The sequence below is a fragment of the Xanthomonas cucurbitae genome, assembly GCF_002939885.1.
Lineage (GTDB): Bacteria > Pseudomonadota > Gammaproteobacteria > Xanthomonadales > Xanthomonadaceae > Xanthomonas > Xanthomonas cucurbitae.
This window is the reverse complement of the sequence record NZ_MDED01000013.1, coordinates 1-56621: the sequence shown is the minus strand read 5'-3', so window position 1 is coordinate 56621 and position 56621 is coordinate 1. Positions and strand designations below refer to the sequence as shown.

The window sequence follows — 56621 nt, the reverse complement described above, 5'->3', positions numbered from 1 at the left end:
GATCTTACTTGACGCGCGCGGAGTATTCGCCCGAGCGGGTGTCCACCTTGATGACTTCTTCCTGGTTGACGAACAGCGGCACGCGCACCACCGCGCCGGTTTCCAATGTGGCCGGCTTGCCGCCACCGCCGGAGGTATCGCCGCGCACGCCCGGGTCGGTCTCGGTGATCTTCAGCTCGACGAAGTTCGGCGGCTGCACCCAGATCGGCGCGCCGTTCCACAGCGTCACGATGCAGTCTTCCTCGCCCTTGAGCCACTTTTCGGCGCCGCCCATGCCGGCCTTGTCGGCCTGCACCTGCTCGAAGGATTCCGGGTCCATGAAGTGCCAGTACTCGCCATCGCTGTACAGGTAGCGCATGTCGGTGTCGACCACGTCGGCCACTTCCACGTCGTCGGTCGCCTTCATGGTCATTTCCACCACGCGGCCGGACTTGATGAAGCGGTACTTCATGCGGGTGAAGGCCTGGCCCTTGCCCGGCTTGACGTATTCGGTCTCGGTGATGACCGCCGGCTCGTTGTTGACCAGGATCTTCATGCCGTTCTTGACGTCGTTCATGCCAACAGTGGCCATGGGTGCAGCTCCTCGATAGACCACGACCCGCCACGGGATGGCGGGTCGGATTAGAATGGGGCGCCCGCCGCAACCGGCGGGCATTGGTTTTGTGACCGCATATGATAACCGCAGCCCCCCTCGCCTTACAGCCATCTCCCGCCACCGCACTGCCGCCAACGCGGTGGCAGCAGCAATGGCGCGATGCCGTGCGCGACCCGCGCGCGCTGCTGGCGCTGCTGGGGCTGGATGTGCAGGCGGCCGGCATCAGCGACGCGGCCGCCGCGCAGTTCCCCCTGCGGGTGCCGCACGCCTTCGTGGCACGGATGCGGCATGGCGAGCTCGACGATCCCCTGCTGCGCCAGGTGCTGCCGCTGGATGCGGAAATGCAGCCGGTACCCGGCTTCGGCCTGGACGCGGTGGGCGATGCTGCGGCCAGGACCGCATCCGGGGTGATCCAGAAATACCGCGGCCGTGCCCTGCTGATCGCCACCGGCAGTTGCGCGGTGCACTGCCGTTACTGCTTCCGCCGTCACTTTCCCTACGCCGAAGAAACCGCCGCGCGCGACGGCTGGCGCGAGGCCGTGGCCGCGATCGCAGCCGACCCCGGCATCGACGAAGTGCTGCTCTCCGGCGGTGACCCGCTGTCGCTGGCCACGCCCAAGCTGGTCGAGCTCACCGACGCGCTGGCCGCCATCCCGCATCTCAAGCGGCTGCGTATCCACAGCCGCCTGCCGGTGGTGGTGCCGGCGCGCGTGGATGCACCGCTGCTGGCCTGGCTGCGCGGCCTGCCATGGCCGGTGGCGTTCGTGATCCATGCCAACCATGCCAATGAATTCGATGCCGAGGTGGACACGGCGATGCAGGCGCTGCGTGGCGCTGGCGCGCAGCTGCTCAACCAGGCCGTGCTGCTGCGCGGCGTCAACGACAGCGTGGCAGCGCTGGCCGCGCTGAGCGAACGCAGCTTCGCCGCCGGCGTGCTGCCGTATTACCTGCACCAGCTCGATCGCGTGGCCGGCGTGGCGCATTTCGAAGTGGACGATGCCCGCGCCCGCGCCCTGCATGCGGAACTGGCCACACGCCTGTCCGGCTACCTAGTGCCCCGGCTGGTGCGCGAGATTCCCGGCGACACCGGCAAACGACCGTTGTAACGACCCAATTCCAACGCATTCCACCGTAGGAGCGCACCCGGGCGCGATGGAGCATTACCGGGAAAGCCTCATCGCGCCCTGCGGCGCTCCTACAAGGCACTGCCTGCTGTTGGACTTCCTGGCGATATAGCAAACAGCGGTTATAACGACCCAATTCCATCGCATTCCACCGTAGGAGCGCACCCGGGCGCGATGGAGCATTACCGGGAAAGCCTCATCGCGCCCTGCGGCGCTCCTACAAGGCACTGCCTGCTGTTGGACTTCCTGGCGATATAGCAAACAGCGGTTATAACGACCCAATTCCATCGCATTCCACCGTAGGAGCGCACCTGGGCGCGAAGGAGCCTTACCGGGAAAGCCCCATCGCGCCCGGGGGCGCTCCTACGTGTAGCGCTGCAGCAGCCTAAGCCGCTGCTCAGCCGGCCGCGATCAGCTTGACCAGGTCGGCCGGCGTCATTGGCCGGCTGAACCAATAGCCCTGCCCCAGGTCGCAGCCGCGCTCGCGCAGCAGGTTGAACTGCGCCTCCTGCTCGATGCCCTCGGCCACCACCGTGATGCCCAGCGAATGGGCCATGTTGATGATGGCGGTGGTCAGCGCCAGGTCGTCGGGGTCGCGCTGCAGATCGGCAATGAAGCTCTTGTCGATCTTGACGCCGTCCACCGGCACCTGACGCAGATGGCTCAGGCCCGAGAAGCCGGTGCCGAAGTCGTCCAGCCATACCTTCACGCCGGTGCGGTGCAGTTGGTCGAGCAGGCTGGCGGCCATCATTTCATCGCCAATCACCGCCGTCTCGGTCAGCTCCAGATGCAGGCGCGCCGCCGGCAACCCGGATTCGGCCAGACATTCGGCCACGGTGTCGATCAAGGCGCCGCTGCGTAACTGGCGCGGCGACACGTTGACCGAAATGAACAGCTCCTCGCCCACCACCGGCCACTGCGCCGCTTCCAGACAGGCCGCCCGCAGCACCTTGGGGCCAATCACCTCGATCAGCCCGCTCTGCTCGGCGATGTCGATGAAGGTGGATGGCGCAATCGTACCCAGCGCCGGATGCTGCCAGCGCAACAGCACCTCCACCCCCACCAGCAAGCGGTCGCAGGTGCGGTAGATCGGCTGGTATACCAGCCGCAGCTCGTCGCGCTCCCAGGCGCCGCGCAGCTCGTGTTCCATGTGCACGCGACGCTCCACCGCATGGTCGGCAGCGCGGCTGTAGACACGATGGCAGTTCTTGCCGGCCACCTTGGCCTGGTACATCGCGATGTCGCCGTTCTTCAGCAACGCAGTGGCGTCGTTGGCGTCGTCGGGGAACAGGGTGATGCCGATCGAGGTGCCCAGAAACACTTCGCGCCCCTGCACGTTCAACGGCCGGCTCAGTTCGTGCACCAGGCGATCGGCCAATTGCGCGGCCAGAAAGCCGACATCGCCGCTCTGCAACAGAATCACGAACTCGTCGCCGCCAAAACGCGCCAGGATCGCATCGTCGCCCCCGAACGCAGACACCGCGCGGCCGATGCGGCTGGCAAATTGCAGCAAGGCCTCGTCGCCGGCCTCGTGGCCGAGGGTGTCGTTGACGCGCTTGAAATCATCGATATCGGCGAACAGCAGCGCCAACTTGTTGCCGGTAGTGCGCGCGGTGTCGAGCAGATGATCCAGGCCCTCGCGGAATCCCAGCCGGTTGGTCAGCCCGGTCAACGCGTCGGTGTAGGCCATGTGGCGCACCTCGCGGTCGTGGCGGGCAATACTCTCGCTCATGCGTCCGAACGCGGAGATCAGTTCGCCGATCTCGTCATTGCGCGGGTGCGGCGGCAACTGCACGGCATAGTCGCCACGCTCGATCTGCCGCGCGGCCGCGGCCAGCAGGCGCACTGGCGCCACCAGCGTACGCTGCACGTAGATGACCAGCAGCACGCCTAGCCCGACCAGCGCGGCCAGCAATACCAGCAGCCAGCCCAGATCACGCTTGCCGATCGCATTGAGGTTCTCGACCAGGGTCAGGTTGGCGTTGGACTCCATCTTGCGCACGCGCTCGCGCGACAAGCCCACGCGCACGCCACCAATGCGCTGGTCGCCAATCATGATCGGCACCGTCACATCCAGCACCTCCGGCGAAGACTGCAGCAGCAGCGCCTGCGCCGCCACCGCCCTGGCCGCCAGCGGGTCGTCCATGCGTTGGCCATAGCGGTGCAGGTTGGGCATGCCGTCATGCACCAGGCGACCACGCGTGTCGAACACCAGCACGTAGCTCACCACCTGCTGCCGCGAGACATTGCGCACCAGCGCTCCCACGGCGGGCAGGTCGGCGTAATACAGCGGATTGGCCAGGCCCGATGCCAGTTCGGTGGCCAGGCTTTCGCCACGGGTACGCAGGCTGCGGTCGAACAGCTCATGCAGGATCTGCGCGCTCAAGCCACGCACTTCGCGCTGCATGGCACTCTGCCGCTGCAATAGCGAGGCCAGGATCGCACCGACCAACAGCAGGGTCAGCGCCATCACCAACAGGAAGCGAGCCTGCAGCCCGAAGCGCACCCGCGTCATTCCACTCGATCCCGCACGCGCCGCAGCCCGGCACTCAGCTCGTCCAGGCGTCTGCGGCTGGACTCATCCAATGGATGGAAGGCGGTGGTGTCGAAGAACCGCTTCAATGCCGGGCCGGCCTTCGGATCGGAGGCCGCCTGCAGCAACACCGCACGCAAGCGGCGCTCCACCGCCGGATCCAGCCCGGTACGCACCATTTCCACCGCGCGCGGCACCGGCGCAGTGCGGTGAACGATGCGGAAATCCCGCTTGAAGACCGGCGGCAGATGACGCTCGTCGTTCCAATCCAGGTCACTGAGTGCGCCCACGTCGATCAGCCGCCGGTGCACCAACGCGGCGACGTTCAGTTTCGAGCCGACCAGCAGGTACCCCACCGAACCCGGGGCCTGGACGTCATACGGCGACAGCAGCACGTCGCAGGCCATGTGATTGCGGACCAACTCCAGCATCGGCAGCAGGTAGCCGCTGGTGGAACTGGCGGTCTGCAGCGCCAGGCTGTGCCCGCGCAACTGCGCCAGCGAACGGATCGGACTATCGCGGCGCACGAAGAACACCGAGTGGAACTCGCGCACGCCGTCGCGCTCGGTCATCAGCAGGGGGTGTGCACTGCCGTACTGCTCCAGCAGCATCGCCGCACCAGCGGTCTCGCTGGCCCAATCGACCCGGCCGCGACGTAGATAGCTGGCCATCTGCCGCGCATCGGGCGCCATCAGGATCTCGCCACGGCGGATACCCACCTCGCGCATGCGCGGCACCACGTAATCGAGCAGTGGCTTGAGCTGATGGTATTGCGTGGCCGGATCGTCGCTGATCCGCCCCAGCACCAGGACCGATGACGGCGCCGCCGCCGCCGTCATCGCCAAGCCCATCCCGGCAAGCAGCCAGCAGGTAATCAGACAGCATCGTAGACCGCGCAAGACGGACACTCCCCTAGAGCCGCGCACAGCCTAGCCGAATCTCTCCAGCTGTGACAGCCGTCAATTTCCGGCCTGCCTGGCCAGCATGGCCATGCGCTGCGCATCGGACAGGATGCCGCGGATCAGCCGCACCTCCTGCTCGGTCATCTGCGCACGCAGCAGCAGCCGGCGCAGCTTGCGCATCGCCGATTCCGGGGCGCGGCCCTTGTGGAAATCGATCTCGTCCAGCGTTTCGCCCAACTGGCCGAACATGCCCTCCAACTGCGCATGACTGGCCGGCCCTTCGCGCGGCGCGGTGGCAGCCTCCGGCGCCGGCTCGACCGCGCCTGCCGCCAGCTGCGCCCGCCGTACTTCGTAGGCCAGCACCTGCACCGCCGCCGCCAGGTTGAGCGAGCTGAATTGCGGGTCGGAGGGAATGTGTACCGCCGCGTGACAGAGCTGCAGCTCGTCGTTGGTCAGGCCGGTACGCTCGCGACCGAACACGAACGCCACCTCGGCCGGCTCGCTGGCCTTGGCCAGCGCGCGCTGCGCGCCCTGGTCCGGCAGCAGTTCTTCCAGTGCCACCCGGCGCGCCCGCGCCGTGCAGCCGATCACCAGCGTGCAATCGGCCACCGCCTCACCCAGGGTGTCGAACACCGGCGCATCGCCCAGGACGTCTTCGGCGCCGGCCGAGCGCCGGTAGGCGTCCTCGTCGAGCGCACGCTCCGGCGCCACCAGCACCAGCCGCGAGATGCCCATGGTCTTCATCGCCCGTGCGGCGGCGCCGATGTTGCCTGGATGCTGGGTACCGACAAGGACGAAACGGATGCGCTGGGTGACAGACATGAACAGTGATTGGGGAGCGATTCGGCCGTAGATGGTAAACTGCGCGGCCGGCTTTCGCGCCGGAGTGCTCTTTTACCTTCGTCATTGTCCTTTCTGCCTTCACGGGAGCTTTAGCCATGCAGAAACCCGCCGTCACCGTCATGGTCAAAGCCGCCCGCCTCGCCGGCAATGTGCTGTTGCGTGGTATCAACAAGCTCGATGCACTCAACGTGGTGCAGAAGGGCCGCATGGACTACGCCAGCGAAGTCGATGCCGATGCCGAAAAGGTCATCATCAAGGAACTCAAGCGCGGCTATCCCGAATACGCGGTATTCGGCGAAGAAGGCGGCGTGCAGGGCGGCAAGAGTGGCCGCTACACCTGGGTCATCGACCCGCTCGACGGTACCAGCAACTATCTGCGTGGCTTCCCGCACTACTGCGTGTCGATCGCGCTGGTGGAAAACGGCGAACCCACCGATGCGGTGATCTTCGACCCGCTGCGCAACGAGCTGTTCACCGCCAGCCGTGGCGCCGGCGCGGTACTCAACGACCGCCGCATCCGCATTGCCGAGCGCAAGGACCTGGAAGGCGCGATGGTCCATACCGGCTTCCCGCCGCGCGAACGCGCGCGCGCCAGCGCCCAGCTCAAGTGCGTGGACGCGCTGCTGGTGCAGGCCGAAGACGTCCGCCGTACCGGCTCGGCGGCATTGGACCTGGCCTACGTGGCCTGCGGCCGTGCCGATGCCTACTTCGAAGCCGGCGTCAAAGCCTGGGACATCGCGGCCGGTGTGCTGCTGGTGCGCGAGGCCGGCGGCCGCGTCTGCGACTACAAGGGCGCCACCCCGCCGCGCATGGACAACATGGGCCCGGAAACCCAGCAGATCGTGGCCGGCAACATCAAGATCAGCGATGCGCTGCAGAAGGTGATCGTCAATACGGGCTATGCCCGCGAATTCGACGTCAAGTTCTGATCGGCGCCGCAGGAATTGGTAGGAGCGCGCCCGAGCGCGACGANCGCGGCCAGGTCCGCTCCTGCACGATCGCTCGCATCAAACGCGCAAGGCCGGGATCGCTCCCGGCCTTGTGCGTTACCGCATCAGCGTAGACGTCAACCAAGTTCTGATCGGCGCCGCAGGAATCGGTAGAAGCGCGCCCGAGCGCGACGAAGCTCTCCCGGGAAAGCCCTCGCGGCCAGGTCAGCTCCTGCACGATCGCTCCCATCAAACGCACAAGGCCGGGATCGCTCCCGGCCTTGTGCGTTACCGCATCAGCGTAGACGTCAACCAAGTTCTGATCGGCGCCGCAGGTATTGGTAGGAGCGCCCCCGAGCGCGACGGAACTCTCCCGGGAAAGCCCTCGCGGCCAGGTCCGCTCCTGCACGATCGCTCCCATCAAACGCACAAGGCCGAGATCGCTCCCGGCCTTGTGCGTTACCGCATCAGCGTAGACGTCGACCAAGTTCTGATCGGCGCCGCAGGTATTGGTAGGAGCGCGCCCGAGCGCGACGAAGCTCTCCCGGGAAAGCCCTCGCGGCCAGGTCCGCTCCTGCACGATCGCTCGCATCAAACGCGCAAGGCCGGGATCGCTCCCGGCCTTGCGCGTTACCGCATCAGCGTAGACGTCAGCCGATGGCAGCGTGGTAGCGGCGCTCGACTTCGTCCCAGTTGACCGCGTTGTAGAACGCGCCGATGTATTCCGGGCGGCGGTTCTGATACTTCAGGTAGTAAGCGTGTTCCCAGACGTCCAGACCCAGGATCGGGGTATTGCCTTCGAACAAAGGGCTGTCTTGGTTGGCAGTGCTTTCCACCACCAGCTTTTTGTCAGGAGTCACGCTCAGCCACGCCCAGCCGGAGCCGAAGCGGCTGACGGCAGCCTTGGTGAAGGCTTCCTTGAACTTCTCGAAACCGCCCAGGTCCTTGTCGATCGCCTTGGCGACCTCGCCCTTGGGCTCGCCGCCGCCGTTGGGCGCCAGCACGGTCCAGAACAGCGAATGGTTGGCGTGGCCACCACCGTTGTTGCGCACCGGGCCTTGCAGGTTGTCCGGCAGGCTCTTCAGCTTGGACACCAGCTCGTCGATCGGCAGGTCCGCGTACTCGGTCCCTTCCAGCGCCGCGTTGACGTTGTTGATATAGGTCTGGTGATGCTTGCTGTGATGGATTTCCATCGTCTGCGCATCGATGTTCGGTTCCAGCGCGTCGTACGCGTAAGGCAATTGCGGAAGGGTGTAAGCCATGAGGGTCTCCTAGACTTGCCGCCCGGCGAAGACCGGGCGTTGCGGGGTAGATGGTAAGGACGGCAGCGGCGCTTACCAAGGGTACAGGCAAGGAAACTGCATCCCATCGCCTGCCGCGCCGTCTTGGCTGCACACCTTGCACCATGCCCCGGTTACTTGCGCGTGAACCGGACCGGCGCGGTGGTGCATTCAAAGTGGGCACAGTCGCGCGACGTCATACTGAAGGGGTCGCACACACTTCGCCTATGGAGCGTCTTCATGCGCAAGCCCGCTTTACTGATCGTCGCCATTGTGGTGCTCGTGGCCGGCCTGTGGGGCATGCGTGCGCTGCAGGCACCCAAGCCGCAGTTTGCGCCCTCACTCAATGCACCGATCGCCGCGCCAGTGGCCGCACGGCAGGTGCCGCGCCTGCCTGCCTTTCTGCCGATCGAAGCGATGGCCACCATCGTGCTGATCCAGCGCGGCGGGCCGTTCCCGTATCCGCAGGACGGCAGCGTGTTCGGCAATCGCGAACATCGCCTGCCCGAGCGCCCGCGTGGCCACTACCGCGAATACACGGTGGACACGCCGGGCAGCGCAGATCGCGGCGCGCGCCGCATCGTCACCGGCGGCACCCCACCGCAGACCTGGTACTACAGCGACGACCATTACCAAAGCTTCAGGCCGTTCCCCGGGCCAACCCCGGAGCAGGCGCCATGAGCGCGGGCGACTTTGCCCTGGACCTATCCGATCCGCAGCAGTCGGGCGTCTACCAGGCCGACACCGACGACCTGGACACCATGGCAGCGCTGGCCCGCGATGCCGGCCTGCGCATCCTGCGCGTGGACCTGGCCACCTGCAACGACAAACGCATGCTGCTGATGCGGCTGGCCACCCAACTGGATTTTCCGGCCGGATTCGGCCGCAACTGGGACGCCCTCAGCGATGGCCTGCGCGACCTGAGCTGGCTAGCCGCCCCGCGCGGCTATGCGCTGTTGATCGATGGTGCCGATGCACTGGCGAAGGCCGTGCCTGGCGATCGCGATACCTTGCTGGACATCCTCGACGAGGCTGCCACCAGCTGGGCCGCGCGTGGGCGAACATTTGCAGCGTTCGTGGCACCCGCGGGCGCCTGCAGTTGATCGGAACGGATCGAAACCGTCATACCGACGTGCAAGTACGCAATGCGGAGCCGCACCCGCCCGCCGCGCACCGCATGCGCAGCTGCGGCGGCGGGTTGAACAGGGACGGCCAATGCACCGTGGCACGCCGGCCTGCGCATCAACGATCCAGCTCGCTCCAGCGCGCGTAGGCCGCATCCAGCTGCGCCTGCGCATCGCCCAGTGCAGCAGTGTGCGCGGCCATGGCCGCAGTGTCGCGCTGGTAGAAGCCCGGGTCGTTCATCGCCTCGGTCAGTGCAGCCACCTGCTGCTCCAGCGTCTCGATCAGGCCAGGCAACTGCTCCAGCTCGCGCGCATCCTTGTAGCTCAACTTGCGCTTGGGCGCAGCCTCCACTGGCGCCGCAGTGGCCGCCGGCGCAGTCGCCACCGCAGTGGCCGAGGCCTTGGCCACCGCCATCGCGCTGGTCGCCGGGCTGCGCCGCTGGCGCAGCGAATCGCTGTAGCCGCCAACGTAATCGCCGATCAGGCCATCGCCTTCCATCACCAGCGTGGAAGTCACCACGTTGTCGAGGAAGTCGCGGTCATGGCTGACCAGCAGCAGCGTGCCGCTGTATTCCCCCAGCAATTCTTCCAGCAATTCCAGGGTTTCCACGTCCAGATCGTTGGTCGGTTCGTCCATCACCAGGAGATTGGACGGCTGCGCGAACAGCCGTGCCAGCAGCAGCCGGTTGCGTTCGCCGCCGGACAGCCGGGTGATTGGCGCGCGGGCACGCTCGGGGGTGAACAAAAAATCCTGCAGATACGCATGCACATGTTTGCGCTTGCCATTGATCTCCAGGAAATCGCGGCCCTCGGCCACGTTCTCGATCGCGCTCCAGTCTTCACGCAGGGTCGAGCGGTATTGATCGAAGTAGGCAATCTGCAGATTGGTGCCGATGCGGATCTCGCCCTGCTGCGGCTGCAAGTCGCCCAGCAACAGCTTGAGCAAGGTGGTCTTGCCGCTGCCGTTCGGGCCGATCAGGCCGATGCGGTCGCCGCGCTGGATGATGGTGGAAAAATCCTTGACCATCGTGCGCGCACCGAACGCGAAGCCGACCTCCTTGGCCTCGATCACCTTCTTGCCGGACGACTCGCCCTGCGAGACTTCCATGCGCACATTGCCGGTGAGCTCGCGCCGCTGCACGCGCTCGTTGCGCATCGATTCCAGGCGCCGCACGCGGCCTTCGTCGCGGGTGCGCCGCGCCTTGATGCCCTGACGGATCCAGACTTCTTCCTGCGCCAGCAATTTGTCGAAGCGCGCATTCTCCTGCGCCTGCGCATTGAGCCGCTCTTCGCGGCGGCGCTCGTAATTGGCCCAGTCGCCCGGCCAGCTGGTGACCTGGCCACGATCGATCTCGACGATGCGGGTGGCCAGCGCACGCAGGAAGCGGCGGTCATGGGTGACGAACAGCACGCTGCCGTTCCAGCCCTTCAGGAAGGTCTCCAGCCAGTCGATGGCTTCGATGTCCAGGTGGTTGGTCGGCTCGTCCAGCAGCAGCACGTCCGGTGAGGACACCAGCGAGCGCGCCAGCAGCACGCGCCGCTTCATGCCGCCGGACAGCCGCGCGAACTGGGCATCGCCGTCCAGTTCCAGCTTGGTCAGCGTCTCGCTGACGCGCTGGTCCAGCGCCCAGCCTTCGGCCGCGTCGATCTTGGCCTGCACCTTACCGAACGCCTCGGCGTCGAACACCTCGGCATGGCTGAGCTGGTGGAACTCGGCCAACCAGTGGCCCAACTCGCCCAGGCCATCGGCCACCACGTCGAACACGCTGCCGCCGGTGCCCTGCGGCACCTCCTGCTCCAGCCGCGCGATACGCACACCCTGCTGCACGCGCACCTCGCCGTCATCGGGCCTGAGCTCGCCGGCGATCAATTTCATCAAGGTCGATTTGCCGGCACCGTTACGGCCAATCAGGGCGATACGCTCGCCCGGCTCGATCGTGAGGTCGGTTTTTTCCAGCAACAACGGGCCGCCGACGCTGTAGTCGACGCGTTGCAGAGTGATTAAAGGCATGGCGCAATTGTACGGGAATCGGGAATGGTGAATCGGGAATGGAAAACGCCCGCGCCGTTGCGATTCCCGATTCCCGATTCCCTACTCCCGATTCCCGCTAAAATGCGCCATGAACGAATTCTCCGCGCTGCCGCTGTCGCCGGCCCTGGCCCCCGGCATCGACGCCCTTGGCTACACCGTCCTCACTCCCATCCAGGCGCAGAGCCTGCCGCCGATCCTGCAGGGGCTGGATGTCATCGCCCAGGCGCCCACCGGCAGCGGCAAGACCGCCGCCTTCGGACTGGGCCTGCTGCAGAAGCTCGACCCGGCGCTGACCCGCGCGCAGGCGCTGGTGCTGTGCCCTACCCGCGAACTGGCCGACCAGGTCGGCAAGCAGTTGCGCAAGCTGGCCACCGGCATTCCCAACATGAAGCTGGTGGTGCTGACCGGCGGCATGCCGCTCGGTCCACAGCTTGCCTCGCTGGAAGCGCACGACCCGCAGGTAGTGGTAGGCACGCCCGGCCGCATCCAGGAGCTGGCCCGCAAGCGCGCCCTGCACCTGGGCGGCGTGCGCACGCTGGTGCTGGACGAGGCCGACCGCATGCTCGACATGGGCTTTGAAGAACCCATCCGCGAGATCGCCAGCCGCTGCGACAAGCACCGCCAGAGCCTGCTGTTCTCGGCCACGTTCCCCGACAGCATCCGCATGCTGGCGCGCGAGATCCTCAAGGACCCGATCGAGATCACCGTCGAAGGCGCCGACAACGCACCGGAAATCGACCAGCAATTCTTCGAGGTCGATCCCACTTATCGACAGAAAGCCGTGGCCGGCCTGCTGCTGCGCTTCAATCCCGAATCCAGCGTGGTGTTCTGCAATACCCGCAAGGAAGTAGACGAGGTGGCCGGCTCGCTGCAGGAATTCGGCTTCTCCGCGCTGGCCCTGCACGGCGACATGGAACAGCGCGACCGCGACGAGGTGCTGGTGCGTTTCGTCAACCGCAGCTGCAACGTGCTGGTGGCCAGCGACGTGGCCGCGCGCGGGCTGGACGTGGAGGACCTTGCGGCCGTGGTCAATTACGAGCTGCCCACCGACACCGAGACCTATCGCCACCGCATCGGCCGCACCGCGCGCGCCGGCAAGCATGGCCTGGCGCTGAGTCTGGTGGCACCGCGTGAAACCGCGCGTGCGCAGGCATTGGAGGCCGAACAGGGCCAGCCGCTGAAGTGGTCGCGCGCGCCACTGGCCACCGCCCGCCCGGCGCAGTTGCCGCAGGCGGCGATGACCACCTTGCGCATCGACGGCGGCAAGACCGACAAGCTGCGTGCCGGCGACATCCTGGGCGCGCTCACTGGTGAAGCCGGGTTGTCAGGCGCGGCGATCGGCAAGATCGCCATCTACCCCACCCGCTCCTATGTCGCCATCGCACGCGCGCAGGTGAGCAAGGCGCTGGCGCACCTGCATGCAGGCAAGATCAAGGGCCGACGGTTCCGGGTCAGCAAGCTCTGAACGACCACGCGGCCAGCCGGCGCGATGCCGCCTGGCCGTGCACAGCAACGCGGGCCGGGCGCCGGGCCCAGTCCGCAGTCTTCAACGGCTCAATAGCACAAGGTCGCCAGCAGCGGCACGTCGTTGGCCCACTTCGCGCGGCCCTGCAGCGCCTGCAGTTCCACCAGCACCGCCGCACCCACCACCTCCAGCTCCAGCTGTGCGGCCAGGCCCAGCGCAGCGCGCAGGGTGCCGCCGGTGGCCAGCACGTCGTCCACGATCAGCACGCGCGCACCGCGCGGCAACGCGTCTTCGTGCATTTCGATGCGGTCGGTGCCGTATTCCAGTGCGTATTCCTGGATCAGCGTGCGCCCAGGCAACTTGCCCGGCTTGCGCACCGGCACAAAGCCCGTACGCAGTTCACGCGCCAGCGCCGCGCCAAGAATGAAACCGCGCGCTTCGATCCCCAGCACCGCATCCAGCGGCGTGGTGCGCCAGGGTTGCGCCATCTCGTCCAGCGCCGAGGCGAAGTCCGGCCCGTCCGAGAGCAGCGGAGTGATGTCCTTGAAGACGATACCCGGCTTGGGAAAGTCGGCGATATCGCGGATCCGGCCCGCCCAGTGGTTGGGGCCGGAAGGATGAGTGCCGGCGCAGCGGCTGCAATCGGTCATGGTGGTAGTGGCATCGCGGCCGTGTGGGGATGACCTATTCTAGGCTGCGCGCGGCCTTGCCGCCGCCCATGCGGCCTCTGTGAATCTAAGCGCGTCATGAACTGCACGACAGCATCGAACATCCGGCGCGATCGCGTGCCCATTCCGGACGCCGCGCCGCGAATGCCTCGCGGCCTGGCTGATCGTCGTAAGGCCGGCGCATGACCTCCAGCAGCTCCTGAACGCCGGTCGCATCGCCCTGCTCGGCCCGGTCGATGGCCTGCTGCGCCAGGTAATTGCGCAGCACATAGCGCGGGTTGGCCTGGCGCATGCGCGCGCGGCGCTGGTCCGGCGATAGCGCATCCTGCTGCAGGCGCGCGGCATAGCGCTGCAGCCAGTCCTGCAATTGCGCTGCTTCCGCCACACGTTTGTCTTCGTCGTAGAACGCATCGCGCAGCGGCGCAGGGTCCGGCTGTTCGGGCGACAGGTCGATCAGGCCACGGAAAGTCAGCGTCATGTCCATCTCCGATTCGCGCATCAGCGCGCGCAATGCATCGATCAGCTGCAGATCCTCGTCGCGGCATTCGGCCAGCCCCAGCTTGGCGGCCGTATCACGGCGGTCGCAGGCCAGATAGGTGTCGCGGAAGCGGTCCAGCCCCTGCTGCAGCGGCGTTGCATCGGCAAACAGCGGCGCCAGTGCCTGGGCCAGCCGCCCCAGGTTCCAGTACGCCAACTGTGGCTGGGTGCCGAAGCGATAGCGACGCCCCTGCGCGTCGGTGGTGTTGGGTGTCCAGTCCGGGTCGTAATCGTCGACCCAGCCGTAGGGGCCATAATCGATGGTCAGACCCAGGATCGACATGTTGTCGGTGTTCATCACCCCATGTACGAAGCCAACCCGCATCCAGTGCGCCACCATTACCGCGGTGCGCTCGCAGACCTGCGTAAACCAGTCGGCGTACAGCGTCTCGCCGGTTCCGGCCAGGGCCGGGAAATCACGCGCGATGGTGAACTCCACCCATTGCCGCAGCAGTGCCGTGTCGCCGCGCGCGCTCGGCAACTCGAAGTTGCCGAAGCGGATGAACGAGGGCGCCACCCGGCAGACAATCGCACCCGGCTCGCGCTGCGGGCGGCCGTCGTAGAACATGTCGCGCACGACCGCATCGCCGGTGGCGACCAGGCTCAGTGCGCGCGTGGTCGGCACGCCCAGGTGATGCATCGCTTCGCTGCACAGGAATTCCCGGATTGACGAGCGCAACACTGCGCGGCCATCGGCACCGCGCGAATACGGCGTGGGGCCGGCGCCCTTGAGCTGCAGCTCGTAGCGCCCGCCATCGACACCAATCGCCTCGCCCAGCGAAATCGCCCGGCCATCACCCAACTGCCCGGCCCAGTGCCCGAACTGGTGCCCGCCGTAATTGACCGCCCACGGCTGCATGCCCGGATACAGCGCATTGCCTGCAAACACCTCGGCAAACCGGGGGCTGCCGATGTCGGCCGCGTCCAGTCCGAGCGATTGCGCCATCTCCGTCGAATAGGCGATCACGCGCGGTGCGGCGACCGGGGTCGGCTGCACTGACGACCAGGCGGCGTGCACCTCGCGGCGGCGCGCCCCCTGCTCCGGGTCTTCAGGCAGGTCTCGGCGCAGGCGGTTGTCAAAACTCAGCTCAGTCATGCCAACAAGCCTAAACCATCACCGGGAATGGGGAATGGGGAATGGGGAATGGGGAATCGAAACAGCGGGGACTGCAATGCTTTCCCGATTCCCGATTCCCCATTCCCAAGTGGCTGCAAGCAGTCTCGTCCTGCACATGCTGGCGACATCCATTGACCGCTAATACACCGTGCAGGCCAGCGCATCATCGCGGTGGCCTTGCGCATCTTGCCGGCGATGACGCGCACCCAGCGCCGCCGCCATCCATGCCGACCTCCTTTCCATTGCCTTGCCGACCCTGCCCATGCCCTCACGCGCCACCCGCTGGTTCCGCCCCGCCCTCCTGCTGCTCGGCTCGTTGACCTTGACGGCCTGCAGCAGCGTCTTCTTCGGTGGCATCAATGCCGCCTCCAGCCGCGCCGGCATCGTCGAACATCCGGATCAGGTGTTCGACCCGGCCCACGGCCTGGCGCTGGATGTCTACCAGCCGCGCGATGCCGTGGGCGCGCCGGTGGTGGTGTTCTTTTATGGCGGCACCTGGAAACGCGGCACGCGCGCCAACTATCGCTGGGTGGGGCGCGCCCTGGCCCGTCAAGGCGTGGTGGCGATGGTGGCCGACTACCGCAAGTCTCCGCAGGTGGGCCTGGACGGCTTCATGAACGATGCCGCCGGCGCCACCGCCTGGGGCTACCGGCATGCGCACGCCTATGGCGGCGATCCCAAGCGGCTGGCGGTGGCAGGCCACTCGGCCGGCGCGCATATCGCGGCACTGCTAGGCACCGACGCACGCTGGCTGCGCGCGCAAGGCCTCGCGCCACGACAGCTGTGCGGTGTGGTGGGGCTGGCCGGACCCTACGACTTCCTGCCACTGACCGACCCCGAACTGGTGGAGATCTTCGGCGACGCGCCAGCCGCGCAACGGCAGTCGCAACCGGTGCACCACGTCGGCGGCGACGAACCGCCGATGCTGTTGCTGCACGGCGATGCCGACCGCGTGGTCGAACTGGAGAACAGCCGTTCGCTGCAACGGGTGCTGCGCCGCGCAGGCGATACGGCCGAGCTGAAGGTCTATCCGGGCATGGGCCATCTAGGCATCGTGCTGGCGTTGCGCAAACCGCCGCAGCGCTCTCCAGTGCTGCGCGACACGCTGCAGTTTCTGCGCACCTGCCGGGCACCGTAAGCGCGACAACGGCGTCAGTGGGCTAGCTGTGTAAACCCACCACGGCGCGCTGCGGCCGGCCCGCTTGTGCGGGCAGGTACTCCGGCAGCCGATGCACCGCCAGGCGACGCACCGCCCACCGCGATGCAACTCAATCGGCCGACGCGCCCCCCATCAGCGTGTACGACCCGCCCTTCTTCAATGCCGCCTGGTAGGCCGGCCGCGCTTCAATACGTTCCACGAACGCACGCAAGCGCGGATGGCGTTCCAACCCCCCGGCACGCGCCATCGCGGCCTGCACCGGAAAGCTCATCTGGATGTCGGCGGCGGTGAAACGCTCGCCGGCAAACCAGGGATGCTGCTGCAGCGATTGCTCCATCCAGTCCAGGTGCAGACTGACCTGTGGACCGATGAAGGCGGACATCGCCTTGTCCACGATCGCGCGCGCCACCGGCTTGGCGAAGAACGGCATCGGCGCGCTGCGGATACGTCCGAAGATCAAGGTCATCAACAACGGCGGCATGGCCGATCCTTCGGCGTAATGCATCCAGTAGCGGAACTGCTGCCGCTCGGGCGAATCGATCGGCCGAGCGGGTGGCGACAATGCACACTCGGTGTCGTAACGCTCGGTCAGGTAGTCCAGGATCGCACCGGACTCGGCGATGGTCAGCCCGCCGTCGACGATGACGGGCGATTTGCCCAACGGATGGATTGCGCGCAATGCCGCCGGTGCCAGCATGGTCTTGGGATCGCGCTCATGGCGCACGATCTGGTACGGCAACGTCAACTCTTCAAGCAGCCACAGCACGCGCTGCGAGCGGGAGTTGTTGAGATGGTGGACAGTAATCATGGCAACGGGCCGCACACGGAAAGCGCCATGCTACCCAGCCGCGCGTCATGGTTGCGCACACGCCGCATCGGCACGCCCACGCTGGATAGCGTGTTGACCATTCCAGACGAAAATGCCGGCCAATAAAAAAACGCCGATCGCTTGCGCGACCGGCGTTTTTGGCAACCTTACGGTTGCAGGCGGATTAGACCGCCTGCACCTGGTCAGCCTGCATGCCCTTCTGGCCCTGCACGGCGACGAAGGTGACCTTCTGGCCTTCCTGCAGCGACTTGAAGCCGGTGCCCTGGATGGCACGGAAGTGCACGAACAGGTCCGGGCCGCTTTCCGGGGTGATGAAGCCGAAGCCCTTGGCATCGTTGAACCACTTCACGGTACCGCTCTGACGATCTGACATTTACAAACTCCTGAACTATGGATGGATAAATCGCAGCGTCCGAAAAGCCGGAGCTGAGACTGAGTTGCAGGCGTTGGTAAAGCGGAACGATGAAGCGAGATCTGTAACGATCCGGCTGCACCAGGCCACGATTCACGGTGACCCTTGCAAACACAGTGCGTGCACAGTACTCGTGTTTTCGGCAAAAAGCGACACCCCACCTCAAATCTTTTTCTGTCGGGCCACATCCGACGGCTTGTCAGGGCCTTCCTGCCTCCGGGGCATTTGCTGAATACGCTCTGAGTGCCATCGATCCACAGCTCATCGGGCACCTGCACCGGCCAAGCGGAGCAGGCAGCCGGTCTGCGCCAGGCTACCCGACTTCGCCGTGCCGTCACACCGCCTGCCGCCTGCCCCGCTCACCACCCAGACGCCCGCCCGCCGGGACAGCCGCGTATCATGGGTGCCCTTTGCAATCGGCACCCTGATGGCCCTCACCGCCACCGTCCGCAGAGCGGACCTTCAGATCAGCGACATGGACCGCGGGTACTACGCCAACCATTCGCTGACCCTGGCCCAGCACCCTTCTGAGACCGACGAACGGCTGATGGTGCGGTTGCTGGCCTTTGTGCTGTTCGCCGACGAGCGTCTGGAATTCGGCCGCGGCCTCAGCAACGACGACGAGCCCGATCTGTGGCGGCGCGACTACACCGGCGACCCGGAGCTGTGGATCGACCTCGGCCAGCCCGACGAAAGCCGCGTGCGCAAGGCCTGCAATCGCTCGCGCGCAGCGGTGGTGATCGGCTACGGCGGCCAGGCCACCGAAACCTGGTGGAAGAAGCACGCCAACGCCATGGGCCGGCACCGCAACCTGCGCGTGATCGAGCTCGACTCGCAGGCCACCGAGGCGCTGGGTGCGCTGATCCAGCGCGGCATGCGCTTTGACGTGATTATCCAGGACGGCGAAGTGCAGATGCTGGCCGACCATGGCAGCGTCACCCTGACCCCGATGGTGCGGCAAGCCCCGGCCGAATGAGCATGCGGTGCGACGTGCTGGTCATCGGCGCCGGTGCCGCCGGCCTGATGAGCGCCTTCACCGCCGGTCGCCGCGGCCGCCAGGTGCTGGTGATCGACCATGCCAACAAGGTCGGCAAGAAGATCCTGATGTCCGGCGGCGGGCGCTGCAACTTCACCAACACCGGCACCACGCCGGGCAACTTCATCTCCGCCAACCGGCATTTCTGCAAATCCGCCCTGGCGCGCTACAGCCCCGGCGATTTCGTGCAGCTGGTCGAACGCCACGGCATCGCCTACCACGAGAAGGAGCTGGGGCAACTGTTCTGCGACATCTCCTCCAAGCAGATCGTGCGCCTGCTGCTGGACGAGTGCGAGGCGGCCGGGGTGCAACTGCGCACCCAGTGCGCGGTGCAATCGGTGCAGCGCGACAGCGATGGATTCAGCGTGCAGACCAGCGCCGGCCGCGTGCAGGCGCAATCACTGATCGTCGCCACCGGCGGGCTGTCGATTCCCAGCATGGGCGCCAGCGGCTTCGGCTACGCGCTGGCCCAGCAGTTCGGCCACACGGTGCTGCCCACGCGGGCCGGGCTGGTCCCGCTCACCTTGAGCGGCAAGCACCAGGAGCGTTTGCAGGACCTGTCCGGGCTGGCCTTGCCGGTGGAAGCGCACTGCAACGGCGTCAGCTTTCGCAACTTCATGCTGCTGACCCATCGCGGTGTCAGCGGGCCGGCGATCCTGCAGATCTCTTCTTATTGGCAACCGGGCGACGACCTGCGGCTGGACCTGCTGCCCGGCCACGATGCAGCGGCATGGCTGCGCGAGCAAAAGCAGCACCGTGGCGCCACCGAGCTGCGCAACGTCTTGGGCGATGTGCTGCCACGGCGCTTCGCGCAACGGCTGTGCGAGGTGTGGCTGCCGGACAAGCCCGTGCGCCAACTGGACCCGCCGCAGCTGCAAAGCGCGGCCGATCTACTCGGTGCGTTTCCATTGATCGCCAGCGGAACCGAGGGCTACCGCACCGCCGAGGTCACCCTGGGCGGCGTCGACACCCACCAGATCTCCGGTGCCACCATGGAGTCGCGGCTGACCGCTGGCCTGTACTTCGTCGGCGAGGTGCTGGACGTGACCGGCTGGTTAGGCGGCTACAACTTCCAGTGGGCCTGGGCATCCGGCCACGCCGCCGGCTGCGCGGCGTAGAGCCGCTCACAGAAGCAGTGCGCAGCCGCCATGCGAAAGAACCACCGACCGGGGACGCTGCATGCCAGCCATCGCAGTGCCTGCGCGCGGCCACGTGCCTGAACGTCATCACCACTCCACGACGTGCACTGCGTCGCACCCCGCATGTGGAGGGCCCCACACACATGGACGTGTCAACCCCCTTCGTGTCATAAAGCCCGTCCCCAGGGAGCCGCGCATGCAAAAAGGCAAAGACCTCACCCTCCGCCTGATGATCGTTGACGACAGCGTGGAGAATGCCGAGGCGATCGTGACCGCGCTGCGCAACGGCGGCATCGCGGTCCGGCCTTCGCGCCCGCAAACACCGGAAGAGCTTGCCAGCATGCTGTCCGGCCAGATCGACCTGGCTTTGCACGGCCAGGCGCAGCAGGTGCCGATGAGCGCGCTGCATGCGCAGATCGCCGGCAGCGGCAAGGACATTCCGATCATCCTGCTGGCCGAGCGGCTCGAAGAGAACGCGCTGGTAGAAGCCGCTGCACACGGGATTCGCGCCATCGCGCTGCGCCACCGCCCCGAGCATCTGTTGGCACTGGTGCGCTCGGAATGGGCCGATCTGCAGGCACGCCGCGGCTTGCGCCGCATCGAGGCGCAGATGCGCGAGACCGAGCGCCGCTGCGATGCCTTGATCGCTTCCTCGCGCGACCCGATCGCCTACGTCCACGAAGGCATGCACATCCGCGCCAACGAGGCGTACCTGGACATGTTCGGCTTCGCCTCGTTCGACGACGTCGAAGGCGTCTCGCTGCTGGACATGATCGCCGCGCAGTACGTCGACGATTTCAAGCAGCTGCTGAAGGCCATGGCCAAGGGCGAGCCGCCGCCGGCGCAATACAAGGTCGACGCCCGCCGGCTGGAAGGCGACACCTTCCCGGCAACGATGGAATTTGCCACCGCCACCTACGAAGGCGATCCCTGCATCCAGGTGGTGTTCCGCCGCCGCGAGGAGTTCGACCCGGAACTGGCACGCGAAGTGGAAGACCTGCGTCAGCGCGACCAGGTCACCGGGCTGCTCAACCGCCCCACCTTCATGGTGGCGCTGGAACAGGCGGTGGCACAGGCCGGCCGCAGCGAGGGCCAGTCCGGCTTTCTGTTGATCGAGCCGGACAATTACGCGCGCATCCTCCCCGAGATCGGCCTGGACGCGGCCGACACCCTGATCGCGGCCATGGCCGTGCACGTCGCCGGCGTGGTGGACCAGAGCGTGGTCGCCGCGCGTTTCGGCGAGCATAGTTTTGCGCTGTTGATGAGCGGCAACTATGCACGCACGCACGCCCTGGCCGAAACCGTCCGCCAGGCATTCGCGCAACAGGTCTTCAGCATCGGCGCGCGCTCGACCACGGTCACGGTGAGCATCGGGGGCGTGCAGATCGGCGAGAAGATCGCCAGCATCGGCCAGGTGCTCAATCGCGGCACCGAGGCGGTGCGCACCACCGCCGAACTTGGCGGCAATGCGGTCAGCATCTACGACCCGGCCGCCTCGGACCGGGCCGAGGAAGAACGCATCGCACGCTGGGTGGAGCAGTTGCGCGAAGCCCTGGTCGGCGATGGTTTCGTGCTGCATTACCAGCCGGTGCTCAGCCTGCAGGGCGAGCCGCTGGAGCTGTACCAGGCTTTTCTGCGGCTGGAACGCAACGGCGAGATGATGTCGCCCAACGCCTTCATGGCCATCGCCGAAGAGCACGATCTGATTACCGAGATCGACCGCTGGGTCGTGGCGCGGGCGATCCGCCAGCTGGGCGAGCAACAACGCGCCGGCCGCCGGACCCACCTGCTGGTGCGCATCGGCCCGAACTCGTTCGCCGATCCGCAGATGATCGACACCATCCGCGAGCAACTGGCGGTGTACGGCGTGCCCGGCGAACGGCTGTGGCTGCAGACCCCGGAATCGAAGGTCTTCACCCGCCTGCGCGATGCCCAGCAGTTCCTTGCCGCGGTATCGGCGATGGGCTGCAAGGTGGGGCTGGAGCAGTTCGGTTCGGGGCTGGATTCGTTCCAGCTGCTGGCGCACTTCCACCCGGCCTTCCTGAAGCTGGATCGCAGCATCACCGGCGAGATCGCCTCGGCCCGCGAAAGCCAGGAGAAGATCCGCGAGATCACCTCGCGCGCGCAGCCGGCCGGCATTCTTACCATGGCCGAGTTCGTGGCCGATGCGCAGTCGATGAGCAGCTTCTTCAGTGCCGGCGTGGACTACGTGCAGGGCGATTTCGTCGCGTCCACCAGCCCGACGATGCAGTTCGAATTCGGCTGAGGCGTCCGGCCGGGCAAGCCCGCACAGGCGCACAGCCCGTGCGGGTGGCAGCGACGCTAGCGCGGCGGGCGCAGACCGCTCACGCCGCAGTGGCGGTGGCGGAACGCAATGCGGCGATACGCTCGGTCAGCGGTGGATGGCTCAGGAACAGCCGGCGCAGACCGGCACCCACGCCGCCGGAAATGCCGAAGGCCTGTACCTGCGCGGGCAAGCTGCTCTGCCCATGATTCAGCGATAGACGTTCCAGCGCGGCGATCATCTTGCCGCGGCCGGCCAACTGCGCGCCGCCGGCGTCGGCGCGGAATTCGCGGCGACGCGAGAACCACATCGCGATCATGGTGGCGAACATCCCCAGCACCATCTCCAGCGCGAACACGATGATGTAGTAGGCAAACCCCCGGCCACCCTCGCGGTTGCCCGACAGCGTGCTGTCGATGACCCCGCCGACCACGCGCGCCAGCACGATCACGAAGGTATTGAGCACCCCCTGCAACAACGCCATGGTCACCATGTCGCCGTTGGCGACGTGGGCGATCTCGTGGCCGAGCACCGCCTCGGCCTCGTCCTGGCTCATGTGTTGCAACAGGCCGGTGGAGACCGCCACCAGTGCGTTGTTGCGGTTGGCGCCGGTGGCGAAGGCGTTGATCTCCGGGCCTTCGTAGATCGCCACTTCCGGCATGCCGATGCCGGCGGCCCGGGCCTGACGCTGCACCGTCTCGACCAGCCAACGCTCGGTCGGCGTACGCGGTTCGGCGATCACCTGCGCGCCGGTACTGCGCTTGGCCATGAACTTGGACAGCAACAGCGAGATGAAGGACCCACCGAAGCCGAAGATGGCGCCCATCACCAGCAGGCCACTCATCTGCGCGGGATTGACGCCCAACACCGACATGACGACGCTGGCGAGCATCAGCACCGCCAGGTTGGTCAGCAGGAACAGGAAGATGCGGTTGAACATGGCGCGCGGGCTCCACTCGGACGTGATGGACTGCTGTGGATTTGCGGACATGACTGCTTGAAATCAAGCGCGCATCTGACCGACGATTCAGCCGCCCATGCCCTCACTTCCCTATCGCGGCCGCTTTGCGCCCTCCCCGACCGGCCCGCTGCACTTCGGCTCGCTGCTGGCCGCCTTCGGCAGCTGGCTGCTCGCTCGGCATGCCGGCGGGCAATGGTGCGTGCGGCTCGAGGACATCGACCCGCCGCGTGCCGAAGCGGGCGCGTCCGAGCGCCAACTGCGCACCCTGGCTGCTTTTGGCCTGGTCTCAGACCTGCCGATCCTCCGGCAATCCGATCGCGATGCGCACTACACCGCCGCGCTCACCACGCTGCTGGAGACCGGGCAGGCGTTCGAGTGCAGCTGCAGCCGCGCCGACCTGGCGCGCATGGGCGGGATCCACCATGCCTGTGTCGCGCCACTGGGCGCACGCCGCGCGGTCCGCCTGCGGGTACCGCCGCAGCCGCCGGTCGGCTTCGACGACGGGTTGCAGGGGCATGTGCTGCAGGACGTGCATGCCGAGGTGGGCGATGTGGTGCTGCGGCGCGCCGACGGCTACTGGGCCTACCAGCTTGCCGTCGTCGTAGACGATGCGGCGCAGGCGATCACCGATGTGGTGCGCGGTGCCGACCTGCTCGATTCCACCCCGCGCCAGCTGGTGCTGCAGCGCGCCCTTGGCCTGCCGACTCCGCGTTATCTGCACCTGCCGCTGATCCTGGATGCCGAGGGCCGCAAACTGTCCAAATCGCATGCCGCCCCCGCGCTGGACGATGGCGACCCGCTGCCCGCCCTGCGCGCCGCCTGGCAGGCGCTGGGCCAGCCGCCTGCCGTCCTGCCGCCGCATGGGGGCGTGGACACACTGCTGCAGCAGGCGGTGCAGCATTTCTCGCCGGAGTTGCTGCCGGCAACGCCCACGCTTGACCTGTCCATGCGCGCGTCGCCCCCGCTGCGTGACTAGAATTGCGGCCCAGCACCGGCATCCGGCCGCGGCGCCTGCGCCACGGCCCTGATCGCCCCCTGCCTCTACCTGCTTATTGGAGTCGTCATGACATCTCGCGTCGCATTGGTCACCGGCGGCACCGGCGGTATCGGTACCGCCATCTGCAAGCGCCTGGCCGATCAGGGCCATCGGGTCGCCAGCAACTTCCGCAACGAGGAGAAGGCGCGCGATTGGCAACAACGCATGCAGGCGCAGGGCTACGAGGTCGCCTTGTTCGGTGGCGACGTGGCCTCGTCCGAGCATGCGTGCGCCTTGGTGGAAGCGGTCGAAGCGGCGCTGGGGCCGATCGAGGTCCTGGTCAACAACGCCGGCATCACCCGCGACACCACCTTCCACCGCATGACCGCCGAACAGTGGCACGAGGTCATCAACACCAATCTCAATTCGGTGTTCAACGTCACCCGCCCGGTGATCGAGGGCATGCGCAAGCGCGGTTGGGGACGGGTGATCCAGATCAGTTCCATCAACGGGCTCAAGGGCCAGTACGGCCAGGCCAATTACGCTGCGGCCAAGGCCGGCATGCATGGCTTCACCATCTCGCTGGCGCGCGAGAACGCCGCCTTCGGAGTCACCGTCAATACCGTTTCGCCTGGCTACGTGGCCACCGACATGGTCATGGCGGTGCCGGAAGAAGTGCGCGCCAAGATCGTGACCGACATCCCCACGGGCCGGCTTGGCCGACCGGAAGAGATCGCCTATGCGGTGGCGTTCCTGGTGGCGGAAGAGGCTGCTTGGATCACGGGTTCGAACCTGGACATCAACGGCGGCCACCACATGGGCTGGTAGATTTGCTGCAACTTTGCGATGCAGCATGGATTTGGGCCAAAAACCATGCTGCGCAACATTTTTTATGTGTCCGCGTCGACAAATAAGGTCCGTTGGCTGTTGCAACGGCTGCTGCGCTGCGCCATCCTGCGCGCACTATCAGTGTGAGTGAACGCTCCATGGCCGGACTTCGCATCATCAAGAAGTATCCCAATCGCCGTCTCTACGACACCGAGATTTCCAGTTACATCACCATTGAAGATGTGCGCCAGCTCATCATCGACGGCGAAGAGTTCGAGGTTCGCGACGCCAAGAGCGGCGAAGATCTGAGCCGCGCCGTGTTGCTGCAGATCATTGCCGACCAGGAACAGGACGGCGAGCCGATGCTGTCCACCCAGTTACTGAGCCAGATCATCCGCTTCTACGGCGATTCGCTGCAGGGCTTCATGGGCAACTACCTGGAGCGCAGCATGCAGGTCTTCCTGGACCAGCAACAGCAGTTCCGCCAGCAGATGGGCAACCTGCTCGGGCAGACCCCATGGGCGATGATGAACCAGCTGACCGAGCGCAACCTGGAGCTGTGGCAGGAATTCCAGCGCAACTTCGGCGCCGGTTTCGGTCGCCCGGGCGGCCCTGGCACGCCGCCGAGCCCGCCGGGCGCCGGCAGCATGGGCAGTGGCCCGATGGGCACCGGCACGCACGGCACCTCGGGCAACCAAACCGGCACCACCGGCAAGGCCCGCAACCGCGGCTGATCGAACATCGCGCGTGGTGCCGGATGGCGCTACGCGCACACCATCAACGGCCGGCCTGCGCAGCGCAGGCCGAGCAGATCCGCTCGATGTGGTAGCCGCGCGCCCGCAGCCGCTCCACCACGCCATCATTGCCCAGCAGGTGCAAGGCACCGACCACGACCAGCGTGGTTCCGCTGCCCTTGCCCAATTGCTTTTCCAGCCGTGGCACCCAACGCGCATTGCGCTCGACGTTGATGTCCTGATACAGCGCCGGATACTGCCTGCGCATGTCCTCGGCCATCTGCGTGGTCAGCGCGTGCACGTCGCCGTTGCGCCAGGCCGCATGCAACCGACGCAGCTGGTCGGTGGTCTGTGCCTCGTCCAGTGCTTCTTCCAGCAGTTGCTGCTGCTCGGCGGGCGTCATGCCATCGAGCAGGGTGAGCTGTTCCTCGGCGCGTTCCAACCCGTCGGCCGGCTTGCCGCGCGACTGCGCCTGCTGCATCAGGTAATGGTCCAGACCCGCGTTCGGTTCCATGCCCTGGCGCGCCATCTCGGCCAGGCTGATCGACAACGCCACGAACCACGGCTTGAGCGATTGCAGCGCCTCGATCGACATGCCGTGCTTGCGCGCATAGGCACTGAGTGCCTGCCAGGTCCTGGCATCCAGCGTGTCCTGCAGGGTGCGCCCGTCCGTGCGCCGTGCCACCTGCAGCATGCGCCCGGCCAGCTGCGGCGATTGCGCATCGGCCGGCGGCAGCTCGAACAGCAGGCGGTCGGCCTTGGCGAAGGCCTGCATCACGTCCGGCGACAGCGGGTAATCGCTGGGCTTGAGCACATGGAACGAGCCCAGCAAATAGAGCGTGCCGCCCTTGCCGTCGACCTTCCACAGCAATGGCACCGGCGGACCGGCAGGCGCATCGGCCGTACCGCGCGCCCGGCCCGGGGCCACCACCCCGCTCCATAGCGCCAGCACCAGCAGTGCTTGACCACACCAGCCGACGAACCACGCGCGCCCCCGCAGCGTCATCGAAACTCCTGTCACCGCGCCCCCTTCGCCACGTCAGTGCGGCACCTTGTAGGCCTTCTCGCCCGCCGTGACCGCCAGGTCGATGCGGTTTTCCGGCGGCGGCAATGGGCAGGTGGCAAACGGCGTGAACGCGCATGGCGGGTTGTAGGCACGATTGAAATCCACCACCACGTGCCCTGAAGCGTCGGGCACATCCAGGTCCAGGAAGCGCCCGGCCGGATAGCTGCCGTGCCCGCTGGTGCGATCGGCGAACACCACCAGGCCCGGCCGTCCAGGCTCGCCGATGGTCTCCAGACGATAGGTCTTGCCGTCGCGCTCGAACTCGATTGCGCCGGCATTGGCCTGCGCGCTGGTGATACCGACGATGTCCACGATCGGCAGGGTCTTGCCGACAGCATTGGGCACGTAACGCGCGCTGATGCGCCAGGACGGATCCACCGGCCAGTAGTCCAGCCCGGCGAAATGGGTGCGCGATGGCGCATCGGCGTGCTTGACCCGCAGCGCATAGCGGTCGCCGCGATGGATCAGGCTGAGCACCCCCTTGCCGTCGTCGAACCGGATCAAGGTGGGCTGGGGATCGCGATCGGACTGGAAGCGGATCCTGCCGGTCAGCGGCTTGCCATCGATACTGAGCGTGGCGCCACGCTCGGGAACAAACCACACCGTCGTGCCTTCGGTGGACACCATGCCCATCTTCGGCGGCCCGACCGCCAGCTTGATGCCGCTGTCGGCACTGCGGCCGATGTAATGCGCCTTCAGCGTCAGCCAGTGCAGACCGACCAGGCTGGTCCAGCCATCGGGTGCACGCAGCGCTTGCAGACGGCTTTCGCGCCAGGCAGCGCTATCGGCCAGGGAGGCCTTGTCCGGCACGACCGACGCGGCCGCCGGCGGCGCATCGCGCCCACACCCGACCAGCGTTGCCACCGCCAACACCACTGCCAAGCAGCCTGTTCCCCTGTGTCCTGCCATTACCGCCCCCTCAGGAACCAACGATCGATTTCGCCCAGCGTAAACCGCGCCCAGGTCGGACGGCCATGGTTGCACTGGCCCGAGCGTTCGGTGACTTCCATGTCGCGCAGCAAGGCATTCATTTCCGGCACGGTGAGGCGGCGATTGGCGCGCACCGCGCCGTGGCAGGCCATGGTCGAGAGCAGCTCGTCGCGCGCGCTGGCGATGCGGCGGCTCTGGCCATGCTCACGCAGGTCGCCCAGCACATCGCGCAGCAAGGCTTCGGGCTCGGCGTTGGCCAGCAGCGCGGGAATGCTGCGCACATGCAGCGATTGCGGGCCGGCACGGGTGATGTCGAAGCCCAGGCTGGCCAGGGTGTCGGCTTCGCGCTCGGCGGTATCGGCCTCGCGCTCGCCCACGGCCAGCGTCATCGGCACCAGCAGCGGCTGCGCCCGCAGGCCGATGCTGTCGTGGGCGTTCTTCAGGCGTTCGTAGCCGATACGTTCGTGCGCGGCATGCATGTCCACCACGATCAGGCCTTCGGCATTCTCGGCCAGGATGTAGATGCCGTGCAGTTGCGCCACGGCATAGCCGAGCGGCGGCACGCCACTGTCTGCGGCGGTGGGCGGCAGGCCGGTGCCGGAGACCACCGGCACATCGCCCGACGGCTGCGCGGCGCTGCCGGGCGGCGCATACAGCGCGCTGTAGGCCGCGCGGGCCTCGTCCACGCGCAGGCCCAATGGCGCTTGCGATGGCCGCCAGTTGGCATAGCCCGCCGAGCCACCACCACTGCCCGCAGCAGAGCCATAACTGGCGCCACCGCCACCGCCGACGTTGCCCGGCGCAGCCGGCGCAACCAGGGCGTCACCCGCCGCATCGCTGCCGATGCTGCCGGGCGTGGTGCCGGCGCGCGTCTGCGCCAGCGCGTCCTGCAAGGTGCGGTAGACGAAATCGTGGATCAGCCGCGCCTCGCGGAAGCGCACCTCGTGCTTGGCCGGATGCACGTTGACGTCCACCCGCGCCGGGTCCAGTTCCAGGAACAACACGTAGGCCGGCTGGCGCCCATGGAACAGCACATCGCCATAGGCCATCTTGACCGCATGCGCCACGCTGCGGTCGCGCACCGAGCGACCGTTGACGTAGAGATATTGCTGGTCGGTACTGGCACGCGAGTAATGCGGCTGCGCCACCCAGCCGTGCAGGCGCAGCCCGGCGCCGCTGTGATCCACCCGCAGCGCCTGGCGCGCGAAATCCTCGCCCAGCGTTTCGCCCAGCCGCGCATCCGAATACAGATCGCCCGGCTTGTAACGGCGCGAAGGCTTGCCGTTGTGCGAGACGCGCAATTCCACGTCCGGCCGCGCCAGCGCCAGCGAACGCAGCCACTCTTCGATATGCCCAAGCTCGGTGCGTTCGGCACGCAGGAACTTGCGCCGCGCCGGCACGTTGAAGAACAGCTCGCGCACTTCCACCGTGGTGCCTGGCGCGTGCGCCTGCGGCGTCACCTCGCCCAGGCGCCCGCCCTCGATCTGCAGCGCCGAGCCATGTTCGGCATCGTGGCGGCGCGAGACCAGGGTAAAGCGGCTGACCGAGGCGATCGACGGCAACGCTTCGCCGCGGAAACCCAGCGTGGCGACGGTTTCCAGATCGTCCAGCGAGGCGATCTTGCTGGTGGCATGCCGCGACACCGCCAGCGGAAGCTCGTCCGGCGTGATGCCGCCGCCGTTGTCGCGGATACGGATCAGGCGCACGCCGCCTTCTTCCAGATCGATGTCCACGCGGGTGGCGCCGGCATCGAGTGCGTTCTCGACCAGCTCCTTGACCACTGAGGCAGGCCGCTCGACGACCTCGCCGGCAGCGATCTGGTTGATGAGGATCTCCGGCAGCTGACGGATCGCCATCAGCGCGCACTCCGGCATGGGACGCGCGGCATGCGGAACTTCGGGGGTAGCACGAACAAGACAGACCTCGGCACGGCAACCCGGCGGCGCACAGGCGCCGGCATCTCGGGAATCAGTGCCGAATGATAGCCGAGCGTGTCAGCGGCTGCCGCCGGCCACGGTGCCTGCAGCAGTGTCAGCCTCGGCCTGCGCGCGTGCCGCGAACAAGGTGCCCGGTGGCGGCTGGCGGGTGAAGAAGGTATCGATGCCATCCAGCACTGCGGCGGCAATCTTGCGCTGGTAGGCCGGATCGATCAGGCGGCGCTCTTCGTCCGGGTTGGAGATGAAGGCCGTCTCCACCAGCATCGCCGGCATGTCCGAGGTGCGCAGCACTGCGAAATTGGCGCGCTCCAGCTGCGGTTTGTGATTGTTGCCGATGCGCTTCAGCCCACCCAACACATGCCCGGCCGCGTCTTCGGAGGCCTTCATGTGGCCGCTCTGTGCAAGATCCAGCAACACGTTGGCCAGGGTGCTTTCGGTCTGCTGCAGGCGCACGCCGCCGACCAGATCGGCGGCATTTTCCTTGTCGGCCAGCCAGCGCGCGCGTTGCGAGGATGCACCCTTGGTGGAGAGTACATACACCGACGAGCCGGTCGCGCTGCGGTTTTCCGCTGCGTCGGCGTGGATCGAGATGAAGATGTCGGCCTTGGCGGCACGCGCCTTCTGCGCGCGCATCGGCAGGGGAATGAACACGTCGCTATCGCGCGTCAAAAAGGCCTTCATGCCGGGCGTGGCGTTGATCTGGCGCGCCAGCTCACGGCCGACGGCCAGGGTGACGTCTTTTTCGCGCTTGCCCGTCGGCCCGGTGGCACCCGGATCCTGGCCACCGTGACCGGGGTCAATGGCGACAATCAACGGCCGCATGCCAGGTGCCATCTTGACCCGCGACGCTTCGCTGGGCAGCAGCGGACGCGGAGGTGCATCGTCGTCTGTACTGGCAACGGCTGCGCCCGAAGCGAGGCCACCAGCGGTCGCGGTGGGTGCGCTCCCGCCATTGAGAATCGCCGCCGCCGTCGCGCCGCCCGTGCCGACCACACCGGAAGACGCCGCCGCCGCCGTGCCCGGCCGCGGCGTCGGCACGCCGGTCGCCACCGTGGTGGGAACGGCAGCTGGCGTGACGGTCGGCATGGCCGATGCGGGAACCGCCGCTGCGACCGGAGCGGGAGCAGGTGTGGGAGCAGTGGTCGGTGCGGGAGCTGGCAAAGCGGCCGAGGACGCACGCTGCGCGGACGCAGCCAACGCCGCCGTGGCGCGCGCCGCTTCGGTCTGTGCGTTGAGCGGGCGCGGTGGCGGCAGCGCACCCGCCGTGCCGGTCGCGGCGGCGGCCATTGCAGGTGCCGGCATCGGATCGCCCGGCCACTCGATCACCAATGTCGAAGCGCTGCCCAGGGTCTGCATCTGCGGCTTCAACGCGGTCACTGGGCTGGCCAGTTCGAACACCACGCGAAACGTCCCCGGCACTGGCTGACCCGTGCGCACCGACGTCACCAGGCCAGTGGCAGTTGGCAGTGTGAGGCCACGCGCCGCCGACGAATCCGGAAAGTCCACCACCAGGCGGTTCGGGTTGGCCAGCGACAAAGTCTTGAAACCACCGCTACCGGCGAGCTGGATCTCGGCCCGCGTGCCGGTGGCGCCAGTGGTCACGCCGACCGTCTTGATTTCGCCAGCCCAACCAGCAAAAACCGCCAGGCTGAGGCTGGCGGTCAGGGCGGAACGACAGAGTTGGCGGATCCCCGGTGTCATGGCGCTGGATTCAATCATCCATGCCTGTGAATTGCAAGGTGATTTCCCTTAATAATCCGCAACCTGGCGTTCATTCTTCCTGTTCGCCGGCAAAAAGGGGCTGCAACTCGACGTGATCGGCCAGCGCCCGCAACCAGTCGTGCCCGGTTGCGCTGCGACCGAGCAGACGCACGCGACGCCCTTCACCATCCACCGCCAATTCCACGTCTAGATCCACTGGTGGCAGCGCGCCCGCGCCGCGCTCGGGCCATTCGATCAACCACAGGCTGGCGCTGCCCTCGTCCAGGCCGAGAAAATCCAGTTCGCCCGCGTTGCCGATGCGGTACAGATCCAGATGCCAGGCTTCGTCGCCGGTGGCTAGCGGATAGCGCTCGATCAGCGTGTAGGTGGGGCTGCGGATGGGGCCGGTGACACCGAGCGCGCGCAGCAAGGCGCGCGCCAGGGTGGATTTGCCGGCGCCCAGGTCGCCATGCAGCTGCACCACCGCCGTGGCGGGCCGCACCGCCGCCAGCGCACGACCGAGGGTTTCGCTGGCGTCGGCGTCGATCAGGTAGGCATCGAGCTGGGTCATGGGTGGGTTCCGGAGTTGGCAAGGCGGCGCAGCGACAGCAGCAGGTCGGTCGGCAACAGTCCGCGTTCGCCATCGCAGGCGGCCGCATCGCCAGCGCAGCCGTGCAGCAAGGCACCCAGGCTGGCAGCATCGAAGGCCGACCACCCCTGCCCCAGCAAGGCGGCAATCACACCGGTCAACAGATCGCCCATGCCACCGACCGCCATGCCGGGATTGCCGGCGTCGATGATGCGCGGCACGGCATGCGGCGCAGCCACCACGCTGCCGGCCCCCTTGAGCACCACCACCGCCTCGTAGCGCTGTGCCAGCGCGGCGGCCGCAGCCAGGCGGTCGCGCTGGATGTCCCCGGCCGACACCCCGAGCAGGCGCCCGGCCTCGCCAGGATGCGGGGTGAGCACGCGCGGGCCGCGCGCAGGCAACGGATTGCCGGCCAGCAAATTCAGCGCATCGGCATCGATGACCAGTGGCGTGTCGGACGCCAGTGCGGCCTGCCACAAGCCCTGTGCCCAGGCGTCCTGGCCCAGCCCCGGCCCAAGCGCGATCACATCGGCGGCCTCGGCGAGGGCGGCGATCTCGTCGCCAGCCTGCACCGCGCGTGCCATCGCCTCGGGACAACGCGCCAGCAGCGGCGCGACATGCTCGGCCCGCGTGGCCACCTGCACCAGCCCGGCACCGCTACGCAGCGCCGCCTCGGCGGTCAACAGGATGGCGCCACCACTGCCGAGATTGCCGCCAATGCACAGCACCCGCCCGGACTCGCCCTTGTGGGTGTTGCGCCGCCGTGGGCGCAATTGCGCAGCCAGTGCTCCGCTCTCCCAGCCGTGCGCGGCAGGCGCCAGCCCATCGAATGCGTCGAGCGGCAGGTCCAGCGATGCGATGCCGCGCTCGCCGGAAGACTCCAGCGCATCGCCGGTATACAGGCCGACGTGCGGCACGATGAATTGCAGGGTGGCCTCCGCACGCACGGCGGTTCCGAAGGCCACGCCGTGATCGGCATCGATGCCGCTGGGCACATCCAGCGCCAGGACCGGGCGACCGGCCGCATTGATGGCCTCGATCAGCGCGGTGGTTGGCGTCTCCGGTGCCCGATTCAGGCCGATCCCGAACAGCGCATCGACGATCACATCGGCCTGCGCCAGTGGGTACGGAAACAGGTCGATGGCACCGCCCACCGCCAGATAGTCGGTGCAGGCGCGCTGTGCCAGGACCGAGCCAGGCCCGTGTCCGGGCAGATGCACCACCCGCACCTGGCGCCCGGCCCGCTGCGCCAGCCGCGCCAGCACATAGCCATCGCCACCATTGTTGCCGGTGCCGCATACCACCACGATGCGGCGCGCCTGCGGCCAGCGTTCCAGCAGCCACTGCCAGGCGGCCTGGCCGGCGCGTTGCATCAGCGTGTAGCCATCGCCACCGAGCAGCGTGGTGGCCCGCGCATCGAGCGTGCGCGCGGCAGCGGTATCGTAAAGAGCAAGCGGTGCGTACATGCCGGGAATTCTATACTTGTCGCCATGTCTGCAGTCCTCGCCCGCCCCGACCCTACCGATGCTGCTGCGCGCATCCGCGTGCTTGCGCGCGAAGCGGGCTTTCAACGCTGCGGCATCACCGGCATCGAACTGGGCGAAGACGAAGCGCATCTGCGCAGCTGGCTGGCAGAAGGCCTGTACGGCACGATGCACTGGATGGCCCAGCACGGCGACAAGCGCTCGCGCCCGCAGGAGCTGGTGCCGGGCACCTTGCGGGTGTTGTCGGTGGGCATGGATTACGGCCGCAAGGACGACACCGAGGCCTGGAACACCTTGCACGATGGCACCCGCGCCTATGTGGCGCGCTACGCCCTGGGACGCGACTACCACAAGCTGATGCGCAACCGGCTGCAGAAGCTGGCTGAGCGCATCCAGGGCGAGATCGGCACCTTTGGTTACCGCGTGTTCGTGGATTCCGCGCCGGTACTGGAACGTGCGCTGGCGCGCAACGCCGGGCTGGGCTGGATCGGCAAACACACCTGCCTGATCGATCGCAATGGCGGCTCGTGGTTTTTCCTGGGCGAGATCTACCTGGACCTGCCGCTGCCGATCGACACCCCGGCCACCGCGCATTGCGGGACCTGCACGCGCTGCATCGACATCTGCCCCACCCAGGCCATCATCGCCCCCTACCGGCTGGATGCACGCCGCTGCATCGCCTACCTCACCATCGAACACGACGGCGCCATTCCCGAAGACATGCGCAAGCCGATCGGCAACCGCATCTTCGGTTGCGACGACTGCCAGCTGATCTGCCCCTGGAACAAGTTCGCCAAGCGTACCGACGAAGCCGACTTCCGCGCCCGCAACGACCTGGATGTGGCCACGCTGCCACAGTTGTTCGCCTGGGACCAGGACGAGTTCCTGCAGCGCACCGAGGGCAGCCCGATCCGCCGCAGCGGACACGAACGCTGGCTGCGCAACATCGCGGTGGGCCTGGGCAATGCACCCGGCACGCTGGAGGTACTGGCCGCATTGGAAGCGCGCCGGCACGATGAGTCCGAGCTGGTGCGCGAACACGTCGGCTGGGCGCTGGCCCAGCACGGCCTTTGACCGACCGCCACTGGCTGCGCCACAGCCAGTGGCGGGCACCGCGCCGTGCGCAATGGGCCATCGCGGCCATCGCGGCCCCTTCGCGTCCCGGCAGCCGATCACCCAGGATCTTCGCCGCTGCGGGATAATGCGGCGATGGCCGAACGCACCCAACAGATCCTCACCCCCAGCCAGCTCAACACGCTGGCGCGTGACATGCTCGAAGGCAGCTTCCCGCTGGTCTGGGTGGAAGCCGAACTGAGCAGCGTCACCCGTCCGTCGTCGGGGCATCTGTACTTCACCCTCAAGGATGCGCGCGCGCAGATCCGCTGCGCGATGTTCAAACCCAAGAGCACCTGGCTGAAATTCCAGCCCCGCGAAGGCCTGCGCGTGCTCGCGCGCGGCCGGCTCACCTTGTACGAGGCGCGTGGCGACTACCAGTTGGTCCTTGACCACATGGAAGAGGCCGGCGAAGGCGCGCTGCGCCGTGCCTTCGACGCGCTACGGGCACGGCTGGCCGCCGAAGGCCTGTTCGATGCCGAGCGCAAGCAGCCGCTGCCCGCGCATGTGCGCCGGCTGGCGATGATTACCTCGCCCAGTGGTGCGGCAGTACGCGATGTGCTCAGCGTGCTTGCACGGCGCTTCCCGTTGCTGGAGGTGGACCTGCTGCCGTCGCTGGTGCAGGGCGAGAGCGCCGCCGCGCAGATCACCGCGTTGTTGCAGCGCGCCGATGCGTCCGGGCGCTACGACGTCATCCTCATCACCCGCGGCGGTGGCTCGCTGGAAGACCTGTGGGCCTTCAACGACGAAGCGCTGGCGCGCGCGATTGCTGCCGCACAGACGCCTATCGTGTCGGCGGTGGGTCACGAGACCGACTTCAGCCTCAGCGATTTCGTCGCCGACGTGCGTGCGCCCACGCCCTCGGTGGCGGCCGAACTGCTGGTGCCCGATCAGCGCGAACTATTGGCGCGGGTCCGTCGCGCACGCACGCGCCTTGCCCAGCTGCAGCAGCACGTCTTGGGCAACGCGATGCAGCGGGCCGACCGGCTGGCCTTGCGCCTGCGTGCACAGAGCCCGCAGGCGCGCCTGCAGCTGCTGCATCGCCGCCAGGAAGACGCCGCACGCCGCTTGCACGGGCGCATGACCCACCTGCTGGAACGCCTGCAGGCACGCCTGCAACGCGCGCAGACGCACCTGCAGGCGCATACGCCGCAGCGCAATCTGGCCAGCCTGCAGCAGCGCCTGCGCGCCCTGCATCCACAGGCCGCCATGCAACGGCGCCTGCAGCACGATCGACTGCGCTTGCGCGGCGTGGTGCGCTCGCTGGAAGCGGTGAGCCCGCTGGCCACCGTGGCACGCGGTTATGCCATCCTGACGCGCCCGGCAGACGGGCAGGTGATCCGCAGCGCTTCCGAGGTCGCCCCGGGCGAGCGCCTGCGTGCGCAGCTGGCCGACGGCAACATCGAGGTGCGCGTGGAGTCCGGCGAGGACTAACAGCGGCGTGCAGCCGCCCGGCTTATGCCTGGTTCTGATTCAGCTCCGCGCAGGCAGCTGCGCCGCATGCTGCCACCCTTGCAGCAGCAGATGGGCCAGGATCACCGGATCATGATCGAAGTGGTGACCGCCCGGTCGCGCCACCACCGCCACCCCATGCGCGCGCAGCTCAGGGCACAAGCTGTCCTTTTCCTCGGTGCCATAGATGCATTGCACGCGCTGCATGTCGAGCGCCTGCAATGCCGGCTCCACATCGCGTTCGGCATCGTTGTGCCAGCCCAGCCAACCGCCCACGCGCACCTTGAAATCGGCCTGGTGGCCCAGGCCGAGCAGGCTGACGAACTGCACCGAAGCGCGCTGCTGCGGCGACAACTGCGGATAGGCGAACGGCAGCACGTCGGCACCGAACGAATAGCCAACCAGCGCCACCTGCCGGACATGCCAGCGCTGCCGGTAGGTGGCGATGACCCGGTCCAGATCCGCGCCGATCTGCTGTGGCGTGCGGCTGGCCCAGAAGTAGCGCAGGCTGTTCCAGCCCACCACCGAGACGCCCTGCTGCTGCAACTGCGCGGCAATGCCCTTGTCCAGTTCGCGCCAGCCGCCGTCGCCGGACAGCATCACCACCAGGCGATCGCTGCCGGGCGCATGCAGTTCCACCAACGGCAGATCGCCCAGGCCTTGCGCCTGCGCGGCCTGGAAATGGCCGCGCGTGGCGGCGGCGATCTGCAGCGGGCCGGCATCATCGACCAGGTCGTCCAGGAACCCCTGATTGGCACTGGGCACATTACGCGAGCAGGCCAGCCCGGCATCGGTGCTGCCGGTATCGGCCACCACCGCGCCGCCGAGCACATCCGGCGCTGCCGATGCCAGCGCCTGCCGCGCCAGCACCGCACCATCGCCCTGCCCCACCAGTACCGGCGGCAGGAAGGCATCCACATGCTCGGCGCGCAGCAGTTTCTTGCCCAGGCGCTCGGCGTCGTCGGCGAGCGAACTGCAGGCCGCCTGGCGTGCACGCAAGCGTTCGCGATAGCGCGCGGTATCGATCACCGCCACCAACGCGCCATCGTTGCTCAGCATCTCGGCCAGTTGCTGCGTCTGTTCGGGGTGGCCGCTATCGGGCAGCAACACCACCATCGCCTTGGGCGTGCCCTCGGGGCGGATCACTTCCACCGAACGGTAGTGGCCGGCGATATTGCCAGCCTGCAGGTGCCGCGCCACGGCGTAGCCGCTGCCGACGACCAGCAGGATCGCCGTGCCCCAACGAAACAGTTTGATCCCCATGCCCATCGCGACTGTCCTTCAAAACACGCGTTATTCCACCACACCGGCACCTGCCGGTTTCAGGCGCCTGCACACTGTGTTCACTGCGGTTAAGCCAGTGGGCGCAGGGCCGACCGCTGGTCGGACCTGGCCTGCGGCGTTCATGCCCTGGAAACACGTCATGACCGATGCGGTTTGCAGCGGCGGTGCCGCTTAGATCCCGCGTGCCACCCGAAAGCCGATACGTGCGCTGGTGGTGTCCGAGTCCTGCGACTGTCGCCAGGCCGCGCGCGTCTGATGCGGCGAATTGGACCAGCTGCCGCCGCGGATCATGCGCTGCCGGCAGCCCGGGTTGAACCAGGCCGCACCATCGGCCGGTGCGCGGCGATAGCTGGCGTGCCAGCAATCGGCCACCCATTCGCTCAGGTTGCCCCCCATGTCGTGCAGGCCCCAGGCATTGGCGCGAAAGCTGCCTGCCGGTGCCGGCCCCCAGAAGCCGTCGCCGTAGCCGATAAATCCGTTGTTCCAGTGCCGGCCACTGCGCGAGACATCGTTGCCGCCGGTGAAGTTACCGGCATCGCGCGGTGGCGAGCCGGCGTTGCCCCAGGGGTAACGCCCGGTGGTGCCGGCCCGCACCGTGTATTCGAATTCGGCCTCGCTGGGCACGTGGTAGTGGCGGCCGGTCTGTTCCGACAACCACGCCGCATACGCTTCGGCATCACGGACGCTGACATGCATCACCGGGCTGTTGGGCGCGGCCTGCGCGCCGTTGTAGTCGGACTGCCAGTCCACGCCGCTGCGGCGGATGAAATTGCCGCTGCGCTCGTCGTACACCACCGAGTGCCCGCGCCGGGTGGCGCGCGGGCGGGCACCGGTGGCTTCGACGAACTGGCCGAACTCGGCCACCGTCACCTCGGTGATCGACAGCGCAAAGCCACGCGCGAAGCGCACGTAGTGCGCCGGGCGCTCGTTGTCGGACGCGCCGGGCTCGGCGTCGCCCGCCCCCATCTGGAACGCGCCATGCGGCACCACGATCATCTGCGGGCCACGCCCGCCCAGCGTGAGCCCGTCGGTGAACACCTGCCCGGGGCGAAAGCTGCCGTAGTGGGTGGCCAGTTCCAGCCGGCGGCGCAGGTCGCCGGCCAGCGCATCGCCAGGGTCGGCAATGCGCAGCAATTCGGCCAGTTTTTCGCCGGCCGCCTTGAGCCCACGCGGCGAGGTCAGGTCGTGCAGGCCGGCATCGTGCAGGCCGGCAATCTGCCCGCGCCGCAGGCGTTCGATGCGCGCGCGTGCATCGGCAATGGTGGGCGCACGCTCGCGCACCTGCGCGGCCATCTGCAGCCAGTAACGCGCGCCGATGAAATCGCTGAGGGCGGCAGCGCGCTCGGCACGCTCCAGCAGCGCGCTTTCCACTGCCGCCAGGCCCTGGCGGGTGCGCGGATCGTCCGGGTCCAGCTGCGCGGCATCGCGGAAATTCGCCAGCGCGCCATTGCCGTCTTCGCCCAGCCGACCCGCGCGCAGGTCGTCCTCGCCGGCGCGATTGAAACCGAGCACGCGCTCGGCGGTTTCCACCTCGCGCTGCAAGCTACGCACCTTCGGGTCCTGCGGCGCCAGCGCCATCGCCACCGCAGCCAGCTCGCGCGCCTGCTCCAGCGCATCGTGCTGGCGATCGCTCTGCGCAATCAACGCCTGGCCGCGCTCGATCAACCGCGCGCGCGCCTGGTCCAGACCGCGTCGGCTGGCCGCATCCTTGCCGCCGGCGCGCTGTTCGATGGCCAGATACAAGGGGATCGCGTCATCCGCATCGCGATACAGGCGGCCGTCCTGCAGCGCCTGTCCGGCGCGCTTGCGCGCTTGCGCCAACGGCTCATCGCCCAGATCCACCGCCGGCGGCTGCCACTGCGCGATGGTCTCGGCGGACTCTTCGCCACCGATGGAGACATTCGGCCTGCTCGGGGTCGCCGCAGCAGCCGGTGGCGGCGTTGCGGCTGGTACCGGGGCCGGGGCCGGTGCGCGCGAACAGCCGCACAGGCCCAGGGCGACCAGTGCCCCCATCGCGATCCGCTTGCCACACTTGCCCACCACCTGCTCCCTTCCAGTACTCTGCCGCACGACAGGCGATCGCGACGTTAGGCTATTCTGCGCGCTCTGCGCAAACCCTGGCTGTCGACGGAAATCACGTGCCCCACTGGATCACCCACCCCTCCGAGTTGAGCGAACGCCTGCAGGCATCGCGCCCTTCGCGTATCGGCCTGGATACCGAATTCATTCGCGAACGCACCTACTGGCCGCAACTGGCGCTGGTGCAGATGGCCGTCGGCGAGGAGATCCTGCTAATCGACCCACTGATCCCCGGCATGAACGAAGCGCTCGCTGCCTGGTTGACCGCCACCGACATCGTCAAGGTGATGCACAGCGCCAGCGAGGACCTGGTCACCTTCAAGTGCGCCTGCGGTGTGTTGCCGCGACCGCTGTTCGACACCCAGATCGCCGCGGCGATGGCCGGGGTGGGCGGCGGCATGGGCTACCAGAAGCTGGTGCAGGAAATCACCGGCACGCTGCTGACCAAGGGCGAGACGCGCTCGGACTGGATGCGTCGGCCGCTATCGCCCTCTCAACTGGAGTACGCCGCCGACGATGTACGTTATCTGTTCGCCATCCACGACGACCTCACGCGCCGTCTCACCGAACAGCACCGCCTGGGCTGGCTGGACGAAGATGCCGAACGCCTGCTCGCCACGGTCGAGCACGATGACGGCGAGCGCTGGCCGCATGTGAGCCTGCGCACCGCGCAGTTCCTGGAACCTGCCGCGCAACGCCGGCTGCTGCGGTTGCTGCGCTGGCGCGACCTGCAGGCACGCCAGAGCGACCGCCCGCGTAGCTGGATACTGGACAACGAGCTGGCCAGCCAGCTGGCCCGCTTTCCGCCGGCCGATCTGGAGGCGCTACAGCAACAGTTCGACAAGTTCCCCAAGGCGCCGCGCAAGCTGATCAACGCGGTATGGGACGCGCTCCACACGCCGCTGTCCGACGAAGACCACGCCCCACTGGCGCAGGCCGCCACCGACGGCAACAAGGCCGTGCTCAAGCGGCTGCAGGAAGCGGTGGCGCAACGCAGCCGCGAGCTCGGCTTGCCAGACGGCCTGCTGGCTTCGCGCCGCCACCTGGAAACCCTGATCGAGCAACACAGCTGGCCCACTGCGCTGGGCCAGTGGCGTCGCGCGCTGCTGGAAGCCCAGCTGCTGCCATTGCTGGGCGACAACCCGGCAGCATGATCGGTGCTACGTACCACGACCTAGGCGGGTGTGGCGGCATCACCGCTGCACCGCCCGGCGCGCCAGAGTGTGCTGGATGCGATCCATTCCGACGCCAGCAGACACGCACTGCAGCTCACACGGCGTCTTGGCGCCAGACTCACCTGTCTTGCGTATTGGCCGAACAGGTCCGCAACGACACCACGAAAGCCATCCAACACGGCCTGTAACGCACCGCAGCCAGGTCAGAACCTTGGCCTGCCCGGACCGCATGTCATAATGACGCACGCCCGACGGCGGCGTCTCCACTCCCTATTCCGAGGCCATACCTCTGTGAGCAATACTTCTTCGAAACTGGATTCCATCGCGCAAGCCAAAGCCAAGCTGCTGGACGAGCTGCAGAAGCTGGAAGAACAGGAGAAAACCGAGCGCGCCAGCGAGGCATCCTCTGCGCATGCCACCATCGTTTCCCTGATGGAGCAGTTCGCCGGCCACTTCAACACCAAGCAGCGCAACGATATCGCCGCCTACCTGGGAAGTGCCCCCGCGCGCCGGGAAGTGGTCAAGAGCGGCCGTAGCGAAGTGAAGCCGAAGTACCAGCTGCCGCACACCGGCGAGACCTGGTCGGGCCGTGGCCGCACCCCCAAGGCCTTCGCTGCCTGGGAAGGCTCGGTGGCGTACAAGGAATGGAAGGCCAAGCACCCGGACCTCAAGTTCCCGCTGGTCAGCGAATAAGGCCGGCACCATCGCGCCCTGCGGCGCGATCGGTGGCGACCGGCTTGGCGAACCGCCTGGCATGCGGGTAGAATCGCGACACGTGGGGCGGTAGCTCAGCTGGGAGAGCGTCGCGTTCGCATCGCGAAGGTCGAGGGTTCGATCCCCTTCCGCTCCACCATCTTGCCGTCCTAGACGGTGCAAACGAGGCCGGAAAGCCATGCAAAACAAGGCTTTCCGGCCTTTTTTGTTTCCAGGGCAGTCTAGCCGAGACCGCGCAAATCCGGCGGTAGCTGGCGGTAATTTTGGCGGTAGCTGGGGGTATCCCCTCCCCTGCTCATCGTCGAAAAAACCAGGTCAGATTCACTTTGAAAGCCAAGCTGACCCCGTTTACAGCACCGGCAGCAAACAAACACTGCCGGCTGTCGATCAAGGCGATGCATGCGCCAGAAAACGGTCGAAATCGCCGATATCCAGGCTTCCCCAACCCGATGCAAAATCCCAACCGCTGACGGCCGTGTAGCCATCGCCATACAAGCCATTCGTGCCGACAAGCACATCGTGTCCGCGTTGTGCCTGGCTGCGCTGATCGGCATAGCGATAGATCTGCGGGCCGATAAAACCCAGGTTCGGATGCGATTGCAGCAGACGCGCGACATAGCCGGCGAAGGTCGGCGCAGATGCGCTTGTACCCCACACGTACCAAGGTGCTTCGTTACCTTGGGCATCGCTGCTCAGGATCTGCGCGCTGCTCGAGAACGCGCCGTTGAAACTGACGTCCGGCACTGCACGACGCCCGGAACTCACCTGACCGGCGATCATGCTCTTCTGCCATTGCGGCGCAGCGCCGAGCCTGCTCGCACCGCCCTGTGAGATCTGGCTGCCAACACCCGCATTCCAGACGTGTTCGGCCACGTAAGTTCCTGGGCTGCCGACCTTGGTCTGCAACTCGGTGGCACCAACGGCGATGGCATATGGATCCGATGCGGGGAACGCAACCTGCCGCTGCTGCGGGCGACCCTTCAGGCTGTCGTAGTAAGGCGCGTTGGCGCGTGCACTCAGCGGTTGATAGATGCCATCGTCACCGCTGGAAATCAGGAAATTCTGTCCCTGCCGCACTGCCTTTGACAGGCTTGCATCCATCGCCTGGAACACCGCCTCGTTGATATCAGTCTCCGCAGCACCGATGGACATACTGACCACACGCGCGAGGTTGTCGTCGCTGGCGCGCGTCATGCCATCGACCAAACTCTTGAAGGTGAAGTCCGGCACATTATAAATAAGCAGGCGCTTCAATCCGCCAGCGCTACCCAGTAGCAACTGGGTATCCATATTCCATTCCACCTCGTCGTTGACCACGCCATAGCCTTGCGCTGCAGGATCACCTACCGTAATCACCGTGACCGGTGTATGCAGGCCATGCAACGCCTGGAAATGCTGCAGACGAACCAGTGTTGTTTGCAAATTCCCCACAGCGATCACCGCACCCACCACGTCGCTGGCCGGTGCCAGCGCATTGGCGCCATACGCACTGTTGAGTTCTTCCACACTGTGCCGCACCACCTCCGAAGCCGCCGCTGCAGGTGCGGCTGCGACCATGGTCCGCAGCATCGCATCAGCACTCTGCGCATCAGCACTCGGTACCGCGCGCCGTGGTGGCCGGGCAAGGCTCAGATTATCCAGCCCCAACACGCCCTGGACGGTGTCACGCAATGCTGCAGGCAGCTGAATCGGGTTCTGATTGAAGTAGACCGCACGTCCGTCGAGGCTACCCGAACGCAATGTCACCCCAAATGCAGACTGCAATGCCGCCACCGTACTGCCCACTTGCAACAGGCGACCATCGGAGACGGCCTGCACGTCGGTAATGCCATACTTGAGGAAGTATTGCTTGATCTGCGCGATGTCGCTGGCAGCCCCCTGGGTGCCCCTGTCCAGGGTGGCACGCAACATCGGGTCGGCAGAATCATGTGTCAACCATCGATCGATCGCCGTATGTTGCGCTGCTGCATCCAGGCGCGGCTTGAGCACGAGCGTGACCTGCAACCTGCTTTCTGGCGCCATTGGCGCACTGGAAGACACTCTGGAAGACACATCCAGCGGATGCAGATCCAGGTTCGCCGCGCACACGCTACTGGTGCTACACACCGTTACAACCGATGCCAGCAACGCCATGCTCAAAGGGGTTCGCATCATTGAATGTCTGCCGCACAGTCGTGGAAGGTCCGCCAATTGTTACGAGCAGGTATAACCGTTGATCCCGCTCAATGCGAAGTTGTTTAGCGCATAACGAGAAAGCGCGACGCACATGCGACACCCCCGACGTCAAGCGTGTCAACCAGCATCCGTGCCAGCAACCTAGCATGACGTCGCATGGGAAAACCGCTGAAAAGCCAACCTGGCACAGCCCTCTCCCTAAAACGTGGTGATACCTCAGAACGTGACCTTTTTATTTGTCCGCCTGTAAATCACTCTGACCCCTTTTGCCCTTATTTGTCCGCCTGTAAATCACTCTGACCCCTTTTGCCCCTCAACCGATTGGCCTGCTACCCATTGCTTGGTGCAGTAAGACAAACGACTCGCGAGCACGCACAAGCCCTAGCCTTATTTCGGTGATGGAGTCCACGGACTTATCCATGTAGAAGGCCACATCGTCAGGCGATCCGATCATGCCTTCCAGCACCTCAAGCTGAGTCCCCGCAATGAGTGGGTTCGCCAACTTGCCGTAACTCAGGGAATCTGCAAGGCTCTTGAGGCAGATTGCAATAAAGTAGGTTTTTTCTGCGGCATCGGCTCCCACTTCAGCTGCGACGAAATCAGCTTTGGCTTTCACTGCTGAAGCAAGCGCCTCCACGGCATTGATACTTTGGCGAAACCGCCAGAAACTCCACAGGTACCGCGCAAGCCAAAGACCCGCTGCACATACCGCGACCATTCCTATGAACTCAAGCATTGCGCCTCCTGCGGCAACGGTATCTGTATCGTTTCGGTGGCTACTGCTGACTAGGCGAACCTGTGCACTGGAACTCAACGGTCACTCGCCTTGATCCGCAGTTTCCGAATCCTCGGCGCGACAGGCATTCGGTACTCTGAGACCCGAATGGCTCCGCTCCTTTATAACCCCAGTTCCGGCACTTCTGCTCGGCTAGATGGATTGCCTGCTGCTCGCTTAGATCAGTGCGCTGGAATTCATTGCGCTCATACGAAAGCGCAATCACACCATCTGCGCGGCTCATTTTGGTTGGCAGCCAGTCGGCGTGAGTGGCACATGCGCCGACAAGCAGCACGACGGCCGCCGCACCGCAAAACTTCAATTTCATGGTGAACCCCCTTGGCATTCGGACCTCAGTTGTACAGGGCAGTCGCAGAGCTGTCCGAGCGCTCCACCAAGGAATGATAGAAGAGCCAGACATTAATGTCACTCATAGAGGGTGTCCTCATAGGGCGTGGCCCGATAGAGGTTGCCACCGCATCGTTCTCACATGCCAGAGAAAGCGATGCCAACCGATCCCCGTGTCCTGTTTGGGCTGCGACTTGCCGAGGTCCGCAAGACCAAGGGACTCTCCCAGGAACGTCTTGCCTTGGAGAGCGGGTTGGCGCGCAGCTACCTGGGCGGCGTCGAGCGCGGGCAGCGCAACATTGCGCTGTTGAACATCTACCGCCTTGCTGAGGCGCTGGGCGTGCATCCAACTTCGTTGCTAGAACCCCCATCTTCCAGATCAGCCCCGGATGAACAACCTACTGAGAGATCACAGCTGGTGGCCTAGGCGCCAGAATCACCGAAGTCTGCAAGTGGTTGATCCCTGGTGACCCCGGCCCGATTCGAACGGGCGACCTTCCCCTTAGGAGGGGGACGCTCTATCCAGCTGAGCTACGGGGCCAAGGCGCGCATTGTCGCATGTTCAGCCAGCTTGCCAAGCGGGCGGGCGGTGGGTGGAGCCTGCTAAAATCGCCGGCTAGCCGTTGCCGACAGGTCTTGCCTGCACTGCGGCCGTCCCGTTCCGACTTCCAGGAGATTTCATGTCCGCTGACCTGCTCAAGGCGCTCGACCTCGCCGCGTCCAATTCCGGCACCTACCTCGGCAAGGCGACCTGGTCGCAGGCCACCGGTGTCGGCGTGCTGCAGCCGCTCAATCCGACCACCAACGCCGTCATCGCCGATGTGCAGGCGACCACGCCGGACGATTACGAGCTGATCATCCAGCGCGCGCAGGCGGCCTTCAAGGTATGGCGCACCACGCCGGCGCCGCGTCGCGGCGAGGCGGTACGCCTGTGTGGCGAGGCGCTGCGTGCGCACAAGGATGCGCTCGGTTCGCTGGTGGCGCTGGAAATGGGCAAGAGCAAGCCCGAAGGCGATGGCGAAGTGCAGGAGATGATCGACATCGCCGATTTCGCCGTGGGCCAAAGCCGCATGCTCTATGGCTACACCATGCATTCGGAGCGCCCTGGCCACCGCATGTACGAGCAATACCAGCCGCTGGGGCTGGTGGGCATCATCAGCGCGTTCAACTTCCCGGTGGCGGTGTGGGCGTGGAATGCATTTTTGGCGGCGATCTGTGGCGATATCTGTATCTGGAAGCCGTCCAACAAGACACCGTTGACCGCGATCGCGACGATGAAGATCTGCAATGCGGCATTGAAGGATGCCGGCTTCCCGGACATCTTCTTCCTGGTCAACGATGCCGGCACCGCGTTGTCGGAGAAGTTGGTCCAAGACAAGCGCATCCCGCTCATCAGCTTCACCGGCTCCACCCAGATCGGCCGCGTGGTGGCCGAGAAAGTGGCTCACCGCCTGGGCCGTTGCCTGCTGGAACTGGGCGGCAACAATGCCATCATCCTGGACGAGACCGCCGACCTGAAACTGGCGATCCCCGGCATCGTGTTCGGCGCGGTGGGTACCGCCGGCCAGCGTTGCACCACCACCCGCCGGCTGATCGTGCACGACTCCCTCTACGACACCGTGCTGGCCACATTGGTCAAGGCCTACAAGCAGCTCGACGGCAAGATCGGCGACCCCACCGATCCGGCCAACCTGATGGGCCCGCTCAACAGCCGCGGCGCGGTGGAACAGTTCCTGGCCTCGATCGCCAAGGCCAAGGCATCCGGCGGCACGCTGGAGATCGGTGGTACCGCCATCGAGGGCCCTGGCAATTTCGTGCTGCCAGCCATCGTGACCGGGCTGCAGAACAGCGATGAAGTCGTGCAACACGAGACCTTCGCGCCGATCCTGTACGTGATGAAGTACGCCACGCTGGACGAAGCGATCGAGCTGCAGAACGGCGTGCCGCAGGGTCTGTCGTCGTCGATCTTCACCCAGAACCTCAAAGCAGCCGAGAAGTTCCTGTCGGCTGCGGGCAGCGATTGCGGGATTGCCAACGTCAATATCGGCACTTCCGGTGCAGAGATTGGCGGTGCGTTCGGCGGGGAGAAGGAAACCGGCGGTGGCCGCGAATCCGGCTCGGATGCATGGAAGGTCTACATGCGCCGCCAGACCAATACCATCAACTACTCCGATTCGTTGCCGCTGGCCCAGGGCATCAAGTTCGACCTGTGATGGAGATGCCCACGCGCCGGGTGTTGTTCCGGCGCGTGGGTCTGGCTGCGCGGGGTACGCACTGACGCACGCCGTGCTGCACCGAGTTGGTGCGGGAGTGGCTGGCCGGGCAGCCGCACACGCGCCGTGACAGACAGCTGCCCAGCCCCTGCACGGCCACCACGTCTGCCATCCGGGAACACGCGCCCTCCAAGGCGCCACCCCGGCCCGCCACGGCTATCCGCACCGTTTGAACCAGGCAATCCAACACCCTGCTCGATGGACACGCCGTTTGGCCGGCCGCTCTGGGATAATCAGGCGACGCCAGCCGTCGGCTGCCGCACTTTAAAGGAGTTCATGATGAACGTTGTCGTTCGACAGACCAGCGCCATGGCCATCGTCAGCCTGGTCGCCGGCATTCTTGGCTGGACGCTGATTCCGTTTCTCGGCAGCATCTGCGCCATCATCACCGGCCACCTGGCGCGCGCGGAAATCCGCCGCAACCCGCAAGGGCTGGATGGCGACGGGCTGGCGATCGGCGGTCTGATCCTGGGCTGGCTGGCCGTGGCGTTGTGGGTGGTGGGCATTGCGTTCTTCCTTCTGTTCTTCGGCGGCATGGCGTGGCTGGCGGCCGCCAACAGTTGAACCGCACCGTCCCTGCATCGGCGCAACGCTTCGACGACCGGGTGGCTGCCTACGTGCGCTACCGGCCGGGCTACCCGCCGCAGCTGTTGCGCTGGCTGCACGACACCCTGGGCATCACCCCCGCCACGCCGGTGGCCGATATCGGTGCAGGGACCGGCATCTCCAGCCGCCTGTTTCTGGAAGCCGGCTACACGGTCACCGCCGTGGAACCGAACCCAGCGATGCGCGCAGCCGCGCAACACTGGCTGGCGGAATTCGGCAGCTTCCAGGCCATCGACGGCACCGCCGAAGCCACCGGGCTGGCCGATGCCAGCGTGAGCCTGGTGTCAGCAGCACAGGCCTTCCACTGGTTCGATACCCAGGCCGTGCGCCGCGAATGGACACGTATCCTGCAGACCGGCGGCTTGGCGGTGGTGTACTGGAATTCGCGCGAACTGGACTCCACCGCATTCCTGCGCGGCTACGAACAGCTGCTGCTGGACTACGGCACCGACTATTCGGCTGTGGCTGAGCGCTACCAGGACGATGCGACCATGCAGGCCTGGTTCGGCGACGGCTTCCGCGCGATGGCACGCTTTCCCAATGTGCAGCGGCTGGATTTCGACGCCTTGCGTGGCCGGCTGCTGTCGTCTTCGTATGCGCCGCTGGCACACGCTGCGCAGCATGCGCCGATGCTGGCCGCGCTACGTACCCTGTTCGATGCGCACGCGCACGACGGGGTGATCGACTTTCACTACCAGACCCGCATTTTCGCCGGAAGTTTGAACTGACCCGCATGTATTCGTTTGTCCGCCCCTTGCTGTTTTCCCTCGATGCCGAACGCGCCCACGCGCTGGCATTGCGCTCCATCGATGCCGCCTACCGCACCGGCACCACCGCGCTGCTGGCCAAGCGTCCGCAGCCGCTGCCGACGCCTGCATTCGGGCTGATGTTTCCCAACCCGGTGGGGCTGGGCGCCGGGTTGGACAAGAACGGCGAACACATCGATGCGCTGCTGGCGTTGGGATTCGGCTTCGTCGAGATCGGCACGGTGACCCCGCGTGCGCAGGCGGGCAACCCCAAGCCACGCATGTTCCGCCTGCCCGACTACCAGGCGGTCATCAACCGCATGGGCTTCAACAACCTGGGCGTGGATGCGCTGGTGGCCAATGTGCAGCGCGCGCGCCGTCGTGGCGGCCTGCTCGGCATCAACATCGGCAAGAACAAGGACACCCCCAACGAAGAGGCCACCAGCGATTACCGCTATTGCATGGAGCGGGTGTACCCGCTGGCCGACTACATCACCGTCAACATTTCCTCGCCCAATACCGCCGGGCTGCGCGAGCTGCAGGAAGAACAGGCGTTGCGGCGCCTGATCGCCGACCTGCGCGACACCCAGGAAGCGCTGGCCGCGCAACACGCAAAGCGCGTGCCGATGCTGGTGAAGGTGGCGCCAGACCTCAACGACCGCGACATCGATGCGGCCGCACGCGTGCTGGCCGATCTGGCAGTGGATGGCGTGATCGCCACCAACACCACGGTCACGCGCACGCTGGTGGCCACGCATCCGCTGGCCGCCGAAGCCGGTGGCCTGTCGGGAGCGCCATTGCTGGCGCAATCCACCCTGGTGCTGCGCCGCCTGCGCGCGCGCCTGCCCGAATCGATTCCGTTGATCGGCGTGGGCGGCATCGGCTCCGGCGCCGACGCGGTCGCCAAGATGGCCGCCGGTGCGAGCCTGGTGCAGTGCTATAGCGGGCTGGTGTATCGCGGGCCGCCGTTGATCGGCGAATGCGTCGATGCCATCCGCCGCCGCCGCGAGGCGCCCAGCGGCGGCATGGTATCGCCGTTATGAGCGCTGCGGTGCGACCGGGCTGGCGCCTGAGCGAACACGCCTCGCTGCGTGGGTTGAACACCTTCCATGTAGAAGCCAAGGCGCGCTGGCTGCTGCAGATCGACACGCCCGAGGCCTTGCCACAGGCGCTGGCAGCGCCGCAGATTGCCGGCGAACCGCTGCTGGTACTGGGCAGCGGCAGCAACGTGCTGCTGGCCGGCGATCCGCCGGGCTGCGTGCTGTGTTTCGAAAACCGCGACATCGCCATCATTGCCCACCATGCCGACCATGCCATCGTGCGCGCCGGTGCGGGAGCGAACTGGCATGCGCTGGTGCTGTATTCGCTGCAGCAGGGCCTGTCGGGACTGGAGAACCTGGCGCTGATTCCCGGCACCGTGGGTGCCAGCCCGATCCAGAACATCGGCGCGTATGGCGCGCAGGTGGGCGACTTCATCCATGTGGTGGAGGCCTTCGATCAGCACGGCCAGCAATTCGTGCGAATGGGCGCAGACGCCTGCGCGTTCGGCTACCGCGACAGCGTGTTCAAGCAGCAGCCCGAGCGTTACCTGATCGTGGCGGTGGAGTTCCATCTGCCGCTGTTGCACGAACTGCGGCTGGACTACGCGGGCATCCGCGAGGAGCTGGCCAGCATGGGGGCCGAACTGGCCGGTGCAGCCGATGTGGCGCAGGCAGTCATCAATATTCGTCGACGCAAGCTGCCGGACCCCGACGTGCTGGGCAATGCGGGCAGCTTCTTCAAGAACCCGTTGCTGCCGAGCGAGCAGATCGCGGCCTTGCAGGCCACCTTCGCCGACATGCCGGTCTACCCCGGCGAACACGCCGGCCAGGGCAAATTGTCGGCAGCGTGGTTGATCGAGCAATGCGGCTGGAAGGGCCGGCGCGAAGGCGATGCCGGCGTGTCGCCCGATCATGCGCTGGTGCTGGTCAACTACGGCAGCGCCAGCGGCGCGCAGTTGCTCGACGTCGCACGGCGCATCGCCGAATCGGTGCGCGAGCGCTATTCGGTGATCCTGGAACCGGAGCCGCGCATCATCGGAGCGCATTGGTGACGGCATCGCCGGCGCCGATGCGCGCCGCCGTGTGGATGCTCGTCAGCACGCTGGCCTTTGGCCTGATGGCCATCTGCATCCGGCTGGCGTCCGCGCACACCCCGACCAGCGAGATCGCGTTCTTCCGCAACGCCTTCGGCTTGCTGGCGCTGCTGCCATTGATCGTGCGCCCGGGCAAGCCGCTGCCGCGCACGCGCCAGCTGCCGCAGTACTTCGCCCGGACCTTGATCGGCCTGGCCTCGATGCTGTGCGGGTTTTGGGCGATCGGGCACCTGCCGTTGTCACAGGCGATTTCGCTGTCCTACTCCACGCCCTTGTTCGTCACCGTGCTGGCAGTGGTGTGGCTGCAGGAACAGGTGCGAATGCGGCGCTGGCTGGCGGTGGCGGCGGGTTTCATCGGCGTGCTGGTGATTTTGCGGCCGGGCTCGTCCACCTTCAGCCCGGGCCTGCTGGTGGCGCTGCTGGCCGCGGTCATCAGCGCCATCGTGGCAATCCAGATCAAGCAGCTCTCGCGCAGCGACGACGCCGACACGGTGGTGTTCTACACCTACGTGTTCTGGGTGCCGATGTCGCTGCTGCCGGCGTTGTTCCAGTGGAGCTGGCCGCAGGGCATCGACTGGCTGTGGCTGGTGGCGACCGGCATCTTCGGCACTGCCGGGCAGGTGTTCTGGACCCGCGCACTCCGGCTGGGCGAGGTCTCGGCGCTGCAGCCGATCAGCTTCATGCAATTGCCGCTGGTCGCACTGCTGGGCTGGTGGTTGTTCGGCGAGGCGATCGAGCGGCATACCCTGATCGGCGCGGGCATCATCATCGGCGCCAACGTCTATATCGCCCATCGCGAAGCAGTGCTGTCCCGGCGCGCCGCCACGCATGCGCCGGTGGAAGGCGCCAAGCCCGGCGAATAAGCCCTGTCAGCAACACATAGCGAGCAAACGACGCATCCGGCCGGTGATGCGGTGCGACTGCGGCGCCCCGCATCCGGCCAGGCTGCCGCCGTGCAGCCTGGACTCACAGGAGCGGCAACAGGCCGGCGCTTGGCACGCTCATGACGGTGGTCGCACGCGCATGGCCGGCAACCGGTGCCGTGCGGCGTTGGCCGCGGCCCCGGCAAGGCGCGAAGCCTGCCAGTTCGTTTTTGCATACACATTCGCGCACATGCGAGTGATGTTCGGCGCCCAACCACCCGCTTGGGCACGCTAGTCTGGCAGAGGCCGCGCATTCCGAAGCGCTGCACGCCTCCCACGCCCAGAAGGATGCCTGCCAGTGACCATTGACTCGCCCTCGCCCGCCACCCCCAGGCCACTGCATGCCGGTGATTACAAGACCCTGGCACTGTCGGCACTCGGCGGCGCGCTGGAACTCTACGACTTCATCATCTTCATCTTCTTTGCGGCCGTGCTGGGCGATCTGTTCTTCCCACCCGGCATCCCGGAATGGATGCGGCAGTTGCAGACCTTGGGCATCTTTGCCGCCGGCTACCTGGTGCGGCCGCTTGGCGGCATGGTGATGGCCCATTTTGGCGACCTGATCGGCCGCAAGCGCATGTTTGCGCTGAGCCTGCTGCTGATGGCGCTGCCCACGCTGTGCATCGGCCTGTTGCCGACCTACGCGCAGATCAGCATGGCGGCACCGTTGCTGCTGCTGAGCGCACGCCTGTTGCAGGGTGCCGCGATCGGCGGCGAAGTCCCCAGCGCCTGGGTGTTCGTGACCGAGCATGTGCCGCCGCACCGTACCGGGCTCGCCTGCGGCACGTTGACCGCCGGCCTGGCCGGTGGCGTGCTGCTCGGCTCGCTGGCCGCCGGCGCGCTCAACCGCCACTTCACCCCTGCCGAGATCGCCGACCATGCCTGGCGCCTGCCGTTCCTGGCTGGCGGGGTGTTCGGGCTGTTGTCGGTGTACCTGAGGCGCTGGTTGCACGAGACGCCGGTGTTCACTGAGCTGGTCGCCATGCGCGCACTCGCGCGCGAGACCCCGCTCAAGTTGGTGCTGCGCGATCACCGACGTGGCGTACTGCTATCGCTGGCGCTGACCTGGATGGTGGCCGGCGGGGTGCTGGTGGTGTCGTTGATGACGCCCGGCCTGTTGCAGAGCAGCTATCACTACCCGGCCGAGGTGGCGCTGCAGGCCAACAGCCTGGCGGTGGTACTGCAGGCGCTGGGGTCGGTGGTGGCCGGTGCATTGGCCGACCGCCTTGGCAATGGGCGCGTGCTGCTGGTCGGCAGTCTCTTCCTCGGCGTGGCGGCGTGGCTGTTCTACCGCCTGGCCGGCGATCCACACCTGGTCTTTCCGCTGTACGCACTGCTGGGCGCGTCACTGGGCATCCTGGGCGTGGTTCCCTGCATCATGGTCGCGGTGTTCCCGGCGGCGGTGCGGTTGTCCGGCGTGTCGTTCGCCTACAACCTGGGCTACGCGGTCTTCGGTGGGCTGACGCCGCTGCTGGTGGTAATGCTGGTCAAGCAGCATCCGATGGGTGCGGGGTACTACGTGATGCTGCTGGCGCTGATCGGCATCGTGATCGGTGCGAAGCTGCTGCGCCCCGCGCGGCGAGAATCGATCGCCTGAAACGCGGCAGCTAGCCACAAAGAGACAGCCCACGAACCGTGCCTTAGGCCGGGATTGTGGTCACACAACGAACGTTCGCCTTCGGTCCAAATATGCTCGAACGTGTGTATGCAGGACATGGTCCTGCCCAACAGCTCCGTTGATTGGGGGGTAAGCTTTCCTCAACACGCGAAGGCACATCCAATATGGACGAGACGCAGCACATGGACTCAACCATTCCAAACAAGCCCGAACCAGGCGCCTTCTAAATGTTCGTATCGGACATGGAGAGCAACAGGCAGTCCTGCGGGATTCAGTTCACGAACGAGCGCCAGCTCCTTTCGTCGCCACGGCTGATCCCGCGGCAGGAAGGTGGTGGGTTTCCACCCCTTCGCGAAACACCATTGCTGACCTACGACCCAAGCGTCGGCCCCAAGCCCCGGGATTTGGAGGCTGGGTTCAGCGGCTACTGGCTGGTGTCCGAACGTCTGCACGACATGATGGTGGCCGTTGATCCGAAGGCGTTTGCTTTCGCCGGCGTGGACTACCGTCTAGCCGACGGAACGCCAGGCCCGCGCCACTACCTTTGCGACGTGGTGCGCGAGCTGGACGCTCTCGATGAGGACGCATCGAGGTTGCGGATCAAAATCGATGACGACTACGTGCGCGGGAAGTTCTACGCTATGGCAGGTGGCGCGAGCTTGATATTCGGCCGCGAAGCGCTCGCAGAGGCTCACGTCTTTCGCACGCCTTTTAATCCAAAGGCGTTCTGCGACCACGTCTTCAAGGCCGCAGTCCTCGCTGCCGGCATTCCTGACGATGCGGAATCCAGCGGCATCTCGTTCATCGTCGCGTCGGATATTTGATTCCACGAGGCAACGAGGACGGAGCCTAGGTCATGCCAAGCAGCAATCCCCTGTTCCAGGGCCACCATGCCCGTAAATAACAGATTCTTGCCAATATCACGTTGTAGTAAAGTAGGGCATACAGGTTGACTTAGCTTCCAGTGCTGGGGATATGCTGTCCCCAGCACGAAGAGACGACGCTTATATGGGCAAGACGCAAACCATGGAATCCAATCAGCCCACAGCTGGGGAGTTCTTCATCTTGCAGCCGGACGCCCGCAGGGGTGGGAAGGGTCACGGTCTCGTCTTTGAGAACGAGGAGGCGTTGCTGACACCTCCCCGGCTGATCTTGCGACCCAAAGCTCGTGGATTCCCCCCACTGCGAGAAGTTCCGCGTTTGGTCTACGACCCAACGAAAGGCGTGCGTCCGGAAGACTTAGAAGGTGGTTTCAGCGGCTACTGGCTGGTGTCTGAGCGATTGCGTCGAGTGATGGAAGCGGTCGATTCAGAAGCTTTTGCTTTCGCCAACGCGGACTATCGCCTTGCCGACGGCTCCAAGGGGCCGACAGTCTTCCTATGCGATGTTGTGAGGGTGATAGATGCCCTGGATGAGCAGTCGTCTCAGCTTACGATCGAAATCAGCGACGATTTTGAGGGGGGTAAGTATTACGATCTCACCGGCGACGTGCGGCTCGCATTCAAGCGGGATGTGTTGGGTTCTGCGCATGTGTTCAGGCTGCCATTTAACGGCTTCGTTTATTGCGATAAGACGTTCAAGGATGCCGTAGAGGCTGCGGGCATTGTCACGCCCGGCGATTCCAGCGGGCTTTGGTTTGACGACGTAGTGAACTACTGAATCGAGCACGTAAAGCGCCAGTAAGGGGCCAATCCATGTCCAGCTATCGGACACTTTTCCAAGACCACCACAACATCGAGCAGCAGACGCTAAAAAATAGCGAACTGCTTGCAAAGCTGAGTCAGGCTGGCAAGTTTGATATGCATGCTCCTGAGAACCGGCTTTTCCTCCCTTCGGATCCGAAGTTTGCGCAGGCCATGGGCATCACGCCGCATAGCGGTGGTCCGCTGGCCGAATACCAGCGAGGGATGATCCGACGCCTTGATCTCATCGAATCTTCTCGGGTTGGGCAGGCTGCTTTGGAAGGCGACCCAGAAGCCATGGAGCGAGTTGCCAAACGCGTTGAACATCTGCGAGATACGATCAAGGTAGGCCTGATCAACGGCGACCTAAACACGAACACGCCGGTTGGCCAAACGACAGGGCAAGCCACCCAAAAAGTCCGAGAATTCTTCCACAACATCCCGGCATACGGTCAAGTCCACGCCCAGCAGATCGAAAACATCAAGGGCTTCAACGGGCTGGATCATGGCTGGGGTGCCGTGGCGCATTCCGAATCGCGCATCGTCACCACGCTCAATCAGATTCAGACCAGTGATACCGCAATCGTTCGCGGAGGTGACATCCAACTTCAACGCAGTGGCTTGTCCCTGGCGATCGCCAACGCGCATCACGACGGCCGCGTGGTGTTGTCCGAGCAGGGCATCGCCAAGGTTGAAGAAACGCTGGGCGAACAAGCGGCTCATCACCTTCGCGTTCCTCGTGGCCAGCGTGGTTCGGTGTCCACGGAACTACTGCTGGGCGAAGCCTCCGCACGCGGCCTGGCCCGAGCCGGTGGCTTGCTGACTACGGGCATGGATGCGGTCACGACCGCTCGCACGGCATCAACCTTGATGGAGCAGGGCAACACGACAGCAGCCCAGTCCGAAGTGAACCACGCCATTGCCCGCAACGCGGGCGGTTGGGCTGGCGGTGCCTCTACGGCAGCAGCGTTGGGCAGCGGCAGCGGCTTCGTTCCTGCGGCACTGGTGGTGGGCGATGCGCTGTTGATGAGCAAGGCCTTCGACAAAGGCGCTGACCTGTTGGACAACCGTTCCATCTATCACCAGACCGACAAGGCTGGGATGGAGTGGCAGTTCAACGGACGGGATTGGCAGCGCCAAGGTGCTTTCGAGCGTGGTGTCGATGGGCAGGACACTCCTAGCCAAGTTCCGGTGGGGGCCAGCTACGCCAAGTCGCAGGAACTGTGTGCCATGGCGAACGCCAAAGCCGCCGAGTTGGCTCTAGGCAAGGTGCCACCGCCGCTGGATCCGTTTAACCTGCCGGCCAAGCCTGGCGACCAGACGGGTCTGGACAACCAGAACTGGCAGCGTAATCCGGCCACCGAGTCCTGGGAGCGCCAGGTCAAGACCACTGTGGCGGGTGCCAACGACAGTGGCGTCTACGAGCCGCAGACCGCCAACCCAGCGCAGGCGCAACGCCTTAACCAGGAAGCCCTGAGGCGCATCGAGAACGATATCGCCACCGGCCGTGAGGCCATCGCCCAGGCCTACCTGGAGAACCATACCGCCCAGCGCGGTCAGGACTACGGTGTGGGCGTTCCCGCCGCCGTGGAAAGTGCTCGTGCACAGCAGGACCGGGTGCAAGGCCGCGATGGTCAGACCTACCAGCGCAATGAGGCTGGGCAGTGGGCCGGCAAGGACGGAGTGGCCACCGGCAACCTAGCGGTCGAGTTGGAGCTGACGAATCAGATGCGCCAGCCCTCGTTGGAGCGCGCCCAGGAAACCCTCGCCGCCATTGAGGCGCGCCCTGCGCCTACGCCCGCGCAGATGGAGCACAACGAGTTCCTGCATCGCTACCGGGCCGCGGGCGTCGACCTCAACGCCCAAGAGAACAATCTTCAGGCGGTGGAACTGGCCACCCAGCGCACCAAGCAGGCCGAAGGCCTCACTGGCCCGACGATGCAGCAGCTGAAGCCGAACGAGCAGGGGCAATACGGCTACGACAGTCCCATTGCCCACTACCAGACCGGACCCGATGGCGTAGCCCACCAGGTCGCGGTGACCACCCCCGAAGAGCTACGCCATGCCAAGGCCGAGCTGGACCAGCCCGCAATGGCGCACGCGCCGACGCTGGGCGCAGTCTCCGTGTCAGCGTCAGGCCACAGGAAGGAGCAGGAAGCCGAGCCGGCGCAGGAGACGGCACCAGGTCCGGTGGCCGACACGCTTGCACATCCTGACCGCCTCACCGACACGCCGCTATCGGAACAGACGGCACCGCGCCGCATGGACCCCTTGGTCGAGCAGTTCTATGCTGCCTTGGAAGCCGGCGAC

49 protein-coding genes and 2 tRNA genes are annotated in these 56621 nt (G+C 66.2%); 28 read left to right on the top strand and 23 right to left on the bottom strand.

Annotation, left to right across the window (positions count from 1 at the left end; genetic code table 11):
* Positions 1-4: 4 nt before the first annotated feature.
* A complete protein-coding gene (gene efp / locus XcuCFBP2542_RS08890) occupies positions 5-571 on the bottom strand; it encodes an elongation factor P (RefSeq protein ID WP_104603224.1) in 567 nt (188 codons plus the stop codon).
* A gap of 101 nt (positions 572-672) precedes the next feature.
* Here efp and epmB point away from each other — a divergent pair, with 101 nt between their 5' ends.
* Positions 673-1701: an EF-P beta-lysylation protein EpmB gene (gene epmB, locus XcuCFBP2542_RS08885; RefSeq protein ID WP_104603223.1), complete on the top strand. Its 1029-nt coding sequence runs from the start codon at positions 673-675 to the stop codon at positions 1699-1701.
* 415 nt (positions 1702-2116) lie between these two features.
* Here epmB and XcuCFBP2542_RS08880 read toward each other — a convergent pair whose 3' ends face one another.
* Genes XcuCFBP2542_RS08880 through XcuCFBP2542_RS08870 form a run of 3 tightly spaced genes read right to left on the bottom strand, consistent with a single transcriptional unit; the run spans position 2117 to position 5976 of the window.
* Positions 2117-4234, bottom strand: coding sequence for a putative bifunctional diguanylate cyclase/phosphodiesterase (locus tag XcuCFBP2542_RS08880; RefSeq protein ID WP_104603222.1), 2118 nt, complete (start codon positions 4232-4234; stop codon positions 2117-2119).
* On the bottom strand, positions 4231-5160 hold the full coding sequence (locus tag XcuCFBP2542_RS08875; RefSeq protein WP_167526891.1) for a phosphate/phosphite/phosphonate ABC transporter substrate-binding protein: 930 nt from the start codon (positions 5158-5160) through the stop codon (positions 4231-4233). The genes XcuCFBP2542_RS08880 and XcuCFBP2542_RS08875 overlap by 4 nt, the downstream gene beginning before the upstream one ends.
* 51 nt (positions 5161-5211) lie before the next feature.
* Entirely contained in the window at positions 5212-5976 is a 765-nt protein-coding gene (locus tag XcuCFBP2542_RS08870) for an RNA methyltransferase (RefSeq protein ID WP_104603221.1), read from the bottom strand.
* Between the two features lie 116 nt (positions 5977-6092).
* Between XcuCFBP2542_RS08870 and XcuCFBP2542_RS08865 the strand changes: the two genes are divergently transcribed.
* Positions 6093-6926, top strand: coding sequence for an inositol monophosphatase family protein (locus XcuCFBP2542_RS08865; protein ID WP_104603220.1), 834 nt, complete (start codon positions 6093-6095; stop codon positions 6924-6926).
* A 650-nt stretch (positions 6927-7576) separates the two neighbouring features.
* Here the strand turns inward: XcuCFBP2542_RS08865 and XcuCFBP2542_RS08855 are convergent.
* Positions 7577-8188 carry a superoxide dismutase gene (locus XcuCFBP2542_RS08855; protein ID WP_104603218.1) on the bottom strand — a complete coding sequence of 204 codons (612 nt, stop codon included), beginning with the start codon at positions 8186-8188 and terminating at the stop codon, positions 7577-7579.
* A 258-nt stretch (positions 8189-8446) separates the two neighbouring features.
* Here XcuCFBP2542_RS08855 and XcuCFBP2542_RS08850 point away from each other — a divergent pair, with 258 nt between their 5' ends.
* Both XcuCFBP2542_RS08850 and XcuCFBP2542_RS08845 read left to right on the top strand, forming a co-directional pair.
* Entirely contained in the window at positions 8447-8887 is a 441-nt protein-coding gene (locus XcuCFBP2542_RS08850; protein ID WP_104603217.1) for a guanyl-specific ribonuclease, read from the top strand.
* On the top strand, positions 8884-9309 hold the full coding sequence (locus XcuCFBP2542_RS08845; protein WP_104603216.1) for a barstar family protein: 426 nt from the start codon (positions 8884-8886) through the stop codon (positions 9307-9309). The genes XcuCFBP2542_RS08850 and XcuCFBP2542_RS08845 overlap by 4 nt, the downstream gene beginning before the upstream one ends.
* A gap of 139 nt (positions 9310-9448) precedes the next feature.
* On the opposite strand, the gene XcuCFBP2542_RS08840 is transcribed toward XcuCFBP2542_RS08845, so the two are convergent.
* Entirely contained in the window at positions 9449-11341 is a 1893-nt protein-coding gene (locus tag XcuCFBP2542_RS08840) for an ATP-binding cassette domain-containing protein (protein WP_104603215.1), read from the bottom strand.
* A 109-nt stretch (positions 11342-11450) separates the two neighbouring features.
* Between XcuCFBP2542_RS08840 and dbpA the strand changes: the two genes are divergently transcribed.
* On the top strand, positions 11451-12827 hold the full coding sequence (gene dbpA / locus XcuCFBP2542_RS08835) for an ATP-dependent RNA helicase DbpA (protein ID WP_104603214.1): 1377 nt from the start codon (positions 11451-11453) through the stop codon (positions 12825-12827).
* Positions 12828-12916: 89 nt separating this feature from the next.
* On the opposite strand, the gene XcuCFBP2542_RS08830 is transcribed toward dbpA, so the two are convergent.
* A complete protein-coding gene (locus XcuCFBP2542_RS08830) occupies positions 12917-13477 on the bottom strand; it encodes an adenine phosphoribosyltransferase (RefSeq protein WP_104603213.1) in 561 nt (186 codons plus the stop codon).
* Positions 13478-13571: 94 nt separating this feature from the next.
* On the bottom strand, positions 13572-15128 hold the full coding sequence (locus tag XcuCFBP2542_RS08825; protein ID WP_104603212.1) for a protein adenylyltransferase SelO: 1557 nt from the start codon (positions 15126-15128) through the stop codon (positions 13572-13574).
* A 283-nt stretch (positions 15129-15411) separates the two neighbouring features.
* Here XcuCFBP2542_RS08825 and XcuCFBP2542_RS08820 point away from each other — a divergent pair, with 283 nt between their 5' ends.
* Positions 15412-16287 (top strand): alpha/beta hydrolase, encoded by an 876-nt coding sequence (locus XcuCFBP2542_RS08820; protein ID WP_104603211.1) that lies wholly within the window; start codon positions 15412-15414, stop codon positions 16285-16287.
* Positions 16288-16417: 130 nt separating this feature from the next.
* On the opposite strand, the gene XcuCFBP2542_RS08815 is transcribed toward XcuCFBP2542_RS08820, so the two are convergent.
* Positions 16418-17116 carry a glutathione S-transferase gene (locus XcuCFBP2542_RS08815; protein ID WP_104603210.1) on the bottom strand — a complete coding sequence of 233 codons (699 nt, stop codon included), beginning with the start codon at positions 17114-17116 and terminating at the stop codon, positions 16418-16420.
* A gap of 184 nt (positions 17117-17300) precedes the next feature.
* Positions 17301-17510 (bottom strand): cold-shock protein, encoded by a 210-nt coding sequence (locus XcuCFBP2542_RS08810; RefSeq protein WP_006451993.1) that lies wholly within the window; start codon positions 17508-17510, stop codon positions 17301-17303.
* A gap of 466 nt (positions 17511-17976) precedes the next feature.
* Between XcuCFBP2542_RS08810 and XcuCFBP2542_RS08800 the strand changes: the two genes are divergently transcribed.
* The 3 genes from XcuCFBP2542_RS08800 to XcuCFBP2542_RS08790 all read left to right on the top strand — a co-directional run bounded on the left by XcuCFBP2542_RS08800 (position 17977) and on the right by XcuCFBP2542_RS08790 (position 21990).
* Positions 17977-18525, top strand: a complete 549-nt coding sequence (locus XcuCFBP2542_RS08800) for a YaeQ family protein (protein WP_104603276.1) — start codon at positions 17977-17979, stop codon at positions 18523-18525.
* A complete protein-coding gene (locus tag XcuCFBP2542_RS08795; protein WP_104603209.1) occupies positions 18522-19703 on the top strand; it encodes a BaiN/RdsA family NAD(P)/FAD-dependent oxidoreductase in 1182 nt (393 codons plus the stop codon). Before XcuCFBP2542_RS08800 ends, XcuCFBP2542_RS08795 begins: the two co-directional genes overlap by 4 nt.
* 217 nt (positions 19704-19920) lie before the next feature.
* Positions 19921-21990 (top strand): GGDEF/EAL domain-containing response regulator, encoded by a 2070-nt coding sequence (locus XcuCFBP2542_RS08790; RefSeq protein WP_104603208.1) that lies wholly within the window; start codon positions 19921-19923, stop codon positions 21988-21990.
* A 79-nt stretch (positions 21991-22069) separates the two neighbouring features.
* Here the strand turns inward: XcuCFBP2542_RS08790 and htpX are convergent, their stop codons facing one another.
* Positions 22070-22948, bottom strand: coding sequence for a protease HtpX (gene htpX, locus XcuCFBP2542_RS08785; protein ID WP_104603275.1), 879 nt, complete (start codon positions 22946-22948; stop codon positions 22070-22072).
* Positions 22949-23045: 97 nt separating this feature from the next.
* Between htpX and gluQRS the strand changes: the two genes are divergently transcribed.
* The 3 genes from gluQRS to phaR all read left to right on the top strand — a co-directional run bounded on the left by gluQRS (position 23046) and on the right by phaR (position 25507).
* Positions 23046-23945 (top strand): tRNA glutamyl-Q(34) synthetase GluQRS, encoded by a 900-nt coding sequence (gene gluQRS, locus XcuCFBP2542_RS08780; RefSeq protein WP_104603207.1) that lies wholly within the window; start codon positions 23046-23048, stop codon positions 23943-23945.
* 87 nt (positions 23946-24032) lie between these two features.
* Entirely contained in the window at positions 24033-24773 is a 741-nt protein-coding gene (gene phbB, locus XcuCFBP2542_RS08775) for a beta-ketoacyl-ACP reductase (RefSeq protein ID WP_104603206.1), read from the top strand.
* A gap of 158 nt (positions 24774-24931) precedes the next feature.
* Entirely contained in the window at positions 24932-25507 is a 576-nt protein-coding gene (gene phaR, locus XcuCFBP2542_RS08770; RefSeq protein ID WP_104603205.1) for a polyhydroxyalkanoate synthesis repressor PhaR, read from the top strand.
* 43 nt (positions 25508-25550) lie between these two features.
* On the opposite strand, the gene XcuCFBP2542_RS08765 is transcribed toward phaR, so the two are convergent.
* The 6 genes from XcuCFBP2542_RS08765 to XcuCFBP2542_RS08740 all read right to left on the bottom strand — a co-directional run bounded on the left by XcuCFBP2542_RS08765 (position 25551) and on the right by XcuCFBP2542_RS08740 (position 33196).
* The gene (locus XcuCFBP2542_RS08765) at positions 25551-26513 is read right to left on the bottom strand and encodes a TraB/GumN family protein (protein WP_104603204.1); all 963 of its coding nucleotides are present in this window, start codon (positions 26511-26513) and stop codon (positions 25551-25553) included.
* Between the two features lie 33 nt (positions 26514-26546).
* Positions 26547-27482 carry a DUF1684 domain-containing protein gene (locus tag XcuCFBP2542_RS08760; RefSeq protein ID WP_104603203.1) on the bottom strand — a complete coding sequence of 312 codons (936 nt, stop codon included), beginning with the start codon at positions 27480-27482 and terminating at the stop codon, positions 26547-26549.
* Entirely contained in the window at positions 27482-29359 is a 1878-nt protein-coding gene (gene mutL, locus XcuCFBP2542_RS08755; RefSeq protein WP_104603274.1) for a DNA mismatch repair endonuclease MutL, read from the bottom strand. Before mutL ends, XcuCFBP2542_RS08760 begins: the two co-directional genes overlap by 1 nt.
* Before the next feature lie 138 nt (positions 29360-29497).
* On the bottom strand, positions 29498-31141 hold the full coding sequence (locus tag XcuCFBP2542_RS08750) for an N-acetylmuramoyl-L-alanine amidase (RefSeq protein ID WP_211292988.1): 1644 nt from the start codon (positions 31139-31141) through the stop codon (positions 29498-29500).
* 70 nt (positions 31142-31211) lie between these two features.
* Entirely contained in the window at positions 31212-31712 is a 501-nt protein-coding gene (gene tsaE / locus XcuCFBP2542_RS08745) for a tRNA (adenosine(37)-N6)-threonylcarbamoyltransferase complex ATPase subunit type 1 TsaE (RefSeq protein ID WP_104603201.1), read from the bottom strand.
* Positions 31709-33196, bottom strand: coding sequence for an NAD(P)H-hydrate dehydratase (locus XcuCFBP2542_RS08740; protein WP_104603200.1), 1488 nt, complete (start codon positions 33194-33196; stop codon positions 31709-31711). The genes tsaE and XcuCFBP2542_RS08740 overlap by 4 nt, the downstream gene beginning before the upstream one ends.
* 24 nt (positions 33197-33220) lie before the next feature.
* Between XcuCFBP2542_RS08740 and queG the strand changes: the two genes are divergently transcribed.
* Positions 33221-34288: a tRNA epoxyqueuosine(34) reductase QueG gene (queG, locus tag XcuCFBP2542_RS08735; protein ID WP_104603199.1), complete on the top strand. Its 1068-nt coding sequence runs from the start codon at positions 33221-33223 to the stop codon at positions 34286-34288.
* 135 nt (positions 34289-34423) lie between these two features.
* Entirely contained in the window at positions 34424-35761 is a 1338-nt protein-coding gene (gene xseA, locus XcuCFBP2542_RS08730) for an exodeoxyribonuclease VII large subunit (protein WP_104603198.1), read from the top strand.
* Between the two features lie 39 nt (positions 35762-35800).
* On the opposite strand, the gene XcuCFBP2542_RS08725 is transcribed toward xseA, so the two are convergent.
* Both XcuCFBP2542_RS08725 and XcuCFBP2542_RS08720 read right to left on the bottom strand, forming a co-directional pair.
* The gene (locus tag XcuCFBP2542_RS08725) at positions 35801-37048 is read right to left on the bottom strand and encodes an AcvB/VirJ family lysyl-phosphatidylglycerol hydrolase (protein ID WP_104603197.1); all 1248 of its coding nucleotides are present in this window, start codon (positions 37046-37048) and stop codon (positions 35801-35803) included.
* Positions 37049-37234: 186 nt separating this feature from the next.
* Complete coding sequence (locus XcuCFBP2542_RS08720) at positions 37235-39076, bottom strand: formylglycine-generating enzyme family protein (protein ID WP_104603273.1); 1842 nt, start codon at positions 39074-39076, stop codon at positions 37235-37237.
* Positions 39077-39201: 125 nt separating this feature from the next.
* On the opposite strand from XcuCFBP2542_RS08720, the gene rnd reads away from it, so the two are divergent.
* The 3 genes from rnd to XcuCFBP2542_RS08700 all read left to right on the top strand — a co-directional run bounded on the left by rnd (position 39202) and on the right by XcuCFBP2542_RS08700 (position 41170).
* The gene (gene rnd, locus XcuCFBP2542_RS08710) at positions 39202-40296 is read left to right on the top strand and encodes a ribonuclease D (protein WP_104603196.1); all 1095 of its coding nucleotides are present in this window, start codon (positions 39202-39204) and stop codon (positions 40294-40296) included.
* 312 nt (positions 40297-40608) lie between these two features.
* Positions 40609-41010 carry an H-NS histone family protein gene (locus tag XcuCFBP2542_RS08705; RefSeq protein ID WP_104603195.1) on the top strand — a complete coding sequence of 134 codons (402 nt, stop codon included), beginning with the start codon at positions 40609-40611 and terminating at the stop codon, positions 41008-41010.
* An 84-nt stretch (positions 41011-41094) separates the two neighbouring features.
* Positions 41095-41170: transfer RNA gene (locus tag XcuCFBP2542_RS08700), tRNA-Ala, on the top strand.
* A gap of 248 nt (positions 41171-41418) precedes the next feature.
* On the opposite strand, the gene XcuCFBP2542_RS08695 is transcribed toward XcuCFBP2542_RS08700, so the two are convergent.
* The 3 genes from XcuCFBP2542_RS08695 to yecR form a co-directional block, all read right to left on the bottom strand.
* Positions 41419-43185, bottom strand: a complete 1767-nt coding sequence (locus tag XcuCFBP2542_RS08695; RefSeq protein ID WP_104603194.1) for a S53 family peptidase — start codon at positions 43183-43185, stop codon at positions 41419-41421.
* A gap of 334 nt (positions 43186-43519) precedes the next feature.
* A complete protein-coding gene (locus tag XcuCFBP2542_RS08690; RefSeq protein WP_104603193.1) occupies positions 43520-43942 on the bottom strand; it encodes a hypothetical protein in 423 nt (140 codons plus the stop codon).
* A 40-nt stretch (positions 43943-43982) separates the two neighbouring features.
* A complete protein-coding gene (yecR, locus tag XcuCFBP2542_RS20290) occupies positions 43983-44225 on the bottom strand; it encodes a YecR family lipoprotein (protein WP_223214454.1) in 243 nt (80 codons plus the stop codon).
* Between the two features lie 261 nt (positions 44226-44486).
* Between yecR and XcuCFBP2542_RS08680 the strand changes: the two genes are divergently transcribed.
* Positions 44487-44756, top strand: coding sequence for a helix-turn-helix domain-containing protein (locus tag XcuCFBP2542_RS08680; RefSeq protein ID WP_104603272.1), 270 nt, complete (start codon positions 44487-44489; stop codon positions 44754-44756).
* Positions 44757-44793: 37 nt separating this feature from the next.
* Here XcuCFBP2542_RS08680 and XcuCFBP2542_RS08675 read toward each other — a convergent pair.
* A tRNA-Arg gene (locus tag XcuCFBP2542_RS08675) sits at positions 44794-44870 on the bottom strand.
* A gap of 139 nt (positions 44871-45009) precedes the next feature.
* On the opposite strand from XcuCFBP2542_RS08675, the gene amaB reads away from it, so the two are divergent.
* The 10 genes from amaB to XcuCFBP2542_RS08625 form a co-directional block, all read left to right on the top strand.
* Entirely contained in the window at positions 45010-46542 is a 1533-nt protein-coding gene (amaB, locus tag XcuCFBP2542_RS08670; protein WP_104603191.1) for an L-piperidine-6-carboxylate dehydrogenase, read from the top strand.
* Positions 46543-46881: 339 nt separating this feature from the next.
* On the top strand, positions 46882-47166 hold the full coding sequence (locus XcuCFBP2542_RS08665; RefSeq protein ID WP_104603190.1) for a DUF4190 domain-containing protein: 285 nt from the start codon (positions 46882-46884) through the stop codon (positions 47164-47166).
* A complete protein-coding gene (locus XcuCFBP2542_RS08660) occupies positions 47163-47936 on the top strand; it encodes a class I SAM-dependent methyltransferase (protein WP_104603271.1) in 774 nt (257 codons plus the stop codon). Before XcuCFBP2542_RS08665 ends, XcuCFBP2542_RS08660 begins: the two co-directional genes overlap by 4 nt.
* A gap of 5 nt (positions 47937-47941) precedes the next feature.
* On the top strand, positions 47942-48997 hold the full coding sequence (locus XcuCFBP2542_RS08655) for a quinone-dependent dihydroorotate dehydrogenase (protein ID WP_104603189.1): 1056 nt from the start codon (positions 47942-47944) through the stop codon (positions 48995-48997).
* Positions 48994-50046, top strand: coding sequence for a UDP-N-acetylmuramate dehydrogenase (gene murB, locus XcuCFBP2542_RS08650; RefSeq protein WP_104603188.1), 1053 nt, complete (start codon positions 48994-48996; stop codon positions 50044-50046). The genes XcuCFBP2542_RS08655 and murB overlap by 4 nt, the downstream gene beginning before the upstream one ends.
* Positions 50040-50951, top strand: coding sequence for a DMT family transporter (locus XcuCFBP2542_RS08645; RefSeq protein ID WP_104603187.1), 912 nt, complete (start codon positions 50040-50042; stop codon positions 50949-50951). Before murB ends, XcuCFBP2542_RS08645 begins: the two co-directional genes overlap by 7 nt.
* Before the next feature lie 358 nt (positions 50952-51309).
* Positions 51310-52608: an MFS transporter gene (locus XcuCFBP2542_RS08640; protein ID WP_104603186.1), complete on the top strand. Its 1299-nt coding sequence runs from the start codon at positions 51310-51312 to the stop codon at positions 52606-52608.
* 248 nt (positions 52609-52856) lie between these two features.
* Positions 52857-53453 carry a DUF1629 domain-containing protein gene (locus XcuCFBP2542_RS08635; RefSeq protein WP_104603185.1) on the top strand — a complete coding sequence of 199 codons (597 nt, stop codon included), beginning with the start codon at positions 52857-52859 and terminating at the stop codon, positions 53451-53453.
* A gap of 184 nt (positions 53454-53637) precedes the next feature.
* Positions 53638-54288, top strand: a complete 651-nt coding sequence (locus XcuCFBP2542_RS08630; RefSeq protein ID WP_104603270.1) for a DUF1629 domain-containing protein — start codon at positions 53638-53640, stop codon at positions 54286-54288.
* Positions 54289-54323: 35 nt separating this feature from the next.
* The coding region (locus XcuCFBP2542_RS08625; protein WP_146090320.1) for a hypothetical protein at positions 54324-56621 on the top strand (2298 nt) is incomplete at its 3' end.

What these genes read in the sequence shown, in the direction of transcription:
- XcuCFBP2542_RS08750 (WP_211292988.1), bottom strand. Translation starts at nt 31,141, where the DNA reads ATGACACCGGGGATCCGCCAACTCTGTCGTTCCGCCCTGACCGCCAGC.
- XcuCFBP2542_RS08695 (WP_104603194.1), bottom strand. Translation starts at nt 43,185, where the DNA reads ATGATGCGAACCCCTTTGAGCATGGCGTTGCTGGCATCGGTTGTAACG.
- XcuCFBP2542_RS08725 (WP_104603197.1), bottom strand. Translation starts at nt 37,048, where the DNA reads ATGGGCATGGGGATCAAACTGTTTCGTTGGGGCACGGCGATCCTGCTG.
- XcuCFBP2542_RS08690 (WP_104603193.1), bottom strand. Translation starts at nt 43,942, where the DNA reads ATGCTTGAGTTCATAGGAATGGTCGCGGTATGTGCAGCGGGTCTTTGG.
- efp (WP_104603224.1), bottom strand. Translation starts at nt 571, where the DNA reads ATGGCCACTGTTGGCATGAACGACGTCAAGAACGGCATGAAGATCCTG.
- XcuCFBP2542_RS08825 (WP_104603212.1), bottom strand. Translation starts at nt 15,128, where the DNA reads ATGACTGAGCTGAGTTTTGACAACCGCCTGCGCCGAGACCTGCCTGAA.
- amaB (WP_104603191.1), top strand. Translation starts at nt 45,010, where the DNA reads ATGTCCGCTGACCTGCTCAAGGCGCTCGACCTCGCCGCGTCCAATTCC.
- XcuCFBP2542_RS08630 (WP_104603270.1), top strand. Translation starts at nt 53,638, where the DNA reads ATGGGCAAGACGCAAACCATGGAATCCAATCAGCCCACAGCTGGGGAG.
- XcuCFBP2542_RS08870 (WP_104603221.1), bottom strand. Translation starts at nt 5,976, where the DNA reads ATGTCTGTCACCCAGCGCATCCGTTTCGTCCTTGTCGGTACCCAGCAT.
- XcuCFBP2542_RS08790 (WP_104603208.1), top strand. Translation starts at nt 19,921, where the DNA reads ATGCAAAAAGGCAAAGACCTCACCCTCCGCCTGATGATCGTTGACGAC.
- murB (WP_104603188.1), top strand. Translation starts at nt 48,994, where the DNA reads ATGAGCGCTGCGGTGCGACCGGGCTGGCGCCTGAGCGAACACGCCTCG.
- XcuCFBP2542_RS08665 (WP_104603190.1), top strand. Translation starts at nt 46,882, where the DNA reads ATGAACGTTGTCGTTCGACAGACCAGCGCCATGGCCATCGTCAGCCTG.
- XcuCFBP2542_RS08880 (WP_104603222.1), bottom strand. Translation starts at nt 4,234, where the DNA reads ATGACGCGGGTGCGCTTCGGGCTGCAGGCTCGCTTCCTGTTGGTGATG.
- XcuCFBP2542_RS08815 (WP_104603210.1), bottom strand. Translation starts at nt 17,116, where the DNA reads ATGATTACTGTCCACCATCTCAACAACTCCCGCTCGCAGCGCGTGCTG.
- mutL (WP_104603274.1), bottom strand. Translation starts at nt 29,359, where the DNA reads ATGGCGATCCGTCAGCTGCCGGAGATCCTCATCAACCAGATCGCTGCC.
- tsaE (WP_104603201.1), bottom strand. Translation starts at nt 31,712, where the DNA reads ATGACCCAGCTCGATGCCTACCTGATCGACGCCGACGCCAGCGAAACC.
- XcuCFBP2542_RS08845 (WP_104603216.1), top strand. Translation starts at nt 8,884, where the DNA reads ATGAGCGCGGGCGACTTTGCCCTGGACCTATCCGATCCGCAGCAGTCG.
- queG (WP_104603199.1), top strand. Translation starts at nt 33,221, where the DNA reads ATGTCTGCAGTCCTCGCCCGCCCCGACCCTACCGATGCTGCTGCGCGC.
- XcuCFBP2542_RS08680 (WP_104603272.1), top strand. Translation starts at nt 44,487, where the DNA reads ATGCCAACCGATCCCCGTGTCCTGTTTGGGCTGCGACTTGCCGAGGTC.
- XcuCFBP2542_RS08850 (WP_104603217.1), top strand. Translation starts at nt 8,447, where the DNA reads ATGCGCAAGCCCGCTTTACTGATCGTCGCCATTGTGGTGCTCGTGGCC.
- XcuCFBP2542_RS08795 (WP_104603209.1), top strand. Translation starts at nt 18,522, where the DNA reads ATGAGCATGCGGTGCGACGTGCTGGTCATCGGCGCCGGTGCCGCCGGC.
- XcuCFBP2542_RS08820 (WP_104603211.1), top strand. Translation starts at nt 15,412, where the DNA reads ATGCCCTCACGCGCCACCCGCTGGTTCCGCCCCGCCCTCCTGCTGCTC.
- XcuCFBP2542_RS08740 (WP_104603200.1), bottom strand. Translation starts at nt 33,196, where the DNA reads ATGTACGCACCGCTTGCTCTTTACGATACCGCTGCCGCGCGCACGCTC.
- XcuCFBP2542_RS08760 (WP_104603203.1), bottom strand. Translation starts at nt 27,482, where the DNA reads ATGGCAGGACACAGGGGAACAGGCTGCTTGGCAGTGGTGTTGGCGGTG.
- dbpA (WP_104603214.1), top strand. Translation starts at nt 11,451, where the DNA reads ATGAACGAATTCTCCGCGCTGCCGCTGTCGCCGGCCCTGGCCCCCGGC.
- epmB (WP_104603223.1), top strand. Translation starts at nt 673, where the DNA reads ATGATAACCGCAGCCCCCCTCGCCTTACAGCCATCTCCCGCCACCGCA.
- xseA (WP_104603198.1), top strand. Translation starts at nt 34,424, where the DNA reads ATGGCCGAACGCACCCAACAGATCCTCACCCCCAGCCAGCTCAACACG.
- XcuCFBP2542_RS08655 (WP_104603189.1), top strand. Translation starts at nt 47,942, where the DNA reads ATGTATTCGTTTGTCCGCCCCTTGCTGTTTTCCCTCGATGCCGAACGC.
- XcuCFBP2542_RS08800 (WP_104603276.1), top strand. Translation starts at nt 17,977, where the DNA reads ATGGCCCTCACCGCCACCGTCCGCAGAGCGGACCTTCAGATCAGCGAC.
- XcuCFBP2542_RS08720 (WP_104603273.1), bottom strand. Translation starts at nt 39,076, where the DNA reads ATGGGGGCACTGGTCGCCCTGGGCCTGTGCGGCTGTTCGCGCGCACCG.
- XcuCFBP2542_RS08865 (WP_104603220.1), top strand. Translation starts at nt 6,093, where the DNA reads ATGCAGAAACCCGCCGTCACCGTCATGGTCAAAGCCGCCCGCCTCGCC.
- XcuCFBP2542_RS08765 (WP_104603204.1), bottom strand. Translation starts at nt 26,513, where the DNA reads ATGACGCTGCGGGGGCGCGCGTGGTTCGTCGGCTGGTGTGGTCAAGCA.
- htpX (WP_104603275.1), bottom strand. Translation starts at nt 22,948, where the DNA reads ATGTTCAACCGCATCTTCCTGTTCCTGCTGACCAACCTGGCGGTGCTG.
- phaR (WP_104603205.1), top strand. Translation starts at nt 24,932, where the DNA reads ATGGCCGGACTTCGCATCATCAAGAAGTATCCCAATCGCCGTCTCTAC.
- XcuCFBP2542_RS08810 (WP_006451993.1), bottom strand. Translation starts at nt 17,510, where the DNA reads ATGTCAGATCGTCAGAGCGGTACCGTGAAGTGGTTCAACGATGCCAAG.
- gluQRS (WP_104603207.1), top strand. Translation starts at nt 23,046, where the DNA reads ATGCCCTCACTTCCCTATCGCGGCCGCTTTGCGCCCTCCCCGACCGGC.
- XcuCFBP2542_RS08830 (WP_104603213.1), bottom strand. Translation starts at nt 13,477, where the DNA reads ATGACCGATTGCAGCCGCTGCGCCGGCACTCATCCTTCCGGCCCCAAC.
- yecR (WP_223214454.1), bottom strand. Translation starts at nt 44,225, where the DNA reads ATGAGCCGCGCAGATGGTGTGATTGCGCTTTCGTATGAGCGCAATGAA.
- XcuCFBP2542_RS08840 (WP_104603215.1), bottom strand. Translation starts at nt 11,341, where the DNA reads ATGCCTTTAATCACTCTGCAACGCGTCGACTACAGCGTCGGCGGCCCG.
- phbB (WP_104603206.1), top strand. Translation starts at nt 24,033, where the DNA reads ATGACATCTCGCGTCGCATTGGTCACCGGCGGCACCGGCGGTATCGGT.
- XcuCFBP2542_RS08855 (WP_104603218.1), bottom strand. Translation starts at nt 8,188, where the DNA reads ATGGCTTACACCCTTCCGCAATTGCCTTACGCGTACGACGCGCTGGAA.
- XcuCFBP2542_RS08635 (WP_104603185.1), top strand. Translation starts at nt 52,857, where the DNA reads ATGTTCGTATCGGACATGGAGAGCAACAGGCAGTCCTGCGGGATTCAG.